Below are 57,671 nucleotides of genomic sequence, written 5' to 3'. Positions count from 1 at the left end.
TATGCGCGAAGTTCAAAACCATGGCGGATTGCGGATAGGACCAGCCCTTGACCTTGATACCAAGGGTTTTCCGCACTAGCGAATTGCGCCCGTCGCTGCCGACGACGAAGGCGGCCTCGATCGACTGACCGTTGTCGAGACCAATCGTCACGCCGTCATCGCGAAAGGTGATCTCCGAGGCGGTGGCTTCGATGCGGGTGATGTTGCCTTCCGTTTCGATCGCCCTGGCGAGGGTGTCGAGCAGCACGGCATTCGGAATGTTGTAACCGAAGGCTTCCAGGCCGATCTCAGAGGATCGGAACGAGACGGTCGGAGCCCGCAGCAGCCGGGACGTGCCGTCGATGATCCGCATCGTGGTGAGCGCTGCCGTCGAAGGCGCGATCTTGTCCCACAGCGTCAGGCGCTCGAGAAAGCGGATCGATTGATCCATCAGCGCCGTCGTCCGCTTGTCGGCCTTGTTGTGCGGCACAGTCACCAGCGCGACGGATCGTCCGCCGCGCGCAAGCGCGAGCGCTGTGATCATGCCGGCCAGGCCGCCGCCGATGACGGCTACTTCAATCTGCTTCATTTTCGATGCCTCAATTGCCTACAAATCTGAAAATAGACACTTAGCCTGTTGAAATCCATGGGATGAAACATCGCAACGGGTGAAAATGACAGCAAGTCGCGCTAGCGTATTGGGATGAACGCATTTGCGCTGGCGGTATAGACCAAAGGATGCATATTAGCAGGAAAAACCGCTTGCCGGGGCAGGCGCATAAACCGACGAGTCGTGGGGCGGATGAAAATCTTCAATTACAAGCGGGTGCCTTATGCGGAGATGCGTGCATTCTCCGTTCATATCTTGACGGCATCCGGGTCGTTCCTCGCCTTTCTCGGTGTGGTCGCAGCCTCGGAGCATCGCTTCGTCGATATGTTCTGGTGGCTTGGCCTGGCGTTGCTGGTCGACGGTATCGACGGGCCAATCGCCCGTAAGGTCCGGGTCAAGGAAGTGCTTCCGAATTGGTCCGGCGACACGCTCGACAACATCATCGACTATGTGACTTATGTGCTGCTGCCGGCCTTCGCGCTTTATGAAAGCGGCATGATCGGCGAACCCTTGTCGTTTGTCGCCGCCGGCATGATCGTGGTTTCCAGCGCCATCTATTATGCCGATATGGGCATGAAGACCGACGAGTATTTCTTCTCCGGTTTCCCGGTGGTCTGGAATATGGTGATATTCACGCTGTTCGTCATCGATGCCAGTGCGACGACTGCCATGGTTCTGGTTGGCGTTTCCGTTGTCCTGACCTTTCTGCCGATCAACTTTCTGCATCCGGTGCGCGTCAAGCGCCTGCGGCCGCTCAATCTCGGCATATTCCTGTTCTGGTCGGCGCTCGGCATCTATTCTCTGCTGATGAATTTCGTCATGCCGCAATGGGCTGTTGTCCTCTTCATCCTCAGCGGTATCTATCTCTATTGCATCGGCGCCGTGCTGCAGTTTTTCCCGTCCCTCGGGCGCCAGTAGGATTGCTCGCCATGAAGAAGACCAAGGTCATTCGCATCCACGAAAACGGCGGACCTGAAGTCATGAAGCTGGAGGAGGTGGATCTGCCGTCTCCCGGCGCTGGCGAGGTGCAGATCCGCCATGCCGCGATCGGCCTGAATTTCATCGACGTCTATTTTCGTTCAGGCCTCTATAAGGCGCCGCAGTTTCCGTTGTCGCTCGGCAAGGAAGCCGCGGGAACGATCACGGAAGTAGGGCCGGGCATTTCCGATTTCGCCGTAGGCGATCGCGTCGCTTATGTCGGCAGCGATGGCGCCTATAGCATCGAGCGCAACATCGAGACGCGTCATCTGGTCAGGGTGCCTGACGATATTCCGCTCGAAACTGCTGCGTCGATGATGCTGAAGGGTATGACGGCGGAATATCTGCTGAACCGCACCTTTAAGGTCGGTCCAGGAACGACATTGCTGTTTCACGCAGCTGCTGGCGGCGTCGGTCTCATCGCCGGCCAATGGGCCAAGGCACTGGGTGCAGGTACCGTCATCGGCACAGCCGGCTCCGCGGAAAAGGTCGAGCTGGCTTTGAAGCATGGCTACGACCATGTCATTGACTACAGCAAGGAAAGCTTCGCCGATCGCGTCCGCGAGATTACCGGCGGCAAGGGCGTCGATGTCGTTTACGACTCGGTCGGCAGGGATACGTTTCCGCACTCGCTCGATTGCCTGAAATCGCGCGGGATGTGGGTCACCTTCGGCCAGTCGTCCGGCCCGATCGAGAATTTCAACCTGGCGATCCTCAATCAGAAAGGTTCGCTTTTTGCGACGCGTCCAAGCCTTTTCGCTTATGTCGGCACACCAGAAGAGTTGAGAGCCAGCGCCGGGGCGTTATTTGCTGTTGTGCAAAGCAATAAAGTGCGTATCAATATTCATCAGACTTATCCGTTGAGCGATGCAGGGCGCGCGCATGCGGATTTGGAAGCCAGAAAAACGAGTGGAACTACACTACTGATCCCATAGATCCGTAAAGGGCAGGACGGTGGGAAGGAAATGAGGGGAACGTGTCGTCATCCGATGCACCGGCAAGCGGTGCGCTATTGTCGGTTCGCAAACTGACGAAGCTATTCGGCAGTTTTGCTGCCTGCAACGAAATCGATCTTGAAATTCAGCCGGGCGAAATCCACGCTCTGCTTGGTGAAAACGGTGCCGGTAAATCCACGCTCGTGAAGATGCTCTTCGGCGTGCTGGAGCCAACGCATGGCGAGATCGTGTGGCAGGGGAAACCCGCCGGCATCGACTCCCCGGGCACGGCGCGCAAGCTCGGTATCGGCATGGTTTTCCAGCACTTCTCGTTGTTCGAGGCGCTGACCGTCGCGGAAAATATCGCGCTGTCGCTCGACGGCAAGATCCCGATTGCAAAAATATCGGAGGAAGCCGCTAAGCTTTCGCATGCCTACGGCTTGCCTCTCGATCCGAATGCGCATGTGGCCGACCTTTCTGTCGGAGAACGCCAACGCATCGAGATCGTCCGCGCGCTGCTGCAGAATCCGAAGCTGATCATCCTCGATGAGCCGACGTCCGTGCTGACGCCGCAGGAGGCCGACCGGATGTTCGAGACGCTGTTCCAACTGCGGGACGAGGGGCGTTCGGTGCTCTACATCAGCCATCGTCTTGAAGAGGTGCAGCGTATCTGTTCGCGCGCCACCGTGCTTCGTCACGGCAAGGTGACAGGCGCCTGCGACCCGCGCCAGGAAACCACGGGCTCCCTGGCTCGGATGATGGTGGGCAGCGACGTCGCCAGCGTGAAACATGAAGGTCTTGGCAAGACGGGCGATATCCAGCTGGAAGTCGCGGGGCTTTCGGCTCCGGCGCGCACTCCGTTTGCCATGTCTCTGAAGGACGTTTCGCTGCGCGTTCGCGCCGGCGAGGTTCTCGCGATCGCCGGAGTTGCCGGCAACGGCCAGGGCGAGTTGTTCGATGTCATTTCCGGCGAACACACAGTTCCATCCGACAATCTGATCCGCGTGCGCGGCAAGCCGGTCGGCACCAAGGGCATCAATGCACGACGGTTGCTCGGCGCCGGCTTCGTGCCTGAAGAGCGTCATGGCCATGCCGCCGTTACCGCCCTGAAGCTGTCGGACAATCTCGTGCTCGCCCGCAATCAATCGGATCGCAAGACCTTTTTAAGAGGCGGTTTTCTCAACATCATCCGTCACGGCACCATCAAGCAGGCGGCCAAACGGATCTGTCAGGTGATGGATGTGCGCAAGAGCGGCGAAGATCCGGCCGCCGGCGCACTTTCCGGCGGCAACCTGCAGAAATTTATCGTCGGTCGCGAGTTGGATCGGCAACCCAGCGTGCTCGTCGTCAACCAGCCGACCTGGGGCGTGGACGCGGGTGCTGCCAGCCGCATCCGGCAGGCTCTGGTCGATCTTGCTCGCGACGGTTCCGCCGTGCTTGTCATCAGCCAGGATCTCGACGAGATTTTCGAAGTCGCGACCGATATCGCCGTCATCTCGGAGGGACGTTTGTCGCCTGCCTATCCAGCCAGCGAATTGACTCGCGAAAAGATCGGCTTGCTGATGGGCGGCCTGCATGAATCCAAGATGCATTCGGAGCCTGCGCATGCGCATTGAACTTGAAAAGCGCCCGCAGGTTTCGAAATTGTTCGGCCTCCTGTCGCCGCTGCTTGCTCTGGTGCTGGCATTGATCGCCGGCACGATCATGTTTGCTGTGATGGGCAAGGACCCCGTGGAGGCGCTGAACGCCTTCTTCGTCGAGCCGCTGCTTGAAGTCTGGTCGTTGCACGAGCTGGCAATCAAGGCCGGCCCGCTGATCCTGATCGCAGTCGGCCTCTGTATCTGCTACCGCTCCAACAACTGGAATATCGGTGCTGAAGGCCAGTTCACGATGGGCGCTGTCGCGGGATCCATCATCCCGATTATCTTCACCGATTGGCATTCGCCGATGGTGCTGCCGCTGATGCTGGTTGCCGGCGCCATCGGCGGCGCGCTCTATGCCGCCATTCCGGCTTTGCTGAAGGCGCACTTCAATACCAATGAAATCCTGACGAGCCTGATGCTGGTCTATATCGCCCAGCTCTTTCTGGATTGGTTGTCACGCGGCCCGTGGCGTGACCCCCAAGGTCACAATTTCCCGCAGAGCATCGATTTTCCGCCCGAGGCGGTGCTGCCGGCGATATTGGAAGATTCCGGTCGCGCTCATTGGGGTATCGTCTTTGCCGTCGTTGCGGCTATCCTGACCTGGTTCCTGATGAAATACACGCTGAAAGGCTTCGAGATAACCGTTCTTGGCCAATCGGCGCGGGCAGGGCGGTTCGCCGGCTTTTCCTCGCGGAAAATGGTCTGGTTTGCCTTCCTCTTCTCCGGTGCGCTGGCGGGTCTTGCCGGCATATCGGAGGTTTCGGGTTCGATCGGCCATCTGCAGCCGGCGATTTCGCCGGGCTACGGCTTCACCGCCATCATCGTTGCCTTTCTGGCGCGCCTAAACCCTCTCGGCGCCATTCTCTCCGGTCTGGTGCTGGCGCTGACTTATCTCGGCGGCGAGGCGGCTCAGTTGTCGCCCGGCATTTCCGCCAAGGCTGCAAGCGTGTTTCAGGGCCTCCTGTTGTTTTTTGTGCTCTCCTGCGACACGTTGATTTACTATAAGATCCGTCTGGTGTGGTCGCGGGTTCGGGGAGGTGCTGCATGAGCGTCTTTGAAGCAATCCTCCTGACCATCATCACCGCATCGACACCGCTCGTGATTGCTGGTCTCGGCGAACTCGTAGTGGAGCGGTCCGGCGTGCTCAATCTCGGCGTCGAGGGCATGATGATCATCGGCGCAGTCGCCGCTTTCGTCGGTGCGCAGATGAGCGGTTCTCCCTATGTCGGCCTACTTGTCGGTATCGCGGCGGGCGCGCTGTTTTCACTGCTGTTCGGTTTCCTGACCCTGACGCTGGTAACGAACCAGGTGGCGACCGGCCTGGCGCTCACCATCCTCGGCCTTGGCCTTTCGGGCATGATCGGCGAGGGATATGTGAGCGTACCCGGTGTGCAGTTGCGGGAGATCGCCTTCCCGTTCTTGTCGCAGATCCCGTTCTTCGGGCCGGTGCTTTTCAAGCAGGACCTGACGTTCTATCTCTCGATCGCGCTGCTCATCGGCGTCAACTGGTTCCTGTTCCGCAGCCGTGCCGGCCTGAAGCTTCGCGCCGTTGGCGATAGCCATGGCTCGGCGCACGCGCTCGGCATCGATGTCATTCGCACGCGCTATTTGGCCGTCATGTTCGGCGGCGCCTGCGCAGGGCTTGCCGGCGCACAATTGTCGCTGGTCTATACGCCACAATGGGTCGAGAACATGTCTGCCGGTCGCGGCTGGGTGACGCTTGCCCTCGTCGTCTTCGCATCCTGGCGGCCGGCGCGCGTCATGGCCGGCGGCTATCTATTCGGCGCCGTGACGATCTTGCAATTTCATGCGCAGGGCTTCGGCGTGGGCATTCCCTCGCAATTCCTGTCGATGCTGCCCTATGCAGCGACTATTGTGGTTCTCGTCATCATCTCTCAAAATCGCCGTGCGACCTTGATCAACACGCCAGCCTCGCTCGGCAAAGCCTTCGTTCCGGAACGCTAGCGACAATAGCCGGACGGATTTCACCAAACCATGTCAAACCAACAGGGGTAACCATGAAGAAACTAGCACTCGCACTCGCCACGACCGCCGCTGCCATCGTTGGTTTCGCCGCCGCGGCCGAAGCAGCGCCGACCAAGGTCTGCTTCGTTTACGTCGGCTCGCATACGGACGGCGGTTACTCGCAGGCGCATGATCTCGGCCGCCAGCAGGTCCAGAAGGAATTCGGTGACAAGATCGAGACGCCTTATCTCGAAAACGTACCGGAAGGCCCGGATGCGGAGCGCGCCATCGAGCGTCTCGCCCGTTCCGGCTGCTCGCTGATCTTCTCCACTTCGTTCGGCTTCATGGATGCGACCGTCAAGGTTGCCGCCAAGTTCCCGAAGGTGAAGTTCGAGCATGCGACCGGCTTCAAGAGTGGCCCGAACCTCGCGACCTACAACTCGCGTTTCTATGAAGGCCGTTACATCCTGGGCCAGATCGCCGCCAAGACGTCGAAGAACCATGGTGCCGCCTACATCGCGTCCTTCCCGATTCCGGAAGTCGTGATGGGCATCAACTCCTTCGAGCAGGGCGCCCGTTCCGTCGATCCGAGCTTCAAGCTCAAGGTGGTCTGGGTCAACACCTGGTTCGACCCCGGCAAGGAAGCCGACGCAGCGAAGGCCATGGTTGACCAGGGTGTCGACATCCTGACGCAGCATACAGACACCACCGCTCCGATGCAGGTTGCTCAGGAGCGTGGGATCCACGCTTTCGGTCAGGCGTCCGACATGATCGCCGCCGGCCCGAAGGCTCAGCTGACCGCTATCGTCGACACCTGGGGTAACTACTACTCCAAGCGCGTTCACGCGCTGCTCGACGGTAAGTGGAAGTCCGAGCAGAGCTGGGATGGCTTGAAGGACGGCATCCTGAAGATGGCGGACTATACCAACATGCCTGACGACGTGAAGAAGATGGCTCAGGAAACCGAAGCCAAGATCAAGTCCGGCGAGATCGCACCCTTTACCGGCCCGATCAACAAGCAGGATGGCACGCCTTGGCTGAAGGCTGGCGAAAAGGCCGATGACGGCACGCTGCTCGGCATGAACTTCTACATCGAAGGCGTTGACGACAAGCTGCCCGCATCGAAGTAAGCAGTTTGACTTGATAGGTTGAAGAAAGGGGCGCTCTTGGTGCCCCTTTTTGTTGCACTGCATGAATGAATGATCGTCTATGAAGATATTACTGTATGATTTTTTGCCTCCTGCTCTGGCGGTAGCTTGAGGCATGGGTGAGCGGTGTTGCCAGGTTTGCGAGTGTAACCGCGGTGGCATATCTGTCTGTTTCAAGCCAAGGCCAGAAGCCGGAGCTTTCGTTGCGGGTCTATTCGGAATCGTTTTTTCCATTTATACATCAGCAGGATACCAGACTACCGCAGTAGCGCCGAACGTGATGCTGTGGTCATGGGAGGAACAGCGCGTGCAGGAGGAGCGGGGTTCGGCGGAGGAACACTCTTTGGAATTTTCAAACAAGGCTCGTATGCGAGCCGTACCGTCGTCACAGCGATTCTGTCAGGCTTTCGGATGAGAATACTGACCCGCTTGGCGCTATCGGCCGCTATTCCAATGCAGACTGTTTTCCTCTTGCTCTCCCGTTTCATTCGATACTTCGCCTGGGGAAAGGACAGCGTGCTTGAGCGGACGATTGCTTGACAACCGACAATCCGGAGGAAGGTCACGGACGAGCCACGCGCAAGTGGTCGACGAGCTCGGCAAGGCGATCGTCGCGGGCGCATTTCCGATCGGCAGCATTCTTCCGGGCGACAGCGAGCTTCTGCAGCGCTTCAAAGTGTCCCGTACCATTCTGCGCGAGAGCATGAAGACCCTGGCGGCCAAAGGTATGGTCGTGCCGCGGGCACGCGTCGGCACGCGCGTCACCGAAAAGATCCACTGGAACATGTTCGACAACGAAGTGCTGAGCTGGCACTTCGAAAACGGCGTCGATCAGGAGTTTCTCCTCCATCTCTACGATATACGCATGGCGTTCGAACCATTCGCCGCCGGCCTTGTTGCTGAACGGGCAAGCAAGGAGGATATTGATCTGCTGCGCCGACTTGCGGCAGCTTTGGCGAACCCGGAACATACGTCTGACAGTCTGGCCGTTGCCGACCTGCATTTTCACCTCGCCATTACGGAGGCCTCGCAGAATCCGTTCATGCGATCGCTGGGCGGGCTTATCGAGGCGGCGCTGGTCGGCATGTTCCGCATGAGCGCGCCGCCTGCCAGCAATGGCTTCGGCAATATCGCAGAAACTCACACGGCCATCGTCGATGCCATTGCTGCGCGGGATAGCGCGGGGGCCCGTAGGGCCATGGAATTCGTGATCATTGATGGGAAGCAGCACGTGCTTGAAGCCTTTGCCGCGCTGGCCGAAACTTGAGAACTGTTTCCAATTTCTCCGTAGTGCCCTGCTTGAACAGTTGCTATGAGAAGCTTGCGACCAGCAATGGGCCGCGCATGACCGTGTATCTCGGAGCTTGAAATGGAACGCACCTGCCTCGCTATCATCCTCGCCGCCGGCGACAGCACCCGCATGAAGTCGTCGATGTCGAAGGTGCTGCATCCGATCGCGAGCCGGCCGATGATTGCCCACGTCATGGACGCAATCGCCAAAACCGATATTTCGACGGCGGCGCTGGTCGTGGGGCGGAATGCTGACGAGGTCAGCGCCGCGGCATCGATTGGCGGCATCGCAGTCGAATCATATCTGCAGAAGGAACGCTTGGGCACAGGCCATGCCGTTCTGGCGGCGCGCGAAGCGATTGCTCGCGGATATGACGATATTCTCGTTGCCTATGGCGATGTGCCGCTGCTGACCGATGCTCCGCTTCGCGCCGCCCGGCAGGGATTGGCCGACGGCAACGACGTCGTCGTCATCGGCTTTCACACCGACAATCCGAATGCCTATGGCCGGCTCCTGGTCAAAGACGGCGAATTGATCGCGATTCGCGAGGCGAAAGATGCGACCGATGCCGAGCTGGCGATAACCTGGTGCAACAGCGGCCTGATGGCGATCAATGGCCGCAAGGCGCTGGACCTGCTCGACCACATCGGCAACAACAATGCCAAGGGCGAATATTACCTGACCGATCTCGTCGAAATCGCGCGTTCGCTCGGCGGCCGCGCCGTGGCCGTCGATGCGCCGGAAGTCGAGATGACCGGCTGCAACAATCGCGCCGAGCTCGCCTTCATCGAGCGCCTCTGGCAGGAGCGTCGGCGCCACGAACTCATGCTCTCGGGCGTCACCATGATTGCGCCGGAGACCGTGTTCCTGGCCTACGACACCGTCATCGGCCAGGATGCACTGATCGAGCCGAATGTCGTATTCGGTCCTGGCACCGTCATCGATGGCGGAGCGATCATTCATGCCTTCTCGCATATTGAGGGTGCGCATGTCAGTGCTGGGGCCACGGTCGGGCCGTTTGCGCGCTTGCGCCCTGGGGCCGATCTCGCCGCCGGCGCCAAGGTCGGCAATTTCTGCGAAGTCAAGAACGCCAAGATCGCCGAAGGCGCCAAGGTCAATCATCTGGCCTATATCGGCGATGCGACGATCGGTGCCCACAGCAACATCGGCGCGGGCACGATCACCTGCAATTATGATGGGGTCAACAAGCACGAGACTCACATCGGCGCGAATACGTTCGTCGGATCCAACTCGTCGCTCGTGGCGCCTATTCGCATCGGCGATGGTGCTTATATTGCCTCCGGCAGTGTCATCACCGATGACGTTCCTGCCGACGCTCTGGCCTTTGGGCGGGCTCGTCAGGAAGTAAAGCCGGAGCGAGCCAATCTCATCCGCGAGCGAGCCCTGGCCATCAAGGCAGCAAAGAAGGGCGGCGGTAGCCACTAGCCCTACGTTTCTCGCGTAACGGTCCGAAATCGAAAGTGACCGTTATGCCAATTGAGAAAATTTTAGGAACAGGTAGGACTTGCCCTCAAATCTGAGGTCAGACGGAGAGTTGTATGTGCGGTATTGTTGGGATTGTCGGAACGAAGCCGGTTGCGGATCGCTTGGTGGACGCGCTGCGCCGCCTCGAATATCGCGGTTATGATTCCGCCGGCGTTGCGACCATCCATGAGGGCGTGATGGATCGCCGCCGTGCGGAAGGAAAGCTTTTCAATCTGGAAAAGCGCCTGGAAACGGATCCTCTGCCGGGCACGACCGGTATCGCCCATACACGCTGGGCAACCCATGGCGTTCCGAATGAAACCAATGCGCATCCGCATTTCGTCGAAGGCGTTGCCGTCGTCCACAACGGCATCATCGAGAATTTTTCGGAATTGCGCGAAGAATTGAAGGCTGAGGGCAGGGTATTCTCGTCGCAGACGGATACCGAAGTCGTGGCGCATCTCCTGGCGAATTACATCCGCGATGGCCTCGACCCGCGCGCTGCCATGCTGAAGATGCTCAATCGCGTCACCGGCGCCTATGCGCTGGCCGTCATGTTTCAGAACGATCCCGGCACGCTGATGGCGGCACGCTCGGGCCCGCCGCTTGCCGTCGGTCACGGCAAGGGCGAAATGTTCCTCGGTTCGGATGCCATTGCGCTTGCGCCGTTTACCAACGAGATCACCTATCTCGTTGACGGCGATTGCGCCATCGTCACGCATAGCGGCGCGACCATTCTCGATTTTAACGGCAAGGAAGTGAAGCGGCCGCGGCAGATTTCCCAGGCGACTGCCTACGTTGTCGACAAGGGCAATCATCGCCACTTCATGGAAAAGGAAATCTACGAGCAGCCGGAGGTCATCTCCCACGCGCTGAGCCACTACGTCGATTTCGCCAGCCATCGCGTGCACTCCGACGTGTCGGCTATCGACTTCGGGAAAGTGTCGGGTCTGGCGATCTCCGCCTGCGGCACCGCCTATCTTGCCGGCCTGATCGGCAAATACTGGTTCGAGCGCTATGCGCGCCTGCCGGTCGAAATCGATGTCGCCTCCGAATTCCGCTATCGCGAAATGCCGCTGCAGTCTTCGCAGGCTGCGCTGTTCATTTCACAGTCCGGCGAGACGGCCGATACGCTGGCATCGCTGCGCTACTGCCGTGATCATGGCCTGAAGATCGGCGCCGTCGTCAACGTCAAGGAATCGACCATCGCCCGCGAATCCGACGCGGTCTTCCCGATCATGGCCGGCCCGGAAATCGGCGTTGCCTCGACAAAGGCCTTCACCTGCCAGTTGGCCGTTCTTGCATCACTGGCGATCGGCGCCGGTGTCGCTCGCGGCACTATCAGTGCCGAGGACGAGAAGGAGCTGGTGCACCATCTCATCGAGATGCCGCGCATCATGGCCAATGTTCTCAATCTCATTCAGCCGCAGATGGAAAGCCTGTCGCGTGAGATTTCGAAGTTCAAGGATGTGCTCTATCTCGGTCGCGGCACAAGCTTCCCGCTCGCTCTGGAAGGCGCGCTGAAGCTGAAGGAAATCTCCTATATCCATGCAGAGGGTTATGCGGCCGGCGAACTCAAGCATGGACCGATCGCACTGATCGACGAGAACATGCCCGTCATCGTCATCGCTCCGCATGACCGCTTCTTCGACAAGACGGTTTCCAACATGCAGGAAGTGGCAGCACGCGGCGGACGAATCATCTTCATTACCGACGAAAAGGGTGCTGCAGCGTCCACGCTGCCGACGATGGCGACGATCGTTCTGCCCATGGTGGACGAGATCATCTCACCGATCATCTTCTCGCTGCCGATTCAGCTGCTTGCCTATCACACCGCTGTCTTTATGGGCACCGATGTCGACCAGCCGCGAAATCTCGCCAAGTCGGTGACGGTGGAGTAGACTTCTGTTCCTGTCGTCACCCGGCATCACGTCGTCGTGAGCCGCATCTCCGTGAAGCCCGGCGGCATGACTGCCGGGTTGTGTGCCGCATGGATTTCTGGCACTTTCCTTAGAGGAGAGGTGGGGAGGACTTGGCCGATAGCGGTAGGTGACGGAACGGAGTTTTCGAACGGCGAATGACTGAAAAACTCATCAAAGCGTCCGTACCGACGCGGATCAGAAACAATTTTCTGGCCGGCCTGATTATTTGCGCACCCATAGCCATTACGCTCTGGCTGACATGGTCAGTCGTTCATTGGGCGGATAGCTGGGTGCGACCATACATCCCCGCGCGCTATGATCCGGAAAGCTATCTGAACTTCGCAGTTCCCGGCACCGGGCTGGTGATTGCGATGATCTTCATCACGCTGGTGGGGTTCCTTGCCAAGAACCTGATCGGTCAAAGCATCGTCCGTTTCGGCGAGTCGATCGTCAATCGCGTGCCTCTCGTGCGGACGATCTACAAGAGTGTCAAGCAGATCTTCGAAACGGTACTGAAGGAGCAAGGTACATCCTTCAAGAAGGTCGGGCTTATAGAATATCCAAGCCCCGGTTTGTGGTCGATGGTATTTATTTCGACGGATGCCAGAGGCGAGATCGCCTCGAAGTTCAATGCCATGGGCAAGGATATGGTGGCGGTCTTTCTGCCGCCGACGCCGGTGCCGACGGCTGGCTTTCTGGTTTTCGTTCCCCGCGAAAAAATTACCGTGCTCGACATGAGCCCGGAGGATGGCGCCAAGCTTCTGATATCGGGCGGCCTGGTCGCACCGGAGTATAAGGATGCACTTGTGGCAGCCAAAGGCCTGTTGCCGACACCCGTTCCGGTGAAGTCGCTGACCTAGCGCATTTCCGTTCTAAGCATAGCCGCGAGAATACTCCATCTCTCCGCCTTCAAACAGTTTCTGACGCGAAATCGCTCCGCAGTCTTGTTGGAGCCGTCGTGAGGCCGCTTCCTAGCGGCGGGTGATTGGGAAGTTTCGCGCATCGCGCGAGCTGTCATGCGCCTATCATGTTGACGCCTTAGACCCTCGTTGGGGACAAGCGATCGGATGCATTTCATCATTGATCGCTCGAAGCTTCGATACCGGGCAAATGCATTTCGGTGGGGTTCTTGGACCAGCCCGAAGATGGACGTCGTTGTCTCCAGAATAGTTTTCATCCGGAGGATATTGTTTTGAGATATACGCGTTCGACAAGCTTGTCGTTGTTGTCGGCAACGCTTGCGACATTCGTTTTCATGGCTCCGGTGGCAGCCTTTGCCGATACGTCCGTAACCGTCGGCGGCGCGGCGATCGTCAACAAGGGGCGCGTCGCCATTGGCCGCATCCCTGCCAATCAGCGCGACAAGTTCGGCGAAACCTTTGGTTCCGGTTCGGGCATGTCGATCGATACCAAGAGCTGGACCCGCAACGCCGATGGCACCTACAAGGGCTCGCTGTGGCTATTGCCGGACCGTGGCTACAATGTTGCCGGCACCACCGATTATCGCGCGCGTCTTAACACCATAGATATCAAGCTGACACCGGTTGCTCCCGGCGCAACTCCACCAGCCGGCAAGGAGCAGTTGGGCGTCGAAGCCAAACTCGCCGACACGCTGCTGTTGAAAGACAACAAGGGCAACGACACCACCGGCCTCGATCCGGCAAACGGTGTTCGTAATCCAGAAGGTGCCATACCACTTTTGCCGCAAGCGCCGAACGGCAAGATCTCGATCGACAACGAAGCCATTGCCCGGCTGCCCGATGGCTCGATGTTCATCAGCGATGAATACGGACCTTACATCTACCGCTTCTCGGCGGATGGACGGATGATTTCGGCCACGGCCCCGCCGGCCGCGTTTCTGCCGATGCGCCGCGGCACGGTGAACTTCTCCTCGAACAATCCGGGCCCCGGCGAATCCGCCCCGGATCCGAAGGACCCGACGAGCGGGCGCCAGAACAACCAGGGCTTCGAGGGCATGTCCCTGACCCCGGACGGCAAGTTCCTGATTGCGGTGCTCCAGTCCGCGACGCGCCAGGATGGCGGCGATTCCAGCTCGACGCGCCAGAACACGCGCGCCCTGGTTTACGAGGCTACCGATCTCGACCATCTGAAACTGGTGCATGAATATGTCGTGCCTCTGCCGGTCTTTACCAATGACAAGGGCAAGACGGCCGTCGCCGCCCAGAGCGAAATCGTAGCACTTTCGCCGACAAGCTTCCTGATGCTCGCTCGCGACAGCAACAACGGCTACGGCCAGAAGGGCGAAAAGTCGATCTATCGTAGCATCGTTGCCGTCGATGTGTCCGCAGCCACCGACATTGCCGGCGGCAAGTTCGACGGCGATACGGCTGTCGCTCCGAAGGGCGTTCTCGACCCCTCAGTCAAGCCGGCTATCCTCAGCCAGTTCATCGACATCAACGATGCCGCCGATCTCGCCCGCTTCGGCCTCCACAACGGCGCTCCGAACGATCGCAACAATCTCTCGGAAAAATGGGAAGCCATGTCGCTCGCTAGCGTCCAGGACCCGAAACTGCCGGATGACTATTTCCTGTTCGTCGCCAACGATAACGACTTCATCACCCAGGACGGCTTCCAGGTCGGCGCTGCCTACAAGGATGATAGTGGCGCCGATGTCGACACGATGTTCCAGGTGTTCCAGGTCACTATTCCAGGCCTATCCGCCAAGTAATTTCATGAGACACGGATGGGCGCGGTCACCGCGTCCATCCAATTATCCGGCCCGCAGGAACCGGATCGCTTCGTCGCGGCGGAAGAGGTAGAGCAGGGTGCGCACCGCCACGCCGCGCTCGCTGGTCAGCTCCGGATCCCGTTCGATCAGATAGGCGGCATCCTTGCGGGCGATTTCCAAGAGGTCGGCGTGCGCCTCGAGGCTGGCAATGCGGAAGCCGGGCGTGCCGGACTGGCGCGTGCCGAGAAGCTCGCCTTCGCCGCGCAGCTTCAAGTCCTCCTCGGCAATGCGGAAGCCGTCCTCGGTCTCGCGCATGATCGACAGCCGCGCATGTCCAGTTTCGCCGAGCGGCCCTTTGTAGAGCAGGATGCAGGTGGAGGCTTCGTCGCCGCGGCCGACGCGCCCACGCAGCTGATGCAGCTGCGCCAGGCCGAAACGCTCGGCATGCTCGATCACCATGATCGTCGCATCCGGCACATCAACACCCACTTCGACGACGGTCGTGGCGACCAGCAGGCGAATTTCGCCATTCTTGAAGGCCATCATGACGGCATCCTTTTCAGGACCGCTCATCCGACCATGGATGAGGCCGATGCCTGGACCGAGCGCCTTGGTGAGAGTCTCATGACGTTCCTCGACGGACATTAAATCGGATTCTTCGGATTCTTCCACAAGTGGGCATATCCAATAGGCTTTTTTGCCTTCAGATAATGCACTTCGGAGGCGGGCGACGATATCGCCGGTTCGCTCGTTCGGGATGGTGATCGTCTGGATCGGCTTGCGGCCCGCCGGCTTTTCGGTGAGTTTGGAAACGTCCATGTCGCCGAAGGCGGCCAGCACCAGCGTCCGGGGTATCGGCGTTGCGGTCATGACGAGCATATGCGGCGAGATGCCCTTCGCGGTCAGGCGCAGGCGCTGGTGGACGCCGAAGCGATGCTGCTCGTCGACGACGGCAAGCATGAGATTGGCGTAGCCGACGCTGTCTTGGAACAATGCATGCGTGCCGATGACGATCTGCGCTTCGCCGGAGGCGATGCGTTCCAAGATCGCATCGCGCTCCCGGCCCTTCGTGCGGCCTGTGAGAACTTCGACGGAAAGATTTGTACTTGCTGCGAATTTCGAGATCGTCGCATAGTGTTGACGTGCCAAGATTTCGGTCGGCGCCATCAGCACGGCCTGGCCGCCGCTTTCGATGACGGCGGCTATCGCCATCAAGGCAACTAGCGTCTTTCCAGCACCCACATCGCCCTGCAGTAGCCGGAGCATGCGTTCCGTGCCGGCCATGTCCTTGAGAATATCGGCAACAGCATCCCGCTGGCTGTTTGTCATCGAGAAAGGCAGGGATTCCAATATCTTGTTGCTGATTTCTCCAGTGGCATGCACGGGTTGCCCCGCCACCTTGCGCAGCCTTTGGCGTACGAGAGAGAGCGACAGTTGCCCCGCGAGGAACTCATCATAGGCAAGCCGGCGACGGGCCGGCGCCTGCGGATCGATATCGGTGGCGTCTCGCGGCGCATGCAGCATGTGGAAGCTGTCGGAGATCGAGGGAAAGCCCTGTTTCTGCGTAAGCGCGATGTCATCCCATTCGGGCAGTTGCGGAATGCGTGGCAGCGCCGCCTCGATGGTCTTGCGAAGGAATTTCGGCGTCAGGCCTGCGGTCAGCGGGTAGACCGGTTCGACCAGCGGCAGGTTTTCTGCCTCGCTCTCGCGCATGATATAGTCGGGATGCACCATCGACGGGCGGCCATTGAACCAGTCGACCTTGCCGCTGACCGTGACAGTCTCGTCGACAGGCAGTTGCTTTTCCAGCCATTGCGCCTTGCCGCGGAAGAAGACCAGCGCAAGCTCGCCGGTCTCGTCATGCAGATAGACGCGGTAGGGCACGTTGCTGCGAGCATTGGGCGGCGGCTGATGCCGGTCGACACGGCCGGTAATGGTGACGATGGCTCCCTGCGGTGCTCTGGCAATACCCGGTTGCTCGCGCCGGTCTATGATCGAATGCGGTGCGTGGAAGATGAGGTCGACGACACGGCAGTTGTCGATCGTCTCTCGGTCGAGCAGCTTCACCAGCAGCTCGGATACCTTCGGCCCGACGCCGGGCAGCGAAGAGATGGAGGCAAACAACGGGTCGAGGATGGCGGGACGCATGGCGGGCAAAATGCGACGGGCAGGGCGCATTTGGCAAGGGCTGGCGGAGAACTCGGCGTCATTGCGCCGAACACTCCCCGGAAAATTGCATCGCAGACGCTTTTTTCTGAAAAACCGGTTCCCACCTTACAACGCTGGTTTTATAGAGACGCATCAACATAAAGGTGTTTTTGATGACTGGGCTGACCCTCAGCAGTGCCGATCTCGATCCTCGCCGCCGGCGCATCCTTTTCCGCTGTTGGCATCGCGGCATCCGCGAGATGGATCTGGTCTTCGGCCAGTTTGCCGACAATGAGTTGCCAAACCTCCCCGAGGCGGATCTCGATGAGCTCGAGCGCATCATGGCCGAGGAAGACAATGATCTCCTCAAGTGGATTCTTGGGAGCGAGCCGACGCCGCAGCATCTGCAGACGCCTCTCTTCGAGCGCCTGGCATCGTATAAGCCAGATTTCGAAGAGATCGCCGAAAGGTTTGGATTGACGAAATGATCCCCGGTTTTGACGCGAAGAAGGTGCTCGCCGCAAGCGAGCCGCTGACGGTCGGTCATGTGCCGGCCGGCATGGAGCCATTCCTGCTTGCGGACCTGGCGCGAGCCGGCCAGCCGGTCGCCTATGTCATGTCCGACGGTCAGCATATGGCTGATGTCGAACAGATGCTCGGCTTCATCGCGCCCGAAATACCGGTTCTCACTCTACCCGCCTGGGATTGCCTGCCCTACGACCGCGTCTCGCCGAGTTCCGATACTTCGGCCCGCCGCCTGGCCGCACTCTCTGGCCTCATTGCGCATCATCGCAAGCCACATGCGGCAATCGTGCTTGTCACGGTCAATGCCATGCTGCAGAAGGTCGCGCCGCAGGACGTGATCGAAAGCCTGGCGTTTTCCGCCCGCCCCGGCAATCAGGTGCGGATGGATGATATTGCCAGCCGTCTGGAGCGCAACGGTTTCGATCGCGTCGCGACCGTGCGCGAAGTCGGCGAATTTGCCGTCCGCGGCGGTATTCTCGATGTCTTCGTTCCGGGCACGGAAGAGCCGGTTCGCCTGGACTTCTTCGGCGATACGCTGGAAAGCATCCGCAGCTTCGATCCGGCGAGCCAACGCACGACCGGGCAGGTCCGCTCGCTGGATCTCAATCCGATGAGCGAAGTGACGCTGACGCCGGATACGATCAGCCGCTTCCGCAAGAATTATCTCTCTGCCTTCGGCGCCGCCACGCGCGACGATGCGCTCTATGTCGCCGTGTCTGAGGGGCGCCGCTATGCCGGCATGGAGCATTGGCTACCGCTTTTCTACGAAAAGCTCGAAACGGTATTCGACTATCTTAAAGGCTTCCAGCTGGTTACGGATCACACCGTTCGCGAGGCTGCTGAGGAACGCTCCAAGCTCGTCTTCGATTACTACGACGCCCGCTTGAATTCCGGCCAGCAGGGCAAGGGCCAGATGGCCCAAGGTACGCCCTACAAGCCCGTGACGCCGGGGCAACTCTATCTTGACGGCAAGGCCTTCGGCAACGCGCTCGATGCCTTCGACGCTATCCGCATCTCTCCCTTCAATGAGCACGAGGGCGAGGCGCGCCGCGTCATCAGCCTTGACGCTCGTCAAGGGCCGCGCTGGGCACGCTCTGCCACTGAGAGTGCCGACAGCGAGCGCGTCAACGTCTTCGACGCCGTCGTAAAGCATATCGCCGAAAAGCGAGCCTCGGGCGGCAAGGTGCTGATTTCGGCCTGGACTGAGGGTTCTCTCGACCGCCTTCTGCAGGTGCTCTCCGAGCACGGGCTGGCGCGCGTCAAGACGATCGAGGCTTTCAAGGATCTCGGTGGATTGGCGAAGGGCGAGGCGGCTGCAGCCGTCCTTAGCCTCGAATCCGGTTTCGAGGCAGGCGATCTCATCGTTATCGGCGAGCAGGATATTCTCGGCGACCGCATGGTGCGCCGCTCCAAGCGCCGCAAGCGCGCCGCCGATTTCATCTCGGAAGTGGCCGGTCTCGACGAAGGCTCGATCGTCGTTCACGCCGAGCATGGCATCGGTCGTTTCGTCGGGCTGAGAACGATCGAGGCTGCTGGCGCGCCGCATGCCTGCCTTGAGCTGCGTTACGCCGACGACGCCAAGCTGTTCCTGCCGGTCGAAAACATCGATCTTCTCTCGCGCTATGGCGGCGAGGGCACCGAGGCCCAGCTCGACAAGCTCGGCGGCGGCGCTTGGCAGATGCGCAAGGCCAAGCTCAAGAAGCGCCTGCTCGATATGGCCGGCGCCTTGATCCGGGTCGCGGCCGAACGCCTGACACGCCACGCACCGGTGCTCAGTACGCCGGATGGTCTCTACGACGAATTTGCCGCGCGATTCCCCTATGACGAGACAGACGACCAGATGAACGCCATCGAGGCGGTGCGCGACGATCTCGGCGCCGGCCGACCGATGGACCGCCTCGTCTGCGGCGATGTCGGTTTCGGCAAGACGGAAGTGGCGCTGCGCGCCGCCTTCGTCGCCGCCATGAACGGCGCCCAGGTCGCCGTCGTGGTGCCGACGACGCTGCTTGCCCGCCAGCATTTTAAGACCTTCTCCGAGCGCTTCCGCGGCCTGCCGATCCGCGTACAGCAGGCATCCCGGCTGGTCGGCGCCAAGGATCTGGCGCTCACGAAGAAGGAAGTGGCAGAAGGCAAGACCGACATTGTCGTCGGCACGCATGCGCTGCTAGGCTCCGGCATCAGTTTCGCCAATCTCGGCCTGCTCATCATCGATGAGGAGCAGCATTTCGGCGTCAAGCACAAGGAACGCCTGAAGGAACTGAAGAGCGACGTGCATGTGCTGACGCTGTCGGCGACGCCGATCCCGCGCACGCTGCAGCTTGCCATGACGGGTGTGCGCGAGCTGTCGCTCATCACCACGCCGCCGGTCGACCGCATGGCGGTGCGCACCTTCATCTCGCCCTTCGATTCCCTTGTGATCCGCGAAACGCTGATGCGCGAGCATTATCGCGGCGGACAGAGCTTCTACGTCTGCCCGCGGCTTGCCGATCTCGCCGATATCCACGCCTTCCTGCAGTCGGATGTGCCGGAGCTGAAGGTGGCGGTCGCGCACGGCCAGATGCCGGCCGGCGAGCTGGAAGACATCATGAACGCCTTCTATGAGGGCCGTTACGATGTGCTGCTATCGACGACCATCGTAGAATCCGGCCTTGACGTACCGACCGCGAACACGCTGATCGTCCATCGCGCCGATATGTTCGGCCTTGCCCAGCTCTATCAGCTCCGCGGCCGTGTTGGCCGTTCCAAGGTGCGCGCATTCGCGCTCTTCACCCTGCCGGTCAACAAGGTTCTGACGACGACGGCGGAGCGCCGGCTGAAGGTGTTGCAGTCGCTCGATACGCTCGGCGCCGGCTTCCAGCTGGCCAGCCACGATCTCGATATCCGCGGCGCCGGCAATCTGCTCGGCGAGGAACAATCGGGCCATATCAAGGAAGTCGGATTCGAGCTTTACCAGCAGATGCTGGAAGAGGCGGTTGCCGAGGTCAAGGGCGTTGACGAGATCCAGGATACCGGCTGGTCGCCTCAGATCTCCGTAGGCACGCCTGTCATGATTCCCGACGCCTATGTACCGGACCTGCATCTGCGCATGGCGCTCTATCGCCGTCTCGGCGAGATTACCGAAATCAAGGAGATCGACGGCTTCGGCGCCGAAATGATCGACCGCTTCGGCCCCTTGCCGATCGAGGTGCAGCACCTCCTCAAGATCGTCTACATCAAGTCGCTCTGCCGCATCGCCAATGTCGAGAAGCTGGACGCCGGCCCGAAAGGCGTTGTCGTGCAATTCCGCAACAAGGAATTCCCGAACCCGGCCAATCTCGTCGGCTATATCGCCAAGCAGGGGACGATGGCGAAGATCCGTCCCGACCATAGCGTCTTCCTGACCCGCGACCTGCCGACGCCGGAAAAGCGGCTGCAGGGCGCGGCAGTTGTCATGACGCAACTGGCGGAACTGGCGAAGTAGGAGAGGCCGCTTCGTTCTGCGGCCTTTGCCAAAGAGCATTTCGGCCCCGGCGGCTACCTGCTGCGCCGGGCCGAAATCCGTCGTGCGTTTCATGCCGCCTGAGAGCGATGAGCTGCATCAGGAACGCGCGCTATAACCTTGATTTCAAAGTCGAAACCCGCCAGCCAATTGACGCCTATCGCCGTCCAGTTCGGGTAGGGTGCTTCATTGAAGATACTGTTCTTGACAGCCATGATCGTTCCGAACTGGTTTTCCGGATCGGTGTGGAACGTGGTGACGTCAACAATATCGTCAAAAGTGCAGCCGCCTGCCTCCAAGGTTGCCCGTAGGTTGTCGAAGGCGAGCTGGACTTGACGCTCGAAATCCGGCTCCGGGCTCCCATCTGCGCGGCTGCCGACTTGACCAGAAACGAATAGAAGATCGCCGGAACGGATTGCGGCTGAATAGCCATGTTCTTCGTAGAGAGCATGCCTGTCCGCGGGAAAGATCGCATTGCGTTTCGTCATTGGAGCCTGCTTTCGCTTGCGTTGATAGAAGAAATTGAACGGCCGCAATCTTGCGCGGCATTTAAAAGCGCCGTTTTATTTGATATACGGTTCGTATGTGAAATAGCGTCGAGTGCTCTGTGTGTCAATTCAAATACGAAGCGTATGTGAAATTTGAGGGTAGAATGGCCAAACGCCTGGAAACGATGGAAGAGAACCGCAACAAGCTCGTTGCCGCCGCGCGAAAGGCTTTCGCCGATAAGGGATTTGCAGCTGCGTCGATGGACGAGTTGACGGCGGATGTCGGACTGACAAGGGGCGCGCTCTATCACAATTTCGGCGACAAGAAGGGGCTGCTTGCCGCCGTCGTCCATCAGATCGACAGCGAAATGGCCCTACGGGCCAAGGAGATCGCCAGACGAGCAGACGGTAATTGGCAGAGACTGTTGGCGGAAGGCGAAGCCTATATCGAAATGGCTCTCGATCCGGAGGTTCAACGCATTGTCTTGCTCGACGGCCCTGCGGTGTTGGGTGATCCATCGAAATGGCCCAGTCAGAACAGCTGTCTCGCAGCGACCCGGCAGACGGTTTCAGCACTTCTGGAGAGCAAGATTATCAAGCCGCTCGATGAGGAAGCTGCAGCCCGGCTCCTTTCCGGCGCAGCATTGAATGCCGCGCTCTGGGTTGCCGCCAGCGACAGCCCCAAGGAAGTGCTTCCCAAGGCGATAGAGGCGTTCCGGGCGATAGCGTCGGGATTGCTGGCCGCGGAACAAGGCTGACGTATTATTCGCCCGGCAAAGCCGTTGAGCGACGATAGGGAGTTGCAGGCGCGCAATTGCTTTCGTGGCTGCATACTTAAAAAGTGCCGACGAAAGCCGATGCTGCCAGCAAGACGCCCGTCAGGATATTCGCGAGGAATAGCCGGTAGTTGATTTCGGGACGAGCGATATCGAGACGCCAGATCTGCCAGCCAAGGTGCGCGGCGATAACGAGCATTCCGATGCCATAGGCCGGGGACATGCCGACCAACCACCCGCCAACTGACCATGCCGCAAGCGTAAGAGCGTAGAACAGACTAATATAGGTTTTGCCGCGCTTGCCGAAGAGGATCGCTGTGGACTTCAAGCCGAGACGCGTATCATCTCGAACGTCAACATAGGCATAAACGGTGTCGTAGCCGATCTGCCAGGTAATAGCGCCAAGCCACATCAGAAGCGCGCCGGCTGGAATTTCGCCGGTAACTTCCGACCAGGCCATCAGCATTCCCCAATTGAACGCTGCGCCAAGCACTGCCTGAGGCCAATGCGTGAAGCGTTTGCAAAGAGGATAGATGAAGACGAGCGGCAGTACGCAGATGGCGACAAGGCGCGTGAAGGGTGTCAGGAAGAAAAGAAGCGAAGCGGCGAGGGCGAGTTCCGTCACCAGAAACGATACGGCCTGCGGCAAGCCGATCTGGCCGCTCGCCAACGGCCGAAAGCGGGTGCGTTCGACATGGCCGTCGAATTTCCGATCGGCAATATCATTGACGGTCGAACCCGCGCTTCTCATCAGCAAGGCGCCAAGAGAGAAGAGCAACAGATGCGGGAGGTCGGGAAAAGCGTGAGACGCCTGGATAAGCGCCGCCCAGCAGGGAAAAAGCGTAAGCCACGTGCCCACGGGCCGATCCAGACGTGCGAGCCGGGCATAGGGTCGCCATGCCGTTGGCAAATGACGATCCACCCAGTCTCCGAGTTTGATGTCACTTAGGTCCGAGCGGTTGAAAGTATGCATCGTCGAAATCCAGTGGCTGAGTCGATGATGCAAAATAGAGATTTTTGTCTATGCCGCAACGACCGCGAGCAGTGCTGCACTTATCCGGCAGGTAAGGTCGGCGGTCTCCTTTGTGCAATCAAGCTGTCACCGACCGCCGGTCAATTCATCCCGGCCCGAGCTTCGGCCTTCATCTTGGCAATATCGCGCAACGCGCCGGCCAGCACATCCGGCGTCTGAGCGCCGCTTACGGCATATTGTTGGTCGAAGATAAAGAAGGGGACGCCGGTGACCCCGATCTTTTGAGCTGCCTCGATCTCGCCGATAATGAGGTTGCGGTCGGCATCCGAGGCAAGCAGCGTTGCGATGACGGAGCGGTCGAGGCCTGCCTTTTCGGCGATATCGAGCAAAACTGCGTGGTCGCCGACGTTGCGGCCTTCTTCGAAATTGGCCTTGAACAGCGCATCGACGACCTTGTCCTGCTTCTCGCGGCTCTCGGTCACGGCCCAATGAATGAGGCGATGCGCGTCGAGTGTGTTGGGGCCGATCTTGATGGCGTCGAAATCGAACTTGATTCCTACTTCCCGGCCAAGGTCCGTCAGCATCTTGTGTCCTTGCGCAACACGCTCCGCGCCGCCGAGCTTTTGCTCCAGCGCCTTCTTCTGGTCGACGCCTTCGGGCGGATAGTCCGGGTTCAGGCGATAGGGGCGCCAGTTGAGATCGACGCCCACTTCATCCTGCACCTCGGCAATCGCCAGCTCCAGCCGGGCCTTGCCGAGATAGCACCATGGGCAGACGACGTCCGAGACGATGTCGATCGTAATGCGTTCCATGGTTCTTTCCTTTCGATTTCCAGTTTGTCCCCACCATCTAGGCCTTTGCGCCGACGGCTTCAACCGGTTACCGAAAGGGAACCGTTATCGACGCAACGCCTATTTTTGTGCGGACGCGTCCCACCAGGTCGGCAGATAGTAGCCATAGAGCGGCAATGTGTCGGGATGGCCGATGTGGCTTCGGCGCGCCACCCATTGCTGGGCGATGTGATAGAGCGGCACGACATAATAACCCGAGATCAGGAAACGATCGAAAGATCGCACGGCGTCACGGAAGTCGTCGGATGAATGTGCCGTGAGGAAGTGATCGATCAATGTATCGAGATCGGGATCGGCAACGCCGGCGAAATTGTTGTAGCCCGGCGTCTTTGCGGCAACGGAGCCCCAGCGTCCGACCTGCTCGATCCCCGGCGATAGCGACGAGGGGTAGGATTTGATCAGCATGTCGTAGTCGTAGTTGCTCGTCCTCAGCTGATATTGCGAATCATCCACCGTACGGATGGTGACCGCGATGCCGAGCAGCGCCAGGGATCGGCGATAGGGAAACGCCAAACGCTCCTGTTCAGGGTTCTGCGTCAATATCTCGAAGCTGAGCTGCCGGCCGGTCTTGTCGACCATTTTCTCTCCCTGGATCGTGTAGCCGGCTTCCTTCAGCAGCTTCACTGTCTCGCGCAGGATGGAGCGATCGCGGCCCGAACCGTTGCTGACGGGCAGCTTGTAGCTGCCATCAAGCACATCCGGGTCGATACGATCCTTGATAGGGCCGAGCATAGTGAGCTCACGCGCATCTGCAGCAACGCCGAAGGATGACAGGTCGGAATTCTGCCAATAGCTTTGCGTGCGCGTATAGGCGCTGGAAAACAGGCTGCGATTGAGCCATTCGAAGTCGAAAGCGAGCGTCAGCCCCTCCCGAACCTTTTTGTCCGCGAAGATCGGTCGGCGCGTATTGAAGACGAAGCCGAGCATGCCACTTGGTTTTTTCGGCGTGAACGTCTCCTTGACGACCGCTCCCGAATCGACAGCCGGAAAATTGTAGGCCTGCCGCCAGTGACCGGGGCTGCCGTCCGGATAAATATCGATATCGCCTTTCTTGAAGGACTCGAACAGCGCGGTGTCCTGCAGGAAATAATTGACCGCAATCTCGTCGTAATTGTCGAAGCCGATCTTGGAGGGCAGATCCTTGCCCCAATAGTTGGGATCGCTCTCAAAGACGATGCGCAGGCCGGGATCGATGCTTTTCACCCGGTAAGGGCCTGAGCCGACGGGGATGTCGAGCGTGGTGCGCTCGAAACTATCTACATCGATGACATGTTTCGGCAAGATCGGAAACATGGCGACGATTAGTGGTGTTTCGCGATCGGCTTCCTCGTTGAAATGGATCAGCACGCTGTGTTCGCCGACCTTTTCTATTTTGCTGACCGTTTTCAGCGGTTTCGAAAAATTGGGGCGACCCTTGTCACGCAGGAGCTGGAAAGTGAAGATCACATCGTCCGGCGTCACAGGCTGTCCGTCCGACCATTTAGCCTTCGGATTGAGATTGAATTGGATGTAGCTCCGGCTGTCGTCCCACTCGACCGTTTGCGCCAGCAGCCCGTAGAGCGTGAAGGGCTCGTCGCTTGAGCGCACCATGAGAGAATCGTAGACGAGATTGCCGTATTCCGGATCCCACATGCCGCGCGCCGTCGTGCGCATGCTCTTCAGGATGAAGGGATTGAGATTGTCGAACGTGCCGACGACACCATAATTGATGCGGCCGCCCTTTTTGACATCCGGATTGACGTAGGGAAAATGCTTGAAGTCGGCCGGCAGCGCCGGATCTCCGTGCATGGCGATGCTATAAAGCGGCTGTGCCGCGGCGGCATTGCACAATGTTGCGAAGAACAGGAAAACAGCGATCCGGAGCGCTTGCATGGCATCCTTTCCGGTAAGGGGTACGATTCGCCCGAACCTTATCATGAGCGTGCCGAATTCAACACGCGACTGCGGAATTCTTGAGACTCAACAGAAAAGACCAAAGAAAAGCTGGATATCCGTGCCGGTGCGATGTAACAGGGGTGCCGGGTTTCTCGGGTCATGTATTTGCCTTATTCATTCGACAGGTGGACGACGGTTTGACCCGAATTGCATGGGACGGCGCGCTGTCGTCCCGCAGCGGATTTCAGGAGGCGGTTTCGCTATGATGTTCAAGACTGACAACAAAATGCGGGCAGGTCTCTCTGCTCTGGCTCTCATGATCGGCGCGGCTATGCCGGCAGCTGCTTTCGCTCAGGATGCGTCCAACGCAGCTCCTGCCGATGGTGGTGGCGATCCCAACCAGCCGCGTCTCGGCTGGTACAAGACCTGCGCCAAGCAGGACGATGCCGATATCTGCATCGTGCAGAACCTGATCATGGCCAACAATGGCCAGCTGGTAACGGCTGTCGGCCTCATCTCCGTCGATGGCAAGGTCAACCGCAAGATCCTTCAGATTTCCGTCCCGACGGCTCGCCTGATCCCGCCCGGCATCACCATGCAGGTCGATGGCGGCAAGGGCCAGAAGCTCGATTACGCCGTCTGCCTTCCGGACAAGTGCACTGCGGAAATTCCTGTAACCGACGCAATGGTTGCTTCGTTGAAGAAGGGTACGGACGTAACCTTTACCTCGATCAACTTCCGTCGTGCGCCGAACCCGATCAAGATCTCGCTGACCGGCTTTGCCGCAGCTTTCGACGGTCCGGCAATCTCCGACAGCAAGCTTGCTGAAAGCCAGAAGAGCCTGCAGGACAGCATGCAAAAGAAGGCCGAAGAAGCTCGCAAGAAGCTCGAAGACGCTCAGAAGGCCGCCAAGCAGCAGTAAGCCGCTCGGATCAGTCCTATCAAAGAAAAAGCCCGGAGCGATCCGGGCTTTTTCTTTCTGGCCGTTCTGTGAGGGCCGCAAATGAAAAGGGAAGGCGTTGTGCGCCTTCCCTTCAAAATGGCTTGATTCGTTTGCGCTTAGTGGGCGAGGCTCATCTTGGGCTTGAGCTGGCCGGTAGGCGCCTGGTCGAAAATCTGGGCGACCTGAGGGTTGCGGAGCGGAACGCCGCTCTCATCGCTGACCAGGTTCTGTTCCGATACGTAGGCGACATACTCCGTCTCGTCGTTTTCGGCGAGAAGATGGTAGAATGGTTGGTCCTTGCTGGGCCGCACTTCGACCGGGATGGAGTTCCACCATTCTTCTGTATTTGCGAATTCCGGATCGACATCGAAGATGACACCGCGGAAGGGGAAACTCCGGTGTCGAACCACGTCGCCAATATTGAATTTTGCGTTTCGTTGTTTCATGGCACGACTTCCTTTCACTTGATGATGTGGTGCCTTTCCCCACTGAAATCAAGGATTTTACCCGTATTGCTTCATTGAACTGTCACATTCTGTTTGGTTTTTACTCCAAACGTCGAACGGTAATCCATCGGCAAAACTGCCAATTGCGGCATTCCCGCCGACTGCATCTCTACTATAAAGAAAGCCCCGGGCGAGCCGGGGCTTTCGTGTCTCGTATCAGACCGAATAATACATGTCGTATTCGACCGGATGCGGGGTCATTTCATAACGCATGACTTCCTGCATCTTCAGTTCGATGAAGGAATCGATCTGGTCGTCGTCGAAGACGCCGCCGGCGGTCAGGAACTTGCGGTCCTTGTCGAGGCTTTCCAGAGCTTCGCGCAACGAGCCGCAAACGGTCGGGATCTTCTTCAGTTCCTTCGGCGGCAGGTCGTACAGGTCCTTGTCCATGGCCTTGCCAGGATGGATCTTGTTCTTGATGCCGTCGAGGCCGGCCATCAGCATGGCGGCGAAGCCGAGATAGGGGTTGGCGGTCGGGTCAGGGAAGCGGACTTCGACGCGCTTGGCCTTCGGGTTCGAGCCGAACGGAATACGGCAGGAAGCGGAACGGTTGCGAGCGGAGTAGGCGAGCAGAACAGGAGCTTCGTAGCCCGGGACGAGACGCTTGTAGGAGTTCGTCGACGGGTTGGTGAAAGCGTTGATTGCTTTGGCATGCTTGATGATGCCGCCGATGTAGTAGAGGCAGCTTTCGGACAGGCCTGCATATTCGTCGCCAGCGAAGGTCGGCTTGCCGGCCTTCCAGATCGACTGGTGCACGTGCATGCCCGAGCCGTTGTCGCCGAAGATCGGCTTCGGCATGAAGGTTGCCGTCTTGCCGTAGGCATTGGCGACCTGATGCACGACGTACTTGTAGATCTGCATGCCGTCGGCGCTGCGAACCAGCGTGTCGAACTTGATGCCGAGTTCGTGTTGGGCGGCCGCAACTTCGTGGTGATGCTTTTCTACGGTGACGCCCATTTCTGTGAGAACCGTCAGCATTTCCGAACGCATGTCCTGGCAGCTGTCGATCGGCGGAACCGGGAAGTAGCCACCCTTGACGCGCGGACGATGGCCGAGGTTGCCGGTCTCGTAGTCGGTGTCGTCGTTGGACGGCAGTTCGCTGGAATCGAGCTTGAAGCCGGTGTTGTACGGATCGGCCTTATACTTGACGTCGTCGAAGACGAAGAATTCGGCTTCCGGGCCGAAGAAGGCGGTGTCGCCGATGCCGGAGGCCTTCAGATAGGCTTCGGCCTTCTTGGCAGTGCCGCGCGGATCGCGGTTATAGGCTTCGCCGGAGACGGGATCGAGAATGTCGCAGAGGATGACCATGGTGGACTGTGCGAAGAACGGATCCATGTGGACAGTGTCCGGATCGGGCATCAGCACCATGTCGGACTCGTTGATGGCCTTCCAGCCGCCAATCGAGGAGCCATCGAACATGACGCCATCTGCGAACATGTCTTCGTCGACGCAGATCACGTCCATGGTGAGGTGCTGAAGCTTGCCCTTCGGGTCGGTGAAACGCAGGTCAACGAACTTGACGTCGTTGTCCTTGATTTGCTTCAGAATATCGCTTGCGGTCGTCATTAAACTGCTTCCCTTGACTTAGATGACGATTACGAACCTCGGCCGCGAGGGCCGGGCGGGTTAGATGGCGTCGATGCCCGTTTCACCGGTACGGATTCGGATGACTTCCTCCACATTGGAGACGAAAATCTTTCCGTCGCCGATACGGCCTGTTTGCGCGGCCTTGCGAATAGCGTCGATCACCGCCTCCGCATTTTCATCTGCCAGCACGACTTCGACCTTCACCTTCGGCAGGAAGTCGACGACATATTCGGCACCACGGTAAAGCTCCGTGTGGCCCTTTTGACGACCGAAGCCCTTCGCTTCCGTGACGGTGATACCCTGCAGGCCGACTTCCTGAAGGGCTTCCTTCACTTCGTCGAGCTTGAAGGGCTTGATGATCGCTTCGATCTTTTTCATGAGAAAATGTCTCTCCGCTTCTCCTGTTACAGCAGGACTACTCCCCGCTCGACCAACGTATGCACGTATCGTGCCAATTGGGGAACGACCTCCGTAAAAAATCCCGGCGAATTCGCACCGAGACGATGAATTGATGAGGATTTTTCGGAAAAATGGAAGCGATTTCGCGTCGAAATGGGCTGGATAAGTAAAATTTCGCAAAAAAGTGCGGTCTGCGTCATATTCGTGCTTGTACAAGGCTTTGGGCGACTTTGTTCAATCGCTATGCAAATGCATATTTATTGATCAAATACACTGCCGGAATAGCGGTTGTTTTTCAGGCAGATTTCGCATCTATAATGTTTCCCATGATGGTACCGCTCGCCGATCTGCTCCTTTCCCCAGACGACATGACTGCAGTCGATAGGGACGCCGCCGCTTCCTCCATCGACTCCTATGGGCTCATGGAAAGGGCCGGGCAGGCTGTCGCCGCAAGCGCGCTTCGACATTTCCCCGGAGCATTACGGTTTGTTGTTCTCTGTGGGCCGGGCAACAATGGTGGCGACGGCTATGTCACGGCACGTGCATTGCAGCAATCGGGAGCCAGCGTAAAACTCTTCCATCTGGGTGAGTCGATGCGGCTGAAGGGCGACGCGGCGCGCGCCTTTGCCGATTGCCCGGTCAAAGGAGAGGCGATTGCCCAATACGTGCCGCGTGCGGGCGACGTCGTCATCGATGCCATCTTCGGCGCGGGTCTGTCTCGTCCGGTTCCGGCCGAAGTCGAAGCAGTGATCGTGCGTGTCGGCGAGGCGGATATTCCGGTCATCGCCATCGATTTGCCCTCCGGTCTTGATGGGGCAAGCGGCCAGATCCTGGGAGCCGCCTTTCGTGCAAAGCGTACCGTGACTTTCATGGCGCGCAAGCCGGGCCACATCCTGCTGCCCGGCCGCGACCTCTGCGGCGAACTGGAAGTCTTCGACATCGGCATTCCCGCCCGCATCGTCCGCGCCCATGCTGATAACCTGATCGGTGAAAACACGCCGATGCAATGGCAGGCAAAGATACCGTCGGCGGGCGCCGACACGCACAAATACAAGCGCGGTCACCTGGTCGTCTTTTCCGGCGGGCCGAACGCGACGGGTGCGGCGCGCATGTCCGCCATGGCCGGGCTGAAGGCCGGAGCAGGCCTTGTCACCATCGCCTCGCCGCCGGAGGCTATGGCCGTCAATGCCGGCTCGCTCACAGCGATCATGCTGCATGCCGTTGACGATGAGGCGTCGCTGCGGGCGTGGCTTGCCGATCAACGCCTTTCGACCTTCATTCTCGGGCCTGGGTTTGGCGCCGGCGAGAAGGCTTGCCAATTCTGCCTTGCGCTTGCCGACCGTCATCTGGTGCTGGATGCGGATGGCATCACCTCGTTTCGCGATGAGCCGCAACGGCTTTTCGATGCCTTCGCCGCGGGGCCGACGCGATTGGTTCTGACGCCGCATGAGGGCGAGTTCGGGAGACTTTTTCCCGATATCGCCGCCGATGCCAGCTTGAACAAGGTCGACAAGGCGAGGGCAGCTGCGGCTCGCGCCCATGCCGCCATCATCTATAAGGGCGCCGATAGCGTCATTGCCGCGCCGGACGGACGCGCGCTGATCAATGCCAACGCACCGCCTTGGCTTGCCACAGCCGGCTCCGGCGACGTTCTGGCCGGCATTGTCGGCGGTCTTATGACGCAAGGGGCGCCGGCATTTGAAGCCGCCGCCGCTGGCGTGTGGCTGCATGGGCTCGCTGGCCAGCATGCCGGCAAAGGGCTGACGGCAGAAGATCTCGTCGCCAGCGTCAAGCCGCTTTAGTCGTTACTTTGCGACCTCTTGCTGCAATGCAATCGCACCTGGAGGTGCGTTTACTTTGCCCTCATGGATCATGAAGGCAAAGACATCGCGAGGCTCTGCCTTGACCTTGCGCGAGGCATCGATCAACGGCAGATCGTCCGGCACCTTACCGCCGGCCCATGTTCTCAGGCGATCGGCCCAGGCCTTCAGGTCCTTCTCCGGATAGCAGGTCTTGATGTCGTCCGAGCCCTTCTGAAGGCGGGCATAGACGAAATCGGCGGTGACATCCGCGATCATCGGATACTCGAAATGCTCGGCGCAGACTGGCGCGACATTGTATTTCTCGAGTAGCGCGATGAACTCCGGCACCTTGAAGGAATCGTGGCGGACCTCGACGACATGCTTCAGCGCGAGGCCATCCTGTTTGGCCGGCAAGAGCTTCAGGAAAGCCTCGAAATCATCCGGGTCGAATTTCTTCGTCGGCGCGAACTGCCAGAGCAGCGGACCGAGATGATCTCCAAGCTCACTGATGCCGGATTCCAGAAACTTCTGCATCGATTCACCGGCTTCGGACAGAACCCGGCGATTGGTGACGAAGCGTGTCGCCTTCAGCGAGAAGATAAACCCGTCAGGAACGTCGGCAGCCCACTTTGCGAAGACTTCCGGCTTCTGCGTACTGTAATAGGTGCCATTGACCTCGATTACCCTCAGCTGACGGCTGGCGTAATTGAGTTCGTCCTTCTGCTTCAGCGTATCGGGATAGAAGGTCCCGCGCCAAGGCTCAAAAGTCCAGCCGCCAATGCCTGTGCGGATTTCGCCCGCTTTCGTCATTCTCTCCTCCATGCTCTCCTCCATGGACGTTTATCGGGTGAAATTCACTCCGCCGCAGCAACCTTCTTCATCGGCCGGCGCTCCAGCAGCTCCTTCAGGAATTGCCCCGTGTAAGAGCGCTTCTCCTTGACGATGGTCTCCGGCGTTCCGACAGCAACGATCTCGCCGCCGCCGTCACCACCCTCCGGACCGAAATCGAGGATCCAGTCGGCCGTCTTGATGACTTCGAGATTGTGCTCGATGACCACGACCGAATTGCCCTGATTGACCAGCTCGTGCAGCATTTCCAGAAGCTTGGCGACATCGTGGAAGTGCAGGCCGGTGGTCGGTTCGTCGAGAATGTAAAGCGTGCGGCCCGTCGATCGCTTCGACAGTTCCTTGGCTAGCTTGACGCGCTGCGCCTCGCCACCCGAAAGCGTGTTGGCCTGCTGTCCCACCTTGATATAGCCGAGGCCGACATCCTTCAGGCTCTGCAGCTTGTCGCGCACGGCGGGAACTGCCGCAAAGAAATCGACGCCTTCCTCGACGGTCATGTCGAGTACGTCGGCGATCGACTTGGTCTTGAAGGTGACGTCGAGCGTTTCGCGATTGTAGCGTTTGCCATGGCAGACGTCGCAGGTGACGTAGACGTCTGGCAGGAAGTGCATCTCGATCTTGATGACGCCGTCGCCCTGGCACGCTTCGCAGCGACCGCCCTTGACGTTGAAGGAGAAGCGGCCGGGCTGATAGCCGCGGGCCTTGGCTTCCGGTAGTCCGGCAAACCAGTCGCGGATCGGTGTGAAGGCGCCGGTATAGGTCGCCGGGTTCGAGCGCGGCGTGCGGCCGATCGGCGACTGATCGATATCGATCACCTTGTCGATATGCTCGAAACCGTCGATGCGGTCGTGATCGGCAGGGATTTCTCGCGCCCCCATGACACGGCGCGCGGCCGACTTGTAAAGCGTCTCGATCAGAAAGGTCGACTTGCCGCCACCGGACACGCCGGTCACCGCAGTGAAGACGCCGAGCGGAATAGAGGCTGTGACATTCTTGAGGTTGTTGCCTCTTGCGCCGACCACCTTGATTTCCTTCCCCTTCTTCGGCTTGCGCCGTTCTTCGGGAACGGGCACGCCAAGCTCGCCGGAGAGGTATTTACCGGTCAGTGACTTCGGGTTGGCCATGATGTCATTCGGCGTGCCATGCGCCACCACCTGGCCGCCATGCACGCCCGCCGCCGGGCCGATATCGACAACGTCGTCTGCCGTCAGGATCGCATCCTCATCATGCTCGACGACGATAACGGTGTTGCCGATGTCCCGCAGGTGCTTCAGCGTTTCCAGCAGGCGGGCGTTGTCGCGCTGATGCAGGCCGATCGACGGCTCGTCGAGCACGTAGAGAACGCCCGTCAGGCCCGAGCCGATCTGCGACGCCAGCCGGATGCGTTGGCTCTCGCCGCCCGAAAGCGTGCCGGAATTGCGCGATAGGCTCAGATATTCGAGGCCGACATCGTTGAGGAAGCGCAGGCGATCGCGGATTTCCTTGAGAATGCGCACCGCGATTTCGTTCTGCTTGTCGGTGAAAGTGGCCGGCAGCGCCTCGAACCAGTCGCGAGCGACGCGGATGGACATCTCCGCCACCTGGCTGATGTGCAGCTTGTCGATCTTGACCGCCAAGGCCTCTGGCTTGAGGCGGTAGCCGTTACAGGCCGGGCACGGTGCTGCCGACATGAAGCGCTCGATTTCCTCGCGTGCCCAGGCGGAATCCGTTTCCTTCCAGCGGCGTTCGAGGTTCGGCACGATGCCTTCAAAATTCTTGTGCGTCGTGTAGGAGCGCGCACCATCGGCATAGTGGAACTCGATCTTCTCTTCCGTGCCGTTCAGGATGACGTCCTGAGCCTTTTCCGACAGCTCGTTCCAGCGGCTGCCGAGCTTGAAGCCGTAATGCTTGCCGAGGGCTTCGAGCGTCTGGTTGTAGTAGGGGGAGCTGGATTTGGCCCAGGGAGCAATTGCGCCGTCACGCAGCGTCCGCTCCGGTTCCGGCACAATCAGGTCCCTATCGATCTTCTGCTGCGAGCCGAGGCCGTCGCAGGAAGGGCAGGCGCCGAAGGGGTTGTTGAACGAGAACAGGCGAGGCTCGATTTCCGGGATGGTAAAGCCGGAAACAGGGCAGGCGAACTTCTCCGAGAACAAGACGCGCTCGTGCGTTTCGTTCAGCGACTTGTTGGCGGAGCCGCCGGCGGCCGTTTCCTCCGGTGGCAGCGGCTTGTCGGCGAATTCGGCAACGGCAAGGCCGTCGGCAAGACGCAGCGACGTTTCGAAGCTATCGGCCAGGCGGGCGGCCATATCCGGCCGCACGACGATACGGTCGACCACGACATCGATGTCATGCTTGTATTTTTTGTCGAGCGCCGGCACATCGGCGATCTCATAAAACTGCCCGTCGACCTTGACGCGCTGGAAGCCCTTTTTCATGAGCTCCGCCAGTTCCTTCTTGTATTCGCCCTTGCGGCCGCGCACGAGTGGCGCCAGAATATAAAGCCTGGTGCCTTCCTCGTAAGCGAGAACGCGATCGACCATCTGGCTGACAGTCTGGCTCTCTATCGGCAGGCCGGTAACCGGCGAATAGGGGACACCGACGCGTGCGAACAGCAGGCGCATATAGTCGTAGATTTCGGTGACCGTGCCGACCGTCGAGCGAGGATTGCGCGATGTCGTCTTCTGCTCGATCGAAATGGCGGGCGAGAGGCCGTCGATCTGGTCGACATCCGGCTTCTGCATCATTTCAAGGAATTGGCGTGCATAGGCCGAAAGGCTTTCGACATAGCGACGCTGCCCTTCGGCATAAATGGTATCGAAGGCAAGCGAAGACTTGCCTGAACCGGAAAGGCCGGTCATGACAATCAGCTTGTTGCGCGGCAGGTCGAGATCGATGCCCTTGAGATTGTGCTCGCGCGCACCACGTATGGAAATAGTCTTCAGTTCGCTCATCTTCGTCTGCAGGTCCCTTGGAGTCTGCCTTTATTTAGTGATGTCAGCCTGCAAGTCGAGGCTGAAATGAAAGGTTGGAGCCGGGTTTTCGATTCCGTTGACATGATCATAAAGACAAATTAGAACAAAGAAAGAACAAAAATGCCCTTAGACATTTCTTTGTGGATGAAGATGTCTCTGGCGGTGCTGGAATAGCACCTGATGACGGCAATGGTCTAAGGTGTGTCGATGAAATTTAGGGGCCGTCGATGGGCGGCAAACAGGGTGATGTCATGGCCGGTAGTGTGAACAAGGTAATTCTGATTGGAAATCTCGGGGCGGACCCGGAAATCCGCCGCACGCAGGACGGCCGCCCGATTGCCAATCTGAACATCGCCACGTCCGAAACCTGGCGCGACCGCAATTCCGGAGAGCGCAAGGAAAAGACGGAATGGCACCGCGTGGTTATCTTCAATGAAGGCCTCTGCAAGGTCGCAGAGCAATATTTGAAGAAGGGCGCCAAGGTCTATATCGAAGGCGCGCTGCAGACCCGCAAATGGCAGGATCAGAACGGCCAGGACAAGTATTCGACCGAAATCGTGCTGCAGGGCTTCAATTCGACCCTCACCATGCTGGATGGCCGTGGAGAAGGCGGCGGTTCGGACGGCGGTGGCCGCGGTGGCCGCGGCGGCGGTGATTTTGGCGGCGGCTATGGTGGCGGCGACTACGGTGGTGACGATTACGGCCAATCATCCTCGCAGGGCTCTTCCCGTGGCGGCGGTGGCAACCGCGGTGGTGGCAGCCAATCCGGCGGCGGCGGCAATTTCTCGCGCGATCTGGACGACGACATCCCGTTCTGAGATGTCGCAGCGTGCAGTTTGCCTTTGAAAGAAAGTCTGCCTCAACGGCAGGCTTTTTTCATGAAAGAGCCAGCGCGGCCTTGGCACCGTCAACGACGAATTGTGCGGCAAGCGCGGCGAGAATGACGCCGAGCAAGCGGGTCAGGATAGCGCGGCCCGTGGCGCCGAGCATGCGGTCGAGCCTGTCGGAAATGGCAAGCGCTGCAAAAACGAGGGCGAGATTGACGGCGATGACGGCGATCAATTGTGCCCGGTCGAGTGTGGTCTGTAGCGAACCCGCCAGCAGGATCGTTGCCGAGATCGCACCGGGACCGGCGATCAAGGGCAGGGCAAGCGGAAATACCGCGATATTGCGGATATGATCCTTTGTGATCGCGACTTCTGTTGTCTTTTCTTTCCGGTCCTGTCGGCGCTCGAACACCATCTCGAAAGCGATCCAGAACAGCAGCAGACCGCCGGCAATGCGAAAGGCGCCGATCGATATTCCGAGGACGCCGAGGATGCTCGCGCCGAACAGGGCAAAGGCCGCCAGAATGAAAAAGGCGATCAGCGAGCCGCGCAGCGCGACCTGCTTGCGCTCGGAGCGATTCATGCCAGCCGTCAGGCCGATGAATAGCGGCGCTAGCCCTGGCGGATCGACGGTTACAAGCAGAGTCGTAAAAGCATTGATCAGCGTATCCGAACTTGCCATATGTTCCCCGGGGACTGTTCTTTGGTTGTTGTCGACCATTGTTATGCGAGGAATATGCTTTCGAAAAGCGTAATGCATCGCTATCGGCGGGTTGCGCCACGGAAATGTTCGATTTCATGGCTTAAAGAGGCAAAAGCCTGTTCAAAAACCTCGCCCCAAATTGGCGCTTGCCGGGCCTTTCGGCTATAAATTTCGCAGTGATTCTAAAAGAGATCGTGATCTGTTTTGACTGAGCAAACACCACCCGGCGGCGGGAAGCTCCCGCCAGGCATCGAGCCGATTTCCATCATGGAGGAAATGCAGCGGTCGTACCTCGATTACGCCATGAGCGTGATCGTCAGCCGCGCGCTTCCCGATGTCCGCGATGGTCTCAAGCCCGTTCATCGGCGCATCCTCTACGCCTCGCATGAGAGCGGCTATCACTGGAACCGCAAATATGTGAAGTCGGCTCGTCCGGTCGCCGACGTCATGGGTAAATACCATCCGCACGGCGATGCTTCGATCTATGACGCCTTGGTCCGCATGGCGCAGGACTGGTCGATGCGCGTGCCGCTCATCGACGGACAGGGCAATTTCGGCTCGATCGACGGCGACCCGCCGGCGGCGATGCGTTACACGGAATCGCGCCTGACGAAGGTTGCTCACGAGCTTATCGAGGACATCGACAAGGAAACCGTCGATTTCCAGGAAAACTACGACGCGACTTCGGAAGAGCCAAAAGTTCTGCCGGCCCGGTTCCCCAACCTGCTCGTCAACGGCTCGGGCGGCATCGCCGTCGGCATGGCGACGAATATTCCGCCGCACAACCTGATGGAAGTGGTGGACGGCTGCATCGCGCTGATCGACAATCCGGCAATCGAGCTGCCTGAGATAATGCAGATCATTCCCGGTCCAGATTTTCCGACGGGCGCCAAAATCCTCGGTCGCGCCGGCATCCGTTCCGCCTATGAGACCGGGCGCGGCTCCGTCGTCATGCGCGGCGTTGCGACCATCGAGCCGATGCGCGGTGATCGCGAGCAGATCATCATCACCGAAATTCCGTTCCAAGTGAACAAGGCATCGATGATCGAGAAGATGGCCGAACTGGTGCGCGAGAAGCGCATCGAGGGCATCTCCGATCTGCGCGACGAATCCGACCGTCAGGGCTATCGCGTCGTTGTCGAGTTGAAGCGCGATGCCAATGCCGATGTCATCCTGAACCAGCTCTACCGCTACACGCCGCTGCAGACCTCCTTCGGCTGCAACATGGTCGCGCTGAACGGCGGCAAGCCGGAGTTGATGAACCTGCTCGATATGCTGCGCGCTTTCGTTGCCTTCCGTGAGGAAGTCATCAGCCGTCGCACGAAATACCTGCTGCGTAAGGCACGCGATCGCGCCCACGTCTTGGTCGGTCTGGCGATCGCTGTCGCCAATATCGACGAGGTCATCCGCGTCATTCGTCAGGCGCCGGATCCGCAATCGGCTCGCGAAGAGCTGATGACGCGCCGCTGGAACGCGGCTGACGTCGAGTCGCTTATCCGGCTAATTGATGACCCGCGTCACCGCATTAACGAAGACGGCACCTACAACCTCTCGGAAGAGCAGGCGCGCGCCATCCTCGAACTGCGTCTGGCTCGCCTGACTGCTCTGGGTCGAGACGAAATCGACGAAGAGCTCAATCAGATCGGCGCAGAGATCAAGGACTACCTCGATATTCTGTCTTCGCGCCTGCGCATTCAAGCCATTGTAAAAGAAGAGCTTTCTGCTGTTCGTGATGAGTTCGGAACGCCGCGTCGCACCGAGATCGTCGATGGCGGCCTCGAGATGGACGACGAGGATCTGATCGCTCGCGAAGACATGGTCGTTACCGTTTCGCACCTTGGCTACATCAAGCGCGTGCCGCTGACGACCTATCGCGCACAGCGCCGTGGCGGCAAGGGTCGCTCAGGCATGACGACGCGCGACGAAGATTTCGTTACCCGGCTATTTGTTCTCAATACGCATACGCCGGTTCTGTTCTTCTCGTCGCATGGTATCGTCTACAAGGAGAAGGTCTGGCGTCTGCCGATCGGCACCCCGACCTCCCGCGGCAAGGCACTGATCAACATGCTGCCGCTGGAGCCAGGCGAGCGCATTACGACGATCATGCCGCTGCCAGAGGACGAGGACAGCTGGGACAACCTAGACGTCATGTTCACGACGACGCGGGGCACGGTACGCCGCAACAAGCTGTCGGATTTCGTGCAGGTGAACCGCAACGGCAAGATCGCCATGAAGCTCGAGGAGGAGGGTGACGAAATCCTCTCCGTCGAGACCTGCACCGAGCATGACGACGTGCTGATGACCACGGCGCTCGGCCAGTGCATCCGCTTCTCGGTGTCCGACGTCCGCGTCTTTGCCGGGCGCAATTCCATCGGCGTGCGCGGCATCAGCCTCGCCTCCGGCGACCGCATCATTTCGATGACGATCGTTCGTCACGTGGATGCAGAGCCCTGGGAACGCGCTGCCTACCTCAAGCGCTCCGTCACGGAACGCCGTTCCGCGACCGGCGAAGATGAAGAAATCGCGCTGGTCGGCGAGGAAGTCACCGAAGAGGGACAGCTGAACGACGAGCGTTATGAAGAACTGAAGGCGTTGGAGCAATTCATTCTGACAGTGTCGGAAAAGGGCTTCGGCAAGCGTTCATCTTCCTACGATTTCCGCATCTCCGGTCGTGGCGGCAAGGGTATTCGTGCCACCGATACGTCGAAGACGGGTGAGATCGGCGAACTCGTCGCTGCCTTCCCGGTCGAGGATGCCGATCAGATCATGCTCGTTTCCGATGGTGGTCAGCTGATCCGCGTTCCCGTGGGCGATATCCGCATCGCCAGCCGCGCCACCAAGGGCGTCACCATCTTCTCGACCGCGAAGGACGAGAAGGTCGTATCTGTCGAGCGTATCAGCGAGCCGGAAAGCGAAGACGATACCGGCGGCGAGGAAGAGGCCGTCGGCGGTGAAGCCGGCGAGGCTGAAGGCTCCAGCGAGGAATAGGATCGCAAAGTCATATGAGATGAGGCGATGGCGGGAGGAAGACCCGCCATTTGCTTGAAATGAAGCTGCTACAATCGCAGAAGCTCGCTTTAAAAGGCGGTCTTCTGCGATTTCTTTTCGAGCACTCGCCAATCTCTCGATCGGCGGATCTCAAGGATTGCCGTCGGCTCTAAAACCTTTCCGCTTTTCTTTGAAACGCGAAAACGCTCTATCCCTCTATTGTCACGCAATTCCGGACGGAGAACCGTTGCGCACTTTTCCTCGAATTGTTCTATTCCGGTCGGTTGCTGCTCGCCGAAAAGGCCGGCAGAACTTCGAGACTGCCTCTGTCCAGTTGCGCCAGCACCTCGTCATAGCCAAAGCGGGATTGCCACCCAAGGACGTCGCCTGCGGAAGCAGAGGCATAGATACGGTCGATCACTGTAGGCAGTGGCCAGTTTCGTCGGCCGAATTCGGCGGCAAGTGCAGGGGCACGCAATCTGATGACGGAGGCCGCGTCCGTCGCAAGGATTTTGCAATCCTCCGGTTTGAACGGCGTGCGGGCCGAAACGATGTGCCGCTGAAAGTGATTGCCGTTGTTCGTCAGCGCCGCCTTATGGGCTTCAGCAACATCGCGAATGTCGATGCCACGGTGCAGGCGATAGGTTGCCGTCACATTAGCTGGTTCGGGGAAGCTGCGAGACATGCGTAAAACGCGTATCTGTAATTCGGCGCTGGCAAAGGTCTCCAGGAGGCGCTCGGCTTCCAGCTTCGTGCGATGGTAGATGCTCTTCGGCTGCGGTTCTGTCTGTTCGTCGATCCATGTGCATCCGCCTTGGATCACTGCATGGCCGTAGAGCGCGGTGGTGCTGGTGAACACGAACCTCCTGATGCCGGCAACAACCGTGGCCTCAGCCAGAAGCCGCGTTCCCTCGACATTCACGCGCTGAAATTCCTCGTCGGAGATCACGCCGACATGGGGCGCATGCAGTGCGGCGCAATGAACGATCGCATCCGCGCCCTTCAGGGCCTCGGGCAAGATCGATCCGTCGGTGAAATCTCCGAGCAGATGCGTTGTTGAGAAGGGCGAGCGATCGATCCCGATAACTGCATGGCTTGCTGCCAGAGCATTGAAGATGGAGCGGCCGAGCCGGCCAGAGCTGCCTGTGAGAACGACGCGCATGTTGCTCCTCGGCGAGTGTGGGCACCTACGCCGCGGTCACGGCGCCTGCTTCGCTTTACCTCGCAAAATCAGGCTCTTGCGGCAACCCCAATATTTTGAAGGCGCGCATCGATGGAGGCAGGCATTCGCCAAACGAAAAACCGGACGCTTGTGGCGTCCGGCTTCAGTTTAGCCAAGCACTTGGGGAGGAGTGTAATCGACGTCTGAAAAATCAGAACGTCTTGTGATGCTTATGCAGCCGCTTGTTCTCTTCGCTCTCGCGATGGAGCGCCGAGATCGTGGATGCAACCGAGACGACAAACATGATGCTGATGAAAAGCGTAAGCACCGTCAAAATCGTGAACATGATCGCTCCCTCCTTTAGTGGGATTAGCGTTCAGATCCCTTAGTATTGGCTCGTGGCGACGAAGTTGCGAGCCGAAGCAAAGGGACCATAGACCTTCGACTGGTCTGGCTTGTGATCGTAGAGCGCGATGGTGGCCGCAAGCATTCCCGTAATCATGGTCATCCAAACGGCATTAATCATGGTGATCTTGTGGGACATGCTCATCTTCCTTCTTGCCGCTCTGTGCAATCTGATTTCGAACTTTAAACGCAGCGGTTTGCAAATGGTTCCGCCGATGTTGAGGGGTATCTAGCAATGCGCTCCTGAAGCGACCTTGAATGCCTTGTTCATCTGGCGTTCAGATTCGCGATGCGCCTTGCGCATGGCAATGATGATTTTTTGAGCAGAATCGATGTTTTTCGCCGCTTCTGTAGGCGAGACCCATTCGATCTCATATTTTTCGGCGAAAAGCTGAACGAGGTATTCGACGAAAAATGAACAGACGATCGCGCCTGAAATAATGAACACCAACATGACGTGACATTCCTTGAACCTGGAGCGACGAACCGTTGAAGCAGGTCCGTCTCGATGTTGGCGCCAATAAAGCATTGTCGATCTGAAACAGGCTTGAACATTGCATTCATATAGGGTTCAGCGATGCGCTGCGGGTTGCAAATGACTTGCGATGCGGCCCCATCCGTGACAAAAGGCGTCGAAACAACGAGCCGGCTTGGTATGACGACAGCCTTTTATCCCGGATCCTTCGACCCGATGACCAACGGACATTTGGATGTCCTCGTGCAGGCGCTGAATGTCGCCTCGAAGGTCATCGTCGCCATTGGCATTCATCCGGGCAAGAAGCCGCTTTTTTCCTTCGAAGAGCGGGCGGAGCTTATCCGCAGATCGCTTTCGGATGCCTTGCCGCAGAAGGTTGGCGATATTTCCGTCGTTGCCTTCGACAATCTGGTCGTCGACGCTGCCCGGGCCCATGGTGCCACCTTGCTGGTGCGCGGCCTGCGCGACGGCACGGATCTCGACTATGAGATGCAGATGGCGGGCATGAACAGGCAGATGGCGCCCGACATCCAGACGTTGTTTCTGCCCGCCGGCACGGCTTCCCGGCCTATAACCGCCACATTGGTGCGGCAGATCGCGTCCATGGGCGGCAATGTCAGCGCCTTCGTCCCGCCGGCGGTTCTGGAAGCGTTGACGAGCAAACTCAAAGATACGACCAGCACAAAAAGCTGAGCCCAATTCATTTCTGAACGGAGCATCCATGAAACTCTTTCATATCGCAATGGCAGGCGCTTTGAGCCTTGCCGCCTTCGCAGGTAGCGCAATCTCGGCTGCGGCCGCCGATCTTCTGACGATTCAGCTCAAGGACGGCCCGGTCGTCATTCAGCTGATGCCGGAAGTCGCTCCGAAGCACGTCGCGCAGATCGAAGCCCTGGCGAAGAAGGGTGCCTACGACAACGTCGTGTTCCATCGCGTTATCGACGGCTTCATGGCTCAGACCGGCGATGTTCAGTACGGCAACAGCACTAAGGGCTATGACGCGAACAAGGCAGGCACCGGCGGTTCCGATCTGCCGAATCTTCCGGCCGAGTTTTCCAAAACTCCGTTTACCCGCGGCACCGTCGGCATGGCGCGCGCCCAGGATCCGAACTCTGCCAATTCGCAGTTCTTCATCATGTTTGCCAATGGCGATTTCCTGAACGGCCAGTACACGGTCGTCGGCAAGGTTGTCTCGGGCATGGAACTCGTCGACAAGATCAAGCGCGGCCAGGGCCAGAACGGCGAAGTGAGCAATCCTGACAAGATGCTCAAAGTCACTGTCAGCAAGAAGTAATTTCAAGGACTTGATCCTGAAGGCACGATGGTCTTCACGGTCATTTGCAATCAAGAAGAGAGAAGAGGAAACGAACATGGCTGAGATCAAGGATCCAGAAAACACCCTCATCCTGGAAACCACCAAGGGCCAGGTTGTCATTCAGCTTCTGCCGCAGGTCGCTCCTGAGCATGTCGCCCGCATCAAGGAACTTGCGCGCGAAAAGGCCTATGACAACGTTGTTTTCCATCGCGTCATCGATGGCTTCATGGCTCAGACCGGCGACGTCGAACATGGTAAGGCCGGCGGCAACACCGCCCGCGCCGGCACCGGCGGTTCGTCCAAGCCGGACCTGAAGGCTGAATTCTCGGCAACCCCGCACGTTCGCGGCACCTGCTCGATGGCACGTTCGCAGAACCCGAACTCGGCCAACTCGCAGTTCTTCATCTGCTTCACCGACGCACCTTGGCTGAACAAGCAGTACTCCGTTTGGGGCCAGGTCATCTCCGGTATGGAGAATGTCGACAAGATCAAGCGCGGCGAGCCGGTGAAGGATCCGGATTCGATCGTATCCGCACGGGTTGCTGCCGACGTCTGATCGTGATTATTCCTGAAACCCGCCTCTTGCGCCTTTGGCGTGAGGGGCGGGTTTCGCTTTGCCTGGATGAACTAAATGCGTGTTGACCTTTTCGATTTCGATCTACCGGACGAGCGGATAGCGCTGAGGCCTGCCGAGCCGCGCGACAGTGCGCGTCTGCTCGTCGTCGATCCGAACAACGACGCGAACACGCTGAGTGACCACCGGATAAGCGATCTGCCGTCCTTCCTGCAACCCGGCGATGCCGTGGTCTTCAACGATACCAAGGTGATACCGGCACAATTGGAAGGCACTCGCCATCGCGAGGGCGCGCCCGGTCAACAGGTTTCCGCCACCTTGCATATGCGCGCTGCGCCCGATCGTTGGAAAGCTTTCGCCAAGCCGGGCAAGCGCATCAAGATCGGCGATCGCATTCAGTTCGGCCACGGCGAGAATGTCTGTGCGCTAGGAACGCTCGACGCGACTGTTGAGGAGAAGGGCGAGGGCGGTGAGATCACCCTGCGCTTCGATCTTTCCGGCCCGGCGCTGGATGAGGCGATTGCCGCAGTCGGCCATATCCCTCTTCCGCCCTATATTGCCGCCAAGCGTCCCGAAGACGATCGTGACCGCGCCGATTATCAGACGATCTACGCGCGTGAAGAAGGAGCGGTCGCAGCACCCACCGCCGGCCTGCATTTCACATCGTCTTTGTTTGCCGCACTCGATGCCATGCATATCGAGCGACATTTTGTGACGCTGCATGTCGGCGCCGGCACATTTTTGCCGGTCAAGGCTGACGATACCGACGACCACAAGATGCATTTCGAAATCGGCTATGTCGATGCTGCGACTGCCGCCAAGCTGAACGCCGTCAAGGCGAGGGGCGGGCGCATCGTCTGCGTCGGCACGACGTCGCTGAGATTGATCGAGAGTGCTACGGCTGAAGACGGCACCATCCAGCCTTGGCAGGGTGCAACGGGTATTTTCATTACGCCCGGCTACCGCTTCAAGGCCGTCGACATACTGATGACCAATTTCCACCTGCCGCGCTCGACCCTATTCATGCTCGTATCGGCCTTTGCCGGCCTCGATACGATGCGTGCGGCGTACACCCATGCTATCGAGACGGGCTATCGCTTCTATTCCTATGGCGATGGCAGCCTGCTCCACCGGAAAGACTAGAACGAAATGACCGAGAGCTTTCAATTTCAATTGAAGAAGACCGATGGCGGCGCGCGCCTCGGCGAAGTTTCCATGCCGCGCGGGACGATCCGCACGCCGGCATTCATGCCTGTTGGTACCGTCGGCACCGTCAAGGCCATGTATCTCGACCAGGTACGCGAGACGGGTGCCGATATCATCCTCGGCAATACCTACCACCTGATGCTGCGCCCGACGGCCGAGCGTGTCGCGCGCCTCGGCGGCCTGCACCAGCTGATCCGCTGGCCGCATCCGATACTCACCGATTCCGGCGGCTTCCAGGTGATGTCGCTCTCGGGTCTGCGCAAGCTCGATGAGCAGGGTGTCACCTTCAAGTCGCATGTCGACGGCAGCCTGCATCACATGTCGCCGGAGCGGTCCATCGAGATTCAGGGGCTGCTCGATTCCGACATCCAGATGCAGCTGGACGAGTGTGTTGCTCTGCCGGCGACGCCGAAGGAAATCGAGCGTGCCATGGAAATGTCTCTGCGCTGGGCGGAGCGCTGCAAAGTGGCCTTTGGCAATCAGCCCGGTAAGGCGATGTTCGGCATCGTGCAGGGCGGCGACGTCCCGGAGCTTCGTGTTCGTTCCGCACAGGCGCTGAGCGGCATGGATCTGAAGGGCTATGCGGTCGGCGGCCTTGCTGTTGGTGAGCCGCAGGAAGTCATGCTGCGTATGCTCGATATCACGCTTCCCGAATTGCCGACGCAAAAGCCGCGCTATCTCATGGGCGTCGGCACCCCGGACGACATCCTGAAGTCCGTCGCCCGCGGCATCGACATGTTTGACTGCGTGATGCCGACCCGTTCGGGCCGTCACGGACTGGCATTTACCCGCCGCGGCAAGGTCAATATCCGCAACGCGCGCCACGCAGAGGACATGCGGCCGCTGGATGAACAGTCCAATTGCCCGGCCTCGCGCGATTATTCCCGAGCTTATCTGCATCATCTTGTCCGCGCCAACGAGGCGCTCGGCGGCATGCTGCTCTCCTGGCACAATCTCGCCTATTATCAGGAACTGATGCAGGGTATCCGCAAGGCGATCGCCGAAGGCCGTTTTGCCGATTTCATGGCCGAGACGCAGGAAAACTGGGCGAGGGGCGACCTCGAGCCGGTTTGATCTCGTTCTAGAAGCCAGGATGGGAGCGACGCTGGATAGTCTTGCTCCCATCAAGATTTCGCGCTAATCGAATTTCGTCGAAAAAGGCAGGGTCGGTCTCGGTAGGCCCGACCCCTTCCATCCGGAAGCTCTGCTCCTCGCCGTAAGCGTGAGAGCCCGCGACGCGGAACTTGGCTATTGTGGCCGAGTGCCCCGCGTTGGCGTTGGCCTTTTTGACCGTCACGCTTTCGCGGGGAAACCTCTTGGAGCTGTGATGCGATTGAATCACCTGGATCTTCACGTTCCCGATGTCGCTGCGACACGGGATTTTTTCGTTTCGGTCTTCGGCCTGACCGAGGTTAAGACGCATGGCGCAAACGGCTTGGCGATTCTGCGCGATGATGCCGGGCTCGAACTGGTCATCAGTCGAGCCGTCGAAAAATTTGGCGGCGCCGATAGCGTGTCGGTCGGCCGCAACACCTATCATATCGGTTTCATGCAGCCGTCTCGCGAAGCGGTCGACATTCTGTTCGAACGCGTAAAATCGGCAGGCTGCGATGTTCCGAATCCGCCTGCCGCGATACGAGGCGGTTGGTCGTTCTATTGCTTCGCGCCGGGGCGAATCCTCGTCGAGGTAGGCTGGAAGATGGAGCTTGCATATGTGGTAAATCTTTTATTATCGATTGATTGTTATTCCTAACGAACATCGTTCGAGCTGCTTGGAGCAGGCTTGCTCCCCAGGCAAGATTTGGCTCCAAGCATGTCTCGAAATGAGCTTTGCGACAATGAAGCATTGGGAAAAATAGCGAATCGGAATAAACGGTCCATCCGCCTTTGAAAAAAGTCATTGGCAGATTTGATTGCGTAGTCGCTTGGAATTTGAAAAAAATCCGGCTAAAACGCATTCTCTTAATCGATAAGGGCTGTACTACCGTAAATAGGAGGCACTTGCCGTTGAGGGCGCAACGCAAATTCGGGGCATGTCTTTCGGGGCTACTGGTTGTCGGTTTGGCGGCTACGAGCTGCACGACGACCCAGAAGACAACACCCACCCCTCGCAATACCACGAAGGCCATTCGTGGCGCGAAGGTGACATATAATTATACCGCCAAGGACAAGGACTGCCTCGAACGTGCGATGTATTTTGAATCGCAGCGCTCGGACCCTGGTGGGTACATGGCTGTCGGGACCGTCGTGATGAACAGGTTGACGTCCGGGGCCTATCCTCCGACGATCTGCGGTGTCGTCTCCCAGGAAAAACAGTTCGCGCCGGGAGTGATGACCAGAGAGGTCAAGGATCAGGCAAAGCAGGATCTCGATGTGGCCGCGTCCGCACTTCTGCGTGGCGCGCGGCATCCGCAGGTGAAGGAAGCAATGTTCTTCCACACCCAGGGTCTGCGCTTCCCCTACGATAACATGCATTATGTTGCGATCGCCGGCGGAAATGCCTTCTACGAGAAGCGCGGTCGCGACGGCGAATTGCAGACGCCGGCTCCGCTGCCCTCCTACGAGGTGGCGATGAACTACGTGTCGAACCAGGGTGGCTCGCAGTCTCCGTTCGTTTTGCCGGATACCCAGCCGGTGCAGCAGCAGGCCCAGACCGTTGCGGCATTTACGCCGGTCTCGGACCCGACGGTCAGCATATCGGCTGCCCCGGTAGCAATTCCGTCCGCCGTTCCCATCCCGACGCCGGCTCCGAGTTCCATGTCGATTTCCGGTCCGATCATGGATGCGAATGCCTTCGTTGCTCCGGCAGCGGCCGTAACACCGGCACCTATGCCGGCCTCAACGGTCGTCGTTCCGCAGCCGCGCCCCGAACTCCAGGGCACCAATTTTTCGACGACGTCGCCTAGAATTCGCGGTTGACGTGGCCAAGGAGCAAGCGCGTATCGTCCTCAGCGACGGACGCGCCGCTTCCTCACTTGATAGATGCCTAGATCCCTTCGCTCGTCGTATTGCGAAGAATTTGGACGCCATTGATCTTGTAGCTGCCATCCGGTTGACGGGTTATCTGGTAGATCGCTGTCCAATCTTTCCCATCCGTGCCCGTAATCATCAGTTCCTGATAGACGACCGCGCCATTATCGATCGCGCGGCTCTTGCCGAAAGCGTAATTGCCGGGATGATAGACCGGCTGGTATGTCTTCTTCACCATCGCAAAGAAGCTGTCCTTGTCCGGGAAGAGCGCCTTTATGCCGGGGGCGGCGAAGGAATAGGCCGCCGCCGCGTCATTATGCAGGAAAGCGCCAATCTGCGCCTGAATCAGAGCTTGAGCCGTCTGCACGGGGTCTTCGGCTCGGGCCGTTGAGGCGAAGACAAAGCAGAGCAAGGCGGCGACGGGAAATGCACGCATGGGCGATCTCCATCTGACATGGGGTCAGAATAGCGCGCTTCCCGTCTTTGAGATAGCGGTTACTGCCAGCGGCGGAAGAGGGCGCTGGCGTTGACGCCGCCGAAGCCGAAGCCGTTGGAGATCGCATAGTCCATCGCCATCGGCCGCGCGGCTGCGCCGACAATATCGATACCTTCGGCGGCTGCATCCGGATCCTGCAGATTGCGCGTCGGCGGGGCGATCTGATCGCGAAGCGCCATGATGGTGAAGATGGCCTCCAAGCCGCCTGCGGCACCCAGGAGGTGGCCGGTGGCGGCCTTTGTGCCGCTGACCGCGATCGCGCCGTTACGGCCAAAGACGGTCTTGATCGCCTCCATCTCCCCGCGGTCGCCGACCTGTGTCGATGTGGCATGCGCATTCAGATGCTTGACCTCGGCAGGAGATATTCTTGCCTGGGAAAGGGCCGACAGCATCGCGCGCCGCGCGCCATCGCCATCTTCGGGACCAGCGGTCATGTGGTATGCGTCGGCGGCCGTGCCGTAGCCTACAAGCTCTGCCAGCGGCGTCGCTCCGCGGGCAAGCGCATGTTCCAACGTCTCGATGACGAGCATGCCCGCGCCTTCGCCCATGACGAAGCCATCGCGCGCGCTGTCGAACGGGCGTGAGGCTTCCTCTGGCCGGTTGCTGAAGCCAGTCGACAGCGCGCGTGCAGCCGCAAAACTTCCTAAGCTTACCTTATCGATGCAGGCTTCAGCGCCGCCGCAGATGGCAATATCGGCCTCGCCGGCCCGGATCAGCCGTGCTGCATCGCCGATTGCCTGCACGCTTGCGGCGCAAGCCGTAACCGGCGCGCCGAGCGGCCCCTTGAAGCCGTAGCGGATGCTCACCTGACCGGCGGCCAGATTGACGAGGAAAGACGGAACGGTGAAGGGGGACAGTCGTTTGACGCCGCGCGTCTCAGTCGTACGCACTGCCTCGGCAATAGCGGGAAAGCCGCCGACGCCCGATGCGATCACCGTTGCGGTTCGCTCCAGTTCATCAACACCGGTCGGCTGCCACTCGGCCTGAAGGATTGCCTCCTGGGCCGCCGCCATGGCGAAGAGGATGAACCGATCCATCTTCTTCTGGTCCTTGACGGATACGTAGCGGTCGACATCAAAGCCGGCTTCGGCGTCCTCAGCGATATCGGGGACGATGCCGCCAACCTTGGCGGCGAGATCACCGACCATTTCCTCCGGCAACAGCCTCAGGCCCGAGCGCCCTTCGATCAGCCGCTTCCAGCCCGCATTGACACCTACGCCTAGAGGTGAAACCAGTCCCATGCCGGTGACGACGATACGATCCATGTCTTGCTCCTATTAAGTCAGGCGTCGAAGCCCATAAACCAAGCTTTCATCTCGGCGATGCGCTCGTGAACGGCATCGTCTGCAGCCGGCCCCGGCACCAGAATGGTGTCTTCGGGATGAAAAGCGCGGCCGGTTACCCTGTCGATCAAAAGCGGATCCCGGTCTTCTCCGGTGTTCGCGTCGGCCAGTCGCATGGCGACCTCCTCAGCTGGGAGATGCTGATTGCCCCATGTGAAAAGCGCCATCAGAACGGGGAAGAAGTCGCGACCTTTGCCGGTCAGCACATATTCGTAGCGTGGCGGCCGCTCATTGTAGAGACGTCGCTCGAACAGGCCTTCCTCGGTTAGGTGCTTCAGCCGCCGGGTGAGGATGTTCGGCGCGACACCGAGATTTCTCTGAAATTCGTCGAACCTGCTCAGCCCCTGAAATGCATCGCGCAGGATCAGAATGCTCCACCAATCGCCGACGCTTTCGAGCGCACGGGCGGCAGGGCATTTGAAATTGCTAAAGCTGGTTCGTTGCATGGAGACGCAGATAGCATGAGTAACTATCATAATGCAAGTTACTGTGTCGGAGGCGAGGTAGATCGACTACGACGACAAAAAGCTCGCCTTTCGATAGAAAGGCGAGCGCGAAAACATATCGGTTTGTCTTGCGATCGGCCTAGGTCCGCGACTCTGCCGGGACCGAAACAGTCACCTCTTCCTCCGGAATATCGTCGAAGGATGCGTAGTTGAGGTTATAGAGTTTCGAATAGAGCTTGCCGTTCGCCATGAGCTGATGGTGGTTGCCGCTTTCGAGCAACTGGCCGTTTTGCAGCACGATGATGCGGTCCGCTTCGCGAATGGTAGCCAGTCGGTGTGCGATGACGAGACCTGTCCGGCCTTCCAGCAGCTTTACCAGCGCCTTCTGGATCAACATCTCGGTATAGCTGTCGATATTCGCCGTCGCTTCGTCAAGCACTAGGATCTTGGCATCCGCAACGAGTGCGCGCGCGAAACTGACAAGCTGGCGCTGGCCGAGCGAAAGTCCGCCGCCACGCTCGCCGAGAATGGTGTCGTAGCCATCGGGCAGCTTCATGATGAACTCATGCGCCCCGACTGCCTTTGCCGCCTCGATGATTTCTTCGCGGGTCGCCTCATCCTTGTTGTAACGAATGTTTTCCAGCACCGAACCGGTGAAGAGGAAGGGTTCCTGCAGCACCATGGCGATCTGTCGGCCGAGCGAAACCTGGGTGAGGGATCGGACATCGTGCCCGCCGACCAGCACCTGGCCCTGCTGCACGTCATAGAAGCGATGGATCAGCGCCATGGAGCTGGATTTACCTGAACCCGTCGGGCCGATCAACGCCACGGTTTCCCCGGGATTGACCTTGAAGCTGACATTCTTCAGCACCGGATGCTGGGGATTGTAGCCGAAGACGACATCGCGGAACTCGACGGAGCCGTCCATGTCGCGCGAAAGCTCCGTGGCGTCGGGCGCATCCTTGATGTCGATCGGAACGTCCAGAACCTCCGTAAGCCGCTGGCCGGAAGCCATGGCGCGCTGCATGACCGAATACTGCATGGTGAGCGAGCGGATCGGATCGAAGAAGCGCTGGATGTAGAACAGGAAGGCGACCATGATGCCGACATCGAGCTTGTGGTTCAGCACCATCGAGCCGCCGACGATGATGACGATCGCCATTGCCATGCCGGTCAGCGTATCGACGATCGGCACCATGATCTGGGCATAGCGCGCAGCCGTCAGGTGCGACTTCAAGTTGGCGTGAGCCTTGTCGTCGAAGAGAGCGAAGTTGACGCCTTGCCGATGCATGCCCTGCACGGCGCGCACGCCATGGATGGCTTCCGCCAGTGCGCCATTGGTGATGGAGTTGGTTTCGTGGGCGTTCATGAAGGCGACGCGCGCCTTCGGCAGCCAGAACAGCCGGACGATGAACAGGATCGGCATGACGGAAAGTGTCAGCAGTCCCAACCGGAAATCGAGTGACAGCATGACGACGACGATGCCGAAAAGCAGTGCGATGTCGCCGACGGAAAGCACAGAAGTTTCAAGGAATTCCTGCATGGAGTTAACGTCGCCCTGTAGGCGCGACATCAACCGTCCGACTTCGGTCTTGTCCATGAAAGAGAGCGATACCCGCTGCAGATGCGCAAACATCGCCCGGCGTATGTCGAACAGTACTTCTTCGGCCACCTGGCCGACATAGGTTTCCTGCACGTAGCTCGCGCCGTAATTGACCAGGATTGCCGCAGCGAAGATCGTCAGCGACAGCCAGAGCGCCGAGTAGTCGATGGCGCCTGGCGCCATCGCATTGTCGATCGCGTGGCGAATGACGAGCGGGATGACGATCTGCGACGCAGTGAACAGCAGGACGGCGATCACCGAAATATAGATCTGGCGACGATAGGGGCTGACGAAGGCCCAGATGCGCCCAATGATCTTGCTGTCGAAGACCTTGCCGAAGATTTCCTCTTCGACGCGGTGCGAACCGACCACGGCGCGGGGAGGGCGACGTCCATCTTCGCGCACGTCGTTGCGCTCGGTTTCCGTAATTTCTGACATCGTCAGACCTCCCTTTTCGCTCTTTCGAGCGTGCCGGCTGATGTCTTGACGACGTCATCCTCCGGGCGAACCTGCAGATCGTAAAGCGCCTTGTAACGCCCTCCGGCAGCTAGAAGCTGCTCATGAGTGCCGCGCTCGACGATCTCGCCATTCTCGATGAACAGGATCTGGTCGGCGTGCATCAGCGAACTTAGCCTATGCGCCACGATGAGCGTCACCCGGTCGCGGGCAAAGCGTTTCATGGCGCTGCGGATGCGTTGTTCCGTCGCCGCGTCGATGGCGGCGGTGGAATCGTCGAACACCATGACGGCCGGTTTCAGCATTAGTGTCCGCGCGATCGTCAGGCGCTGGCGCTGGCCACCCGAGAGCGACACGCCGCGCTCACCGACAACAGTCGTATAGCCGGCCGGCAGGCCGAGAATATAGTTGTGCAGCTGCGCCGATTCAGCTGCGCGCTCGATGCGGGTTTCTTTCGCCCAAGGGTCGCCATAGGCGATGTTGTTTTCGATGCTCGTCGTGAACAGGAAGGAATCCTGTTGCACGACGGCAACGTTCTGCCGCAGCGATTGCAGCGTCGCCTTGCGGATATCCTGGCCATCGATCGTGACGCGGCCGCCCGTGACGTCGTAGAATCGTGGGATCAGGTGGGCGATGGTCGACTTACCGCTCCCCGGCGGTCCAACGATGCCGATCGTCTCGCCACGTCTGGCCTCGAACGAGATATTGGTCAGTACCGGTCGCTTTTCCGGGCCGGGATAGCTGAAGTCGACATTCTCGAAACGCAGCTTCCCTTCAGTCACGACAAGCGGTTTGGCATCCGGAGCATCCTTGATAGGGATATCGAGATCGAGCAATGCGAACAGGCGTGAGCCGCAGGTCGAGGCACGCGCGAAAGCATTGACCATCAGCCCGAGTTGACGCACCGGCATCTGCAGAATGGTCATGAAGGTCAGAAAGGAGGCGAGGGTGCCGACGCTGATTTCGCCTGAAATCACCTTAAGTCCACCGATCCAGAGCACGAGCCCCATGGCGATGAAGAACGAAAGATTCATCGCGCTGGTGTTGATGACGCGGATGCCGACTCGCTGGTGAGCGAGATGCAAGGCGTTCTGTGATGCCCTGTCGAATTTCATGATCTCATGCATCTGCGCAGCAAAGGCTCGAACGACACGGATACCGCCGAGATTTTCCTCCATCACGCGCGTCAGCACTGAAAGGCGTTCCTGCAGGTCGAGCCAGGTCGCCCGAAGCCGCAACTGCGTTACGGAGGACCGCCATGCGACAAAGGGCACGAAGCTCAAGGCGAGCAGGCCAAGCACGACATCCGTCGACAAAAGCATATAGGCGCCGACGCCGATCAGCATGGTGAGCAGCAGCATGCGCACCAGCGCGGTCGAGAAATACATGCGCACGCCTTCAAGATCGAGCAGGCCGACGGTGATGAGATCGCCGGAATGCACCTTGTCGTGGAAGCTGAAAGAGAGTTGTTGGATCTTCTCGTAGCAGGCGAGTCTGAGCTCATAGCCCATGTGATGGCCGACGGACTCGCTATAGTAGTTCTGCACCATCGTGAACAGGCCGCGCAGAATGCTGATGACCAGCAGCAGCAGGGCTGTTGTCATCAACGCACCATCGGCGATCTGGCCGGCAGCACCACCGGCGACGGCTGTCTGCGTCTGATCGACCGCGCGGCCAAGCAGGCGCGGTATCATCAGCTGCAACGTTGCAGCTACAAAAGTGGCCCCGATGGCCAAGCTGGTCTGCCAAGGATGACGCAGCGTCATATGGGTGATCCGCACGATCGTCGAGAGACCTTTCCCCCAACCGGCCGCATTGACATGCGCGCGCGAAGTCAATGACTTCGCCGCGTTTCTTGATGAATCGCTGCTCACGCTCTTATCCAGGTAATTTCAAACGAGGCGGGCCCGTGGACGGGTTCGTATCTCAGGGGAAACATTGATACGATGAATTTTGCCGATTCCGTGGCGACGTTCAAGAGTCAATCGGTCACAAGTCCCACGCGAATGTTAGATTGCGTGTTCGGGAGTTGCCGATGAGACGCGGTCATGGAATCCGGTGCGCTCTCCCTCGGGTATGCTACCGCTAGCAACGTGGATTTCGCGTATGGGACGGCGGTTCGCGAGACGACCCCAGCTAGGACTCCAAAGTGCGACTGCTGTGGAATTCGCGAAGACATTTCATGATTTCGCGAAGGCCTTTCGTCAGGTGCTTGTCGCGGCGAAGTGCCATGCCGAGCTGGCGCACAAGCCGGGGCCGGATAGGGGATGTCGCCAGATCATCCTGGTTTCCGTTCTTCAGCGCCATGGCCGGCAGCAACGACCAACCCAGGCCGGCAGCAACAAGCTCCTTAATGGCCTCCACGCTCCCGAATTCCATTGATGGATCGGGCCCAACTCCTGCGGCGACGAACCACTCATTGGTCATGTGGCGCGTGTTGCCGCCTTCGTAGAGCATCAGCGTCTTGTCCCTCATGAACTCGGCATCCGGGCCGTCCGGTGGGATCGTGCTGCCCTTTGGCGCGACAGCGAGAATCTCATCGTCGTAAAACGGTTCGATTTCCAGCGAGCGGCCGGAAGCGGGCAGGGTGATCACGGCCAGATCCAACCTGTTCGCTTCGATGTCGCGTAGTATGTCATCGGTATTTCCGAGGCGCACGATGATCTCAAGCTCCGGCATGCGCTTCTTGGCTGCGGCAATCGCTCGAGGCAGCAGGTGGATGGACGCGGTGCCGCCCGTACCGATCCGCACCCGTCCGGCCGATCCCTCGCGATAGGGCGTCATCGCCTCTTCCGCCATTGCGCAGTCGTCAAATATCCGGCGAGCATGCGGGAGGAGTTCGATCCCCGCCGGCGATGGCTGCGCCCGACGACCCACGCGCTCGATCAGTCGAACACCGAGGCGCTTTTCCAGAAGTTTCACCTGCAAGCTTATGGCCGGCTGCGTGAGCCCAATCCTGTCGGCTGCCGCGGTGAAACTGCCGAGATCGACGACGCCGACGAAGGCGGCAAGTTGATCCAGGTTCAGCATCAAAAGAATTCCTTATGGATTGCATTAGGAGCATAAGCTTCATTCGCGGTAAGCGCCAGTGCATCTTTGGCCCGTCCGATGCGGCAGGTATGGGAGCATGTAGATGGCGATCGATGCGGAAAAATTGGTGGTGGCAATATCAGGCGTTGCCGGGAGCAAGCGCAAACCCGGGGTCTTGTGGCGCGCAGTCGCCGCTGCTTGGTCTTACTTTGAAAAACGGGACAGCCGGCGCGATCTGGGCGAACTGACTGACGACCAGCTTGAGGATATCGGCGTGACGCGAAGCGAAGCGCGCTCGGAAATCGGCAAGTCATGGTACTGGACCTGAGGGTCAAATACCTCTGCATGATTGTATCTTCGAGCAACAATTCTGGTGCTTTTCGCGCGAGGGGCGAGATCGCGACGAGCGCATCTTGAAAAGAGCAGGGGGTTATTTCCATCTGCCCGTTTTTTGATAGCGCCGTTCTTCATTCCGCCATAGATTTGACTAATCCATCACCCTCGAAAGCGCGCGGCTACGTTGCTCTGTTCGGCGATCGAAGCTGCCCAACACGCCAATCAAAGAGACTTTAGAAATTCATGCTCAAGACAACCTCATTGCTTCTCGCTACGGCCATGTCGACCTTATCGTTTCTCGGGATCGTTTCGGCGGCGGCAGCAGGGCAGGCGAGCTATGTCGTGGACGTGCATAGCGGCCAGGTGCTCGAGGCGACGAACCAGGATGAGCTGAATTTTCCGGCTTCGCTGACCAAGATGATGACGCTCTATCTCGCCTTCGAAGCCTTGCACCAAGGGCGGCTGAAGTGGGATCAGAAATTGACCATGTCGGAGAATGCCGAGAGCAAGGAGCCCTTCAAGTTTGCTGTCGGTGCCGGCCGCAAGGTAACGGTGCGCGAGGCCGTCGAAGGCATCATCGTTCTCTCGGCGAATGACGCGGCGGTAGCGATCGGAGAGCAGCTTGCCGGTTCCGAAGATAGCTTTGGCAAGATGATGACGGAAAAGGCCCATCGCATCGGTATGAGCAAGACCGTCTTCAAGAATCCATCGGGCCTGCCGGATCCTGAGCAAGTGACGACGGCCCACGACATGGCGACGCTCGGCGTTGCGCTGATGCGGGACTTTCCGGAAGAGTTCAAGCTCTTCTCGATGCGTGGCATGAAATTTCGCGGCATGAAACTGCGCGGCCACAACAATCTGATGTATCGCTATGCCGGCGCAAACGGCATCAAGACCGGGTATACGGATGCCTCCGGCTACAACCTCGTGACATCGGCGACAAAGAACGGCCGCAGCGTCGTCGGTGTGGTCATGGGCGAGAAGACGGCCGAGATTCGCGACGACAAGATGGCCGATCTCCTGGACACCTATCTCAAGCCGGCAGCAACGACGGCGACGGTGACAACCGGCGCGCCGAAGCAAACCTCAGCCAACTGAGCTTTCCACCTGATACGAAAGCACTGGTCTCGCTTCTAGCGTTCGACCTCGGTGACATGAGATCGCCGGGGAGTGCTGAGGCGAGGGTGGTGTGATGCCCGCGGCGGAAAGCCGGCCCATGTTGCCTAAACCGCCGCGAAGTCGCATACTCCCACTCAACCTAACAGGGAATGGCGCCATGATTATGCCTCGCCGCACGTTGCTACGAGCCGCCGCCTTGGCCGGAGGGCTCTCCGTGTTTTCCCGCATTGCAGGTGCGAAGTCGGCTGCCAACAGCAGCGGTTTCTGGTATCCGGAGGAAACCGATCCGCATGAACGCACTTTCATGCAATGGCCGAACAATTCAAAGGTCTATGAGGATCCCGATTTCCTGTACGATCTTCAGGGCACGATCGCCAAGATTGCCAACGCGATCGTCGATTTCGAACCGGTCGTCATGATGGCTGCAGCAGAGCATCACACGGCCATCAGAAAGCGCATCTCCGCCAAGGTCGAACTCTGGGACATTCCGACCGACGACCTGTGGTGCAGGGATTCCGGACCTTCCTTTGTCGTTGACGGGAAGGGTGGTCTTGCGCTTACCCAGTTCAATTTCAACGGCTGGGGCAACAAGCAGGTGCACGATAATGACGGGCGGATCGCCGCGCGCGTGGCCGAGCGCCTGGGTATCCCGGTTTTCGATTCAGGGCTGGTGGGAGAGGCAGGAGGCGTGGAGACCGACGGCCATGGCACGTTGATCGCGCATGAAAGCACCTTCATCAATCCGAACCGCAATCATGGATCCAAGGCCGAAATCGAAGCGATGCTGTTGGAAACCATGGGAGCCAAGAAGGTCGTCTGGGCGCCCGGCATCAAGGGCGCGGACATCACGGATTATCACATCGATGCTTTGGCGCGATTTGTAAAACCGGGCGTCGTTCTGATCCAGATGGGAGATAAGATTGACAAGAGTGACCCATGGTCTGCCTCAGCCTTCGAGACACATGACATCCTGGCCAAAGCGACCGATGCAGAAGGTCGTAAGCTCGACTTGGTCGTACTGCCTGAGCCTTCCAACATTCGCGTCGATGCAGACGATTTCGTCTCGTCCTATGTGAATTACTATGTTTGCAACGGCGCCGTGATCGCCGCCCAGTTCGGCGACCGAAAAGCTGATGAAAAGGCCAAGACGACTCTCACAGAGCTTTATCCCGGGCGTAAGATTGTCATGCTCGATATCGACAATGTCGGCCAGGTCGGCGGCGGCATCCATTGCGCAACGCATGAGCAGCCGAAAGTCTGATAAGGGCTTAATCGCCGATCCGCTCATGCTGCATCAGCAAGGGCCGCTTCCGAGCGATCAAGAGCTGGCGCACTTGGAAATAGAATGTACCCTGCTACATGAGATGTGGCGGAGGAGTTGGAATGTCTTCTGTCTGGCAAAGTAGAAATGTCCGCTTGGCCGC

At 59.1% G+C, this 57,671-nt stretch carries 50 protein-coding genes (1 of these 50 running past the window's edge); 28 read left to right on the top strand and 22 right to left on the bottom strand.

Annotated elements, in window-relative coordinates:
• Nucleotides 1-568 carry the start of a UbiH/UbiF family hydroxylase gene (locus GGD46_RS23230; RefSeq protein ID WP_184708400.1) on the bottom strand. 635 nt of this gene lie to the left of the window's left edge, so the window shows 568 of its 1,203 coding nt (coding positions 1-568); its start codon is at nucleotides 566-568; the stop codon falls past the left edge of the window.
• A 213-nt stretch (nucleotides 569-781) separates the two neighbouring features.
• On the opposite strand from GGD46_RS23230, the gene pcsA reads away from it, so the two are divergent.
• From pcsA to GGD46_RS23175, 11 genes are all read left to right on the top strand, one after another.
• A complete protein-coding gene (pcsA, locus tag GGD46_RS23225; RefSeq protein WP_184708398.1) occupies nucleotides 782-1,507 on the top strand; it encodes a phosphatidylcholine synthase in 726 nt (241 codons plus the stop codon).
• Between the two features lie 11 nt (nucleotides 1,508-1,518).
• Nucleotides 1,519-2,502, top strand: a complete 984-nt coding sequence (locus GGD46_RS23220) for a quinone oxidoreductase (protein WP_184708396.1) — start codon at nucleotides 1,519-1,521, stop codon at nucleotides 2,500-2,502.
• Between the two features lie 41 nt (nucleotides 2,503-2,543).
• Nucleotides 2,544-4,118 (top strand): ABC transporter ATP-binding protein, encoded by a 1,575-nt coding sequence (locus GGD46_RS23215; protein ID WP_184708394.1) that lies wholly within the window; start codon nucleotides 2,544-2,546, stop codon nucleotides 4,116-4,118.
• Nucleotides 4,108-5,193 carry an ABC transporter permease gene (locus GGD46_RS23210; RefSeq protein ID WP_184708392.1) on the top strand — a complete coding sequence of 362 codons (1,086 nt, stop codon included), beginning with the start codon at nucleotides 4,108-4,110 and terminating at the stop codon, nucleotides 5,191-5,193. Before GGD46_RS23215 ends, GGD46_RS23210 begins: the two co-directional genes overlap by 11 nt.
• Nucleotides 5,190-6,110: an ABC transporter permease gene (locus GGD46_RS23205; protein WP_184708390.1), complete on the top strand. Its 921-nt coding sequence runs from the start codon at nucleotides 5,190-5,192 to the stop codon at nucleotides 6,108-6,110. Before GGD46_RS23210 ends, GGD46_RS23205 begins: the two co-directional genes overlap by 4 nt.
• A 53-nt stretch (nucleotides 6,111-6,163) precedes the next feature.
• Complete coding sequence (locus GGD46_RS23200; RefSeq protein ID WP_184708389.1) at nucleotides 6,164-7,240, top strand: BMP family ABC transporter substrate-binding protein; 1,077 nt, start codon at nucleotides 6,164-6,166, stop codon at nucleotides 7,238-7,240.
• A gap of 538 nt (nucleotides 7,241-7,778) precedes the next feature.
• Nucleotides 7,779-8,525 carry a FadR/GntR family transcriptional regulator gene (locus GGD46_RS23195; RefSeq protein ID WP_184708387.1) on the top strand — a complete coding sequence of 249 codons (747 nt, stop codon included), beginning with the start codon at nucleotides 7,779-7,781 and terminating at the stop codon, nucleotides 8,523-8,525.
• Between the two features lie 102 nt (nucleotides 8,526-8,627).
• Complete coding sequence (gene glmU / locus GGD46_RS23190) at nucleotides 8,628-9,995, top strand: bifunctional UDP-N-acetylglucosamine diphosphorylase/glucosamine-1-phosphate N-acetyltransferase GlmU (protein WP_184708385.1); 1,368 nt, start codon at nucleotides 8,628-8,630, stop codon at nucleotides 9,993-9,995.
• A gap of 113 nt (nucleotides 9,996-10,108) precedes the next feature.
• Nucleotides 10,109-11,935 carry a glutamine--fructose-6-phosphate transaminase (isomerizing) gene (gene glmS, locus GGD46_RS23185; RefSeq protein WP_184708383.1) on the top strand — a complete coding sequence of 609 codons (1,827 nt, stop codon included), beginning with the start codon at nucleotides 10,109-10,111 and terminating at the stop codon, nucleotides 11,933-11,935.
• A gap of 176 nt (nucleotides 11,936-12,111) precedes the next feature.
• Nucleotides 12,112-12,816 (top strand): DUF502 domain-containing protein, encoded by a 705-nt coding sequence (locus GGD46_RS23180; RefSeq protein ID WP_184708381.1) that lies wholly within the window; start codon nucleotides 12,112-12,114, stop codon nucleotides 12,814-12,816.
• A 395-nt stretch (nucleotides 12,817-13,211) separates the two neighbouring features.
• Entirely contained in the window at nucleotides 13,212-14,645 is a 1,434-nt protein-coding gene (locus GGD46_RS23175; RefSeq protein WP_246806456.1) for an esterase-like activity of phytase family protein, read from the top strand.
• A gap of 42 nt (nucleotides 14,646-14,687) precedes the next feature.
• Here the strand turns inward: GGD46_RS23175 and recG are convergent, their stop codons facing one another.
• Nucleotides 14,688-16,793, bottom strand: coding sequence for an ATP-dependent DNA helicase RecG (gene recG / locus GGD46_RS23170; protein WP_184708377.1), 2,106 nt, complete (start codon nucleotides 16,791-16,793; stop codon nucleotides 14,688-14,690).
• 173 nt (nucleotides 16,794-16,966) lie between these two features.
• Between recG and GGD46_RS23165 the strand changes: the two genes are divergently transcribed.
• Both GGD46_RS23165 and mfd read left to right on the top strand, forming a co-directional pair.
• On the top strand, nucleotides 16,967-17,281 hold the full coding sequence (locus GGD46_RS23165) for a succinate dehydrogenase assembly factor 2 (RefSeq protein WP_047633467.1): 315 nt from the start codon (nucleotides 16,967-16,969) through the stop codon (nucleotides 17,279-17,281).
• Nucleotides 17,278-20,778, top strand: a complete 3,501-nt coding sequence (mfd, locus tag GGD46_RS23160) for a transcription-repair coupling factor (protein ID WP_184708375.1) — start codon at nucleotides 17,278-17,280, stop codon at nucleotides 20,776-20,778. Before GGD46_RS23165 ends, mfd begins: the two co-directional genes overlap by 4 nt.
• A gap of 89 nt (nucleotides 20,779-20,867) precedes the next feature.
• Here mfd and GGD46_RS23155 read toward each other — a convergent pair whose 3' ends face one another.
• A complete protein-coding gene (locus GGD46_RS23155; RefSeq protein WP_184708373.1) occupies nucleotides 20,868-21,284 on the bottom strand; it encodes a RidA family protein in 417 nt (138 codons plus the stop codon).
• A 164-nt stretch (nucleotides 21,285-21,448) separates the two neighbouring features.
• Here GGD46_RS23155 and GGD46_RS23150 point away from each other — a divergent pair, with 164 nt between their 5' ends.
• Complete coding sequence (locus GGD46_RS23150; RefSeq protein WP_184708371.1) at nucleotides 21,449-22,042, top strand: TetR/AcrR family transcriptional regulator; 594 nt, start codon at nucleotides 21,449-21,451, stop codon at nucleotides 22,040-22,042.
• Nucleotides 22,043-22,118: 76 nt separating this feature from the next.
• Here GGD46_RS23150 and ubiA read toward each other — a convergent pair whose 3' ends face one another.
• From ubiA to GGD46_RS23135, 3 genes are all read right to left on the bottom strand, one after another.
• Entirely contained in the window at nucleotides 22,119-23,033 is a 915-nt protein-coding gene (ubiA, locus tag GGD46_RS23145) for a 4-hydroxybenzoate octaprenyltransferase (RefSeq protein ID WP_184708369.1), read from the bottom strand.
• Nucleotides 23,034-23,173: 140 nt separating this feature from the next.
• Nucleotides 23,174-23,845 (bottom strand): DsbA family oxidoreductase, encoded by a 672-nt coding sequence (locus GGD46_RS23140; protein ID WP_184708367.1) that lies wholly within the window; start codon nucleotides 23,843-23,845, stop codon nucleotides 23,174-23,176.
• Nucleotides 23,846-23,944: 99 nt separating this feature from the next.
• Nucleotides 23,945-25,756 carry an extracellular solute-binding protein gene (locus GGD46_RS23135; protein WP_184708365.1) on the bottom strand — a complete coding sequence of 604 codons (1,812 nt, stop codon included), beginning with the start codon at nucleotides 25,754-25,756 and terminating at the stop codon, nucleotides 23,945-23,947.
• A 265-nt stretch (nucleotides 25,757-26,021) separates the two neighbouring features.
• On the opposite strand from GGD46_RS23135, the gene GGD46_RS23130 reads away from it, so the two are divergent.
• The gene (locus tag GGD46_RS23130) at nucleotides 26,022-26,681 is read left to right on the top strand and encodes an invasion associated locus B family protein (RefSeq protein ID WP_184708363.1); all 660 of its coding nucleotides are present in this window, start codon (nucleotides 26,022-26,024) and stop codon (nucleotides 26,679-26,681) included.
• A gap of 137 nt (nucleotides 26,682-26,818) precedes the next feature.
• Here the strand turns inward: GGD46_RS23130 and hspQ are convergent, their stop codons facing one another.
• From hspQ to GGD46_RS23115, 3 genes are all read right to left on the bottom strand, one after another.
• On the bottom strand, nucleotides 26,819-27,148 hold the full coding sequence (gene hspQ / locus GGD46_RS23125; RefSeq protein WP_184708361.1) for a heat shock protein HspQ: 330 nt from the start codon (nucleotides 27,146-27,148) through the stop codon (nucleotides 26,819-26,821).
• Nucleotides 27,149-27,364: 216 nt separating this feature from the next.
• Nucleotides 27,365-28,774 carry a type I glutamate--ammonia ligase gene (gene glnA, locus GGD46_RS23120; protein WP_184708359.1) on the bottom strand — a complete coding sequence of 470 codons (1,410 nt, stop codon included), beginning with the start codon at nucleotides 28,772-28,774 and terminating at the stop codon, nucleotides 27,365-27,367.
• A 60-nt stretch (nucleotides 28,775-28,834) separates the two neighbouring features.
• On the bottom strand, nucleotides 28,835-29,173 hold the full coding sequence (locus tag GGD46_RS23115) for a P-II family nitrogen regulator (protein ID WP_003539626.1): 339 nt from the start codon (nucleotides 29,171-29,173) through the stop codon (nucleotides 28,835-28,837).
• 347 nt (nucleotides 29,174-29,520) lie between these two features.
• Here GGD46_RS23115 and GGD46_RS23110 point away from each other — a divergent pair, with 347 nt between their 5' ends.
• Entirely contained in the window at nucleotides 29,521-30,996 is a 1,476-nt protein-coding gene (locus GGD46_RS23110; protein ID WP_184708357.1) for an NAD(P)H-hydrate dehydratase, read from the top strand.
• A 3-nt stretch (nucleotides 30,997-30,999) separates the two neighbouring features.
• On the opposite strand, the gene GGD46_RS23105 is transcribed toward GGD46_RS23110, so the two are convergent.
• The gene (locus tag GGD46_RS23105) at nucleotides 31,000-31,806 is read right to left on the bottom strand and encodes a DUF72 domain-containing protein (RefSeq protein WP_184708356.1); all 807 of its coding nucleotides are present in this window, start codon (nucleotides 31,804-31,806) and stop codon (nucleotides 31,000-31,002) included.
• A 44-nt stretch (nucleotides 31,807-31,850) separates the two neighbouring features.
• On the bottom strand, nucleotides 31,851-34,772 hold the full coding sequence (gene uvrA, locus GGD46_RS23100) for an excinuclease ABC subunit UvrA (RefSeq protein WP_184708354.1): 2,922 nt from the start codon (nucleotides 34,770-34,772) through the stop codon (nucleotides 31,851-31,853).
• A gap of 272 nt (nucleotides 34,773-35,044) precedes the next feature.
• On the opposite strand from uvrA, the gene GGD46_RS23095 reads away from it, so the two are divergent.
• A complete protein-coding gene (locus GGD46_RS23095; RefSeq protein ID WP_184708577.1) occupies nucleotides 35,045-35,611 on the top strand; it encodes a single-stranded DNA-binding protein in 567 nt (188 codons plus the stop codon).
• A 58-nt stretch (nucleotides 35,612-35,669) separates the two neighbouring features.
• Here the strand turns inward: GGD46_RS23095 and GGD46_RS23090 are convergent, their stop codons facing one another.
• Nucleotides 35,670-36,302: a MarC family protein gene (locus GGD46_RS23090; protein ID WP_184708352.1), complete on the bottom strand. Its 633-nt coding sequence runs from the start codon at nucleotides 36,300-36,302 to the stop codon at nucleotides 35,670-35,672.
• 225 nt (nucleotides 36,303-36,527) lie between these two features.
• On the opposite strand from GGD46_RS23090, the gene gyrA reads away from it, so the two are divergent.
• Nucleotides 36,528-39,311, top strand: coding sequence for a DNA gyrase subunit A (gene gyrA / locus GGD46_RS23085; RefSeq protein WP_184708350.1), 2,784 nt, complete (start codon nucleotides 36,528-36,530; stop codon nucleotides 39,309-39,311).
• A gap of 271 nt (nucleotides 39,312-39,582) precedes the next feature.
• Here gyrA and GGD46_RS23080 read toward each other — a convergent pair whose 3' ends face one another.
• The 4 genes from GGD46_RS23080 to GGD46_RS23070 all read right to left on the bottom strand — a co-directional run bounded on the left by GGD46_RS23080 (nucleotide 39,583) and on the right by GGD46_RS23070 (nucleotide 41,332).
• On the bottom strand, nucleotides 39,583-40,473 hold the full coding sequence (locus tag GGD46_RS23080; RefSeq protein WP_184708348.1) for an NAD-dependent epimerase/dehydratase family protein: 891 nt from the start codon (nucleotides 40,471-40,473) through the stop codon (nucleotides 39,583-39,585).
• Nucleotides 40,474-40,684: 211 nt separating this feature from the next.
• Nucleotides 40,685-40,819, bottom strand: a complete 135-nt coding sequence (locus GGD46_RS34285; RefSeq protein WP_281414716.1) for a hypothetical protein — start codon at nucleotides 40,817-40,819, stop codon at nucleotides 40,685-40,687.
• A gap of 39 nt (nucleotides 40,820-40,858) precedes the next feature.
• Nucleotides 40,859-41,017: a hypothetical protein gene (locus tag GGD46_RS23075; protein WP_184708347.1), complete on the bottom strand. Its 159-nt coding sequence runs from the start codon at nucleotides 41,015-41,017 to the stop codon at nucleotides 40,859-40,861.
• Nucleotides 41,018-41,107: 90 nt separating this feature from the next.
• Entirely contained in the window at nucleotides 41,108-41,332 is a 225-nt protein-coding gene (locus GGD46_RS23070) for a hypothetical protein (protein WP_184708344.1), read from the bottom strand.
• Nucleotides 41,333-41,533: 201 nt separating this feature from the next.
• On the opposite strand from GGD46_RS23070, the gene coaD reads away from it, so the two are divergent.
• From coaD to GGD46_RS23035, 7 genes are all read left to right on the top strand, one after another.
• Nucleotides 41,534-42,046, top strand: coding sequence for a pantetheine-phosphate adenylyltransferase (gene coaD / locus GGD46_RS23065; protein WP_184708342.1), 513 nt, complete (start codon nucleotides 41,534-41,536; stop codon nucleotides 42,044-42,046).
• Between the two features lie 28 nt (nucleotides 42,047-42,074).
• A complete protein-coding gene (locus tag GGD46_RS23060; protein WP_184708340.1) occupies nucleotides 42,075-42,647 on the top strand; it encodes a peptidylprolyl isomerase in 573 nt (190 codons plus the stop codon).
• Nucleotides 42,648-42,723: 76 nt separating this feature from the next.
• Nucleotides 42,724-43,224, top strand: a complete 501-nt coding sequence (locus tag GGD46_RS23055) for a peptidylprolyl isomerase (protein WP_184708338.1) — start codon at nucleotides 42,724-42,726, stop codon at nucleotides 43,222-43,224.
• 75 nt (nucleotides 43,225-43,299) lie between these two features.
• Complete coding sequence (queA, locus tag GGD46_RS23050) at nucleotides 43,300-44,385, top strand: tRNA preQ1(34) S-adenosylmethionine ribosyltransferase-isomerase QueA (RefSeq protein ID WP_184708336.1); 1,086 nt, start codon at nucleotides 43,300-43,302, stop codon at nucleotides 44,383-44,385.
• A gap of 6 nt (nucleotides 44,386-44,391) precedes the next feature.
• Complete coding sequence (gene tgt, locus GGD46_RS23045; protein WP_184708334.1) at nucleotides 44,392-45,522, top strand: tRNA guanosine(34) transglycosylase Tgt; 1,131 nt, start codon at nucleotides 44,392-44,394, stop codon at nucleotides 45,520-45,522.
• Nucleotides 45,523-45,775: 253 nt separating this feature from the next.
• Nucleotides 45,776-46,201, top strand: coding sequence for a VOC family protein (locus GGD46_RS23040; protein WP_184708332.1), 426 nt, complete (start codon nucleotides 45,776-45,778; stop codon nucleotides 46,199-46,201).
• Between the two features lie 254 nt (nucleotides 46,202-46,455).
• A complete protein-coding gene (locus GGD46_RS23035) occupies nucleotides 46,456-47,367 on the top strand; it encodes a cell wall hydrolase (protein ID WP_184708330.1) in 912 nt (303 codons plus the stop codon).
• Nucleotides 47,368-47,434: 67 nt separating this feature from the next.
• Here GGD46_RS23035 and GGD46_RS23030 read toward each other — a convergent pair whose 3' ends face one another.
• The 6 genes from GGD46_RS23030 to GGD46_RS23005 form a co-directional block, all read right to left on the bottom strand.
• Entirely contained in the window at nucleotides 47,435-47,854 is a 420-nt protein-coding gene (locus GGD46_RS23030) for a DUF4864 domain-containing protein (RefSeq protein ID WP_184708328.1), read from the bottom strand.
• Between the two features lie 59 nt (nucleotides 47,855-47,913).
• Nucleotides 47,914-49,179, bottom strand: a complete 1,266-nt coding sequence (gene fabF, locus GGD46_RS23025; protein ID WP_184708326.1) for a beta-ketoacyl-ACP synthase II — start codon at nucleotides 49,177-49,179, stop codon at nucleotides 47,914-47,916.
• 17 nt (nucleotides 49,180-49,196) lie between these two features.
• Nucleotides 49,197-49,703, bottom strand: coding sequence for a helix-turn-helix domain-containing protein (locus GGD46_RS23020; protein WP_184708575.1), 507 nt, complete (start codon nucleotides 49,701-49,703; stop codon nucleotides 49,197-49,199).
• A gap of 139 nt (nucleotides 49,704-49,842) precedes the next feature.
• Nucleotides 49,843-51,744, bottom strand: a complete 1,902-nt coding sequence (locus tag GGD46_RS23015; RefSeq protein ID WP_184708324.1) for an ABC transporter ATP-binding protein — start codon at nucleotides 51,742-51,744, stop codon at nucleotides 49,843-49,845.
• Between the two features lie 2 nt (nucleotides 51,745-51,746).
• The gene (locus GGD46_RS23010) at nucleotides 51,747-53,528 is read right to left on the bottom strand and encodes an ABC transporter ATP-binding protein (RefSeq protein WP_246806455.1); all 1,782 of its coding nucleotides are present in this window, start codon (nucleotides 53,526-53,528) and stop codon (nucleotides 51,747-51,749) included.
• A 370-nt stretch (nucleotides 53,529-53,898) separates the two neighbouring features.
• Entirely contained in the window at nucleotides 53,899-54,792 is an 894-nt protein-coding gene (locus tag GGD46_RS23005; protein WP_184708320.1) for a LysR family transcriptional regulator, read from the bottom strand.
• A gap of 103 nt (nucleotides 54,793-54,895) precedes the next feature.
• Here GGD46_RS23005 and GGD46_RS23000 point away from each other — a divergent pair, with 103 nt between their 5' ends.
• From GGD46_RS23000 to GGD46_RS22990, 3 genes are all read left to right on the top strand, one after another.
• Nucleotides 54,896-55,120 carry a DUF1127 domain-containing protein gene (locus tag GGD46_RS23000; RefSeq protein ID WP_184708318.1) on the top strand — a complete coding sequence of 75 codons (225 nt, stop codon included), beginning with the start codon at nucleotides 54,896-54,898 and terminating at the stop codon, nucleotides 55,118-55,120.
• A gap of 251 nt (nucleotides 55,121-55,371) precedes the next feature.
• On the top strand, nucleotides 55,372-56,226 hold the full coding sequence (locus tag GGD46_RS22995; RefSeq protein ID WP_184708316.1) for a D-alanyl-D-alanine carboxypeptidase family protein: 855 nt from the start codon (nucleotides 55,372-55,374) through the stop codon (nucleotides 56,224-56,226).
• Nucleotides 56,227-56,404: 178 nt separating this feature from the next.
• Entirely contained in the window at nucleotides 56,405-57,508 is a 1,104-nt protein-coding gene (locus GGD46_RS22990) for an agmatine/peptidylarginine deiminase (protein WP_184708314.1), read from the top strand.
• Nucleotides 57,509-57,671: the final 163 nt, after the last annotated feature.

Source organism: Martinezella lusitana (assembly GCF_014207095.1).
In the GTDB taxonomy this organism is placed as follows: domain Bacteria; phylum Pseudomonadota; class Alphaproteobacteria; order Rhizobiales; family Rhizobiaceae; genus Rhizobium; species Rhizobium lusitanum_B.
This window is presented reverse-complemented; position numbering and strand designations above follow the sequence as displayed.

Bases quoted from the DNA above. Each gene is read 5' to 3' on its own strand.
- GGD46_RS34285 (WP_281414716.1), bottom strand. From the start codon at position 40,819: ATGTTCACGATTTTGACGGTGCTTACGCTTTTCATCAGCATCATGTTT.
- glmS (WP_184708383.1), top strand. From the start codon at position 10,109: ATGTGCGGTATTGTTGGGATTGTCGGAACGAAGCCGGTTGCGGATCGC.
- GGD46_RS23155 (WP_184708373.1), bottom strand. From the start codon at position 21,284: ATGACGAAACGCAATGCGATCTTTCCCGCGGACAGGCATGCTCTCTAC.
- ubiA (WP_184708369.1), bottom strand. From the start codon at position 23,033: ATGCATACTTTCAACCGCTCGGACCTAAGTGACATCAAACTCGGAGAC.
- glmU (WP_184708385.1), top strand. From the start codon at position 8,628: ATGGAACGCACCTGCCTCGCTATCATCCTCGCCGCCGGCGACAGCACC.
- uvrA (WP_184708354.1), bottom strand. From the start codon at position 34,772: ATGAGCGAACTGAAGACTATTTCCATACGTGGTGCGCGCGAGCACAAT.
- GGD46_RS23115 (WP_003539626.1), bottom strand. From the start codon at position 29,173: ATGAAAAAGATCGAAGCGATCATCAAGCCCTTCAAGCTCGACGAAGTG.
- GGD46_RS23210 (WP_184708392.1), top strand. From the start codon at position 4,108: ATGCGCATTGAACTTGAAAAGCGCCCGCAGGTTTCGAAATTGTTCGGC.
- coaD (WP_184708342.1), top strand. From the start codon at position 41,534: ATGACGACAGCCTTTTATCCCGGATCCTTCGACCCGATGACCAACGGA.
- recG (WP_184708377.1), bottom strand. From the start codon at position 16,793: ATGCGTCCCGCCATCCTCGACCCGTTGTTTGCCTCCATCTCTTCGCTG.
- GGD46_RS23105 (WP_184708356.1), bottom strand. From the start codon at position 31,806: ATGACGAAAGCGGGCGAAATCCGCACAGGCATTGGCGGCTGGACTTTT.
- GGD46_RS23070 (WP_184708344.1), bottom strand. From the start codon at position 41,332: ATGTTGGTGTTCATTATTTCAGGCGCGATCGTCTGTTCATTTTTCGTC.
- GGD46_RS23180 (WP_184708381.1), top strand. From the start codon at position 12,112: ATGACTGAAAAACTCATCAAAGCGTCCGTACCGACGCGGATCAGAAAC.
- fabF (WP_184708326.1), bottom strand. From the start codon at position 49,179: ATGGATCGTATCGTCGTCACCGGCATGGGACTGGTTTCACCTCTAGGC.
- GGD46_RS23015 (WP_184708324.1), bottom strand. From the start codon at position 51,744: ATGTCAGAAATTACGGAAACCGAGCGCAACGACGTGCGCGAAGATGGA.
- pcsA (WP_184708398.1), top strand. From the start codon at position 782: ATGAAAATCTTCAATTACAAGCGGGTGCCTTATGCGGAGATGCGTGCA.
- GGD46_RS23000 (WP_184708318.1), top strand. From the start codon at position 54,896: ATGGCGATCGATGCGGAAAAATTGGTGGTGGCAATATCAGGCGTTGCC.
- GGD46_RS23140 (WP_184708367.1), bottom strand. From the start codon at position 23,845: ATGGAACGCATTACGATCGACATCGTCTCGGACGTCGTCTGCCCATGG.
- GGD46_RS23090 (WP_184708352.1), bottom strand. From the start codon at position 36,302: ATGGCAAGTTCGGATACGCTGATCAATGCTTTTACGACTCTGCTTGTA.
- queA (WP_184708336.1), top strand. From the start codon at position 43,300: ATGCGTGTTGACCTTTTCGATTTCGATCTACCGGACGAGCGGATAGCG.
- mfd (WP_184708375.1), top strand. From the start codon at position 17,278: ATGATCCCCGGTTTTGACGCGAAGAAGGTGCTCGCCGCAAGCGAGCCG.
- GGD46_RS23010 (WP_246806455.1), bottom strand. From the start codon at position 53,528: ATGACGCTGCGTCATCCTTGGCAGACCAGCTTGGCCATCGGGGCCACT.
- GGD46_RS23135 (WP_184708365.1), bottom strand. From the start codon at position 25,756: ATGCAAGCGCTCCGGATCGCTGTTTTCCTGTTCTTCGCAACATTGTGC.
- GGD46_RS23040 (WP_184708332.1), top strand. From the start codon at position 45,776: ATGCGATTGAATCACCTGGATCTTCACGTTCCCGATGTCGCTGCGACA.
- GGD46_RS22995 (WP_184708316.1), top strand. From the start codon at position 55,372: ATGCTCAAGACAACCTCATTGCTTCTCGCTACGGCCATGTCGACCTTA.
- GGD46_RS23055 (WP_184708338.1), top strand. From the start codon at position 42,724: ATGGCTGAGATCAAGGATCCAGAAAACACCCTCATCCTGGAAACCACC.
- GGD46_RS23095 (WP_184708577.1), top strand. From the start codon at position 35,045: ATGGCCGGTAGTGTGAACAAGGTAATTCTGATTGGAAATCTCGGGGCG.
- hspQ (WP_184708361.1), bottom strand. From the start codon at position 27,148: ATGAAACAACGAAACGCAAAATTCAATATTGGCGACGTGGTTCGACAC.
- GGD46_RS23175 (WP_246806456.1), top strand. From the start codon at position 13,212: ATGGCTCCGGTGGCAGCCTTTGCCGATACGTCCGTAACCGTCGGCGGC.
- GGD46_RS23020 (WP_184708575.1), bottom strand. From the start codon at position 49,703: ATGCAACGAACCAGCTTTAGCAATTTCAAATGCCCTGCCGCCCGTGCG.
- GGD46_RS23110 (WP_184708357.1), top strand. From the start codon at position 29,521: ATGATGGTACCGCTCGCCGATCTGCTCCTTTCCCCAGACGACATGACT.
- GGD46_RS23205 (WP_184708390.1), top strand. From the start codon at position 5,190: ATGAGCGTCTTTGAAGCAATCCTCCTGACCATCATCACCGCATCGACA.
- GGD46_RS23165 (WP_047633467.1), top strand. From the start codon at position 16,967: ATGACTGGGCTGACCCTCAGCAGTGCCGATCTCGATCCTCGCCGCCGG.
- GGD46_RS23220 (WP_184708396.1), top strand. From the start codon at position 1,519: ATGAAGAAGACCAAGGTCATTCGCATCCACGAAAACGGCGGACCTGAA.
- GGD46_RS23030 (WP_184708328.1), bottom strand. From the start codon at position 47,854: ATGCGTGCATTTCCCGTCGCCGCCTTGCTCTGCTTTGTCTTCGCCTCA.
- GGD46_RS23005 (WP_184708320.1), bottom strand. From the start codon at position 54,792: ATGCTGAACCTGGATCAACTTGCCGCCTTCGTCGGCGTCGTCGATCTC.
- GGD46_RS23200 (WP_184708389.1), top strand. From the start codon at position 6,164: ATGAAGAAACTAGCACTCGCACTCGCCACGACCGCCGCTGCCATCGTT.
- GGD46_RS23080 (WP_184708348.1), bottom strand. From the start codon at position 40,473: ATGCGCGTCGTTCTCACAGGCAGCTCTGGCCGGCTCGGCCGCTCCATC.
- GGD46_RS23150 (WP_184708371.1), top strand. From the start codon at position 21,449: ATGGCCAAACGCCTGGAAACGATGGAAGAGAACCGCAACAAGCTCGTT.
- tgt (WP_184708334.1), top strand. From the start codon at position 44,392: ATGACCGAGAGCTTTCAATTTCAATTGAAGAAGACCGATGGCGGCGCG.
- GGD46_RS23075 (WP_184708347.1), bottom strand. From the start codon at position 41,017: ATGTCCCACAAGATCACCATGATTAATGCCGTTTGGATGACCATGATT.
- glnA (WP_184708359.1), bottom strand. From the start codon at position 28,774: ATGACGACCGCAAGCGATATTCTGAAGCAAATCAAGGACAACGACGTC.
- GGD46_RS22990 (WP_184708314.1), top strand. From the start codon at position 56,405: ATGATTATGCCTCGCCGCACGTTGCTACGAGCCGCCGCCTTGGCCGGA.
- GGD46_RS23130 (WP_184708363.1), top strand. From the start codon at position 26,022: ATGATGTTCAAGACTGACAACAAAATGCGGGCAGGTCTCTCTGCTCTG.
- GGD46_RS23060 (WP_184708340.1), top strand. From the start codon at position 42,075: ATGAAACTCTTTCATATCGCAATGGCAGGCGCTTTGAGCCTTGCCGCC.